The organism is Chryseobacterium sp. R2A-55, from assembly GCF_021401085.1.
Taxonomy (GTDB): Bacteria; Bacteroidota; Bacteroidia; order Flavobacteriales; family Weeksellaceae; genus Kaistella.
In genome coordinates this window covers 1-57671 of the sequence record NZ_JACBFP010000013.1, presented here as the reverse complement: position 1 = coordinate 57671, position 57671 = coordinate 1, and the positions used below count along the sequence as shown (strand labels likewise).

Genomic DNA, 57671 nt, shown 5'->3' with positions numbered 1-57671 from the left:
TCTACTGCCATCAACATTCCACTGGGCGAAGTGGAAGAAAGAAAAGACGAAATTCTCAATTCCGATAAGCCAGTCGTGATCTTTTGTAGAAGTGGAAACCGAAGCGGAAAAGCCCTCGATTTCCTTAATCATGAAGGTTTAAAGAACGGCTACAACGGCGGAGGTTGGGCTGATTTAAAACATAAAATGGAAAATCTCTAGACTTTTCTGCCCAAACATTTACTGAAGTCAATCGAAATGATTGACTTTTTTGTTTTTTTTTAAGCGCAAATCACCAAAATTATCGGTGTTTTTTGCAAAGAAAGCGTGAGCATTTTTTTGATTTTTGGTTAAAAATATATATTGAAAATCAAGTATTTATAAAATTTTGATCTTATTTTTCGCGTAATTTTCTGTTTTTTGGCATGATTTTGACAAGCTTCAATGCGTAAAACTAAAAATTTAGAATTATGAATTCAATGAAGAAAACAATCCTAGCGACTGCTTTGATCAGTGCCGGATTATTGAGCGCCCAAAATGCAGATATGACTAATATGTTAAAAATTGGAGCCAATGTAGGTTTAGCAGTACCCGCCGAAAATGCTTCAGCAAATTTGGGCTTTGATTTATCTTATCAAAACCTCGTGACTCCAGGATTCGGTTTGGGTATTGCCACTGGATACAGCCATTTTTTTGGAAGAGACAATTCTGTGGACGGAGTGACCATCAAAAATAACGATTTCGGCGTAGTTCCTTTAGCGGCTTTGATCAGAATCTATCCAAAACAATATGGATTTTATTTTGGGACAGATTTAGGGTATGGATTTATTGTAGGTGATAAGAAAGTAGCCTCAAATTTGGGTTCTCCGGACAGACCGGATGGAGGTTTCTATATTAAACCAGAAATTGGCTACCACAATCAGGACTGGAATTTCGCACTGCAATACCAGAAAACTTTTACCGGCTCCACAGGTGAAATCGGGTCCCAAAAATACAGCGCCGGTGCACTTGGAGTAGGAATCGGGTACAATATTCCATTAGGAAAATAATCTCTGACCAACCATTCACAAAACCTTTTTGATGAAAATTAAGAAGGTTTTTTTATTTTTTCCCAATGTTTTAAAAACAATTATTATCTTTGAAAGATAACTTAGAAGCATGAAAAACACGCATCAATTCAAACTATATCTCCCTGGAATTTCAGCTGAAAAAAATGTGGATTGCTCCATTATTTCGGCAGATCTGCGCCAAGATAAGACTTTGGTTGGCTTATATAAAGCAGAAAGCGGTAAAGTAGTCTTGAAGGAAGAAAGTGAATATGAAACTTCCGTTTTTGGGTCGTTTTCTGATTTGGTCAACAAGTTTATTTCTGATCACAATATTAAGGAATTTTGCAGGATTTCGGCGGCGGTACCTGGACCGGTAATGGGCGGCAAAAGTGCTCCGCAAAGACTTCCGTGGAAATTGGATGCCGAAGATATCAAGAATGCGACCAACGCTGATAAAGTATCCCTGATCAATGATTTGGAAGCTTCTGCGTTTGGGTTAGGAAATGTGCATGATCAAGATGTGGACTCTATTTACGAGTCAGGAAATTACATTCCGGGGAACGTGGCTATTCTCGCTCCAGGAGCGGGATTAGGTGAAGCGGGACTTTTTTGGGATGGCGACAGTTTAAGACCGTTTGCAACGGAAGGTGGCCACTGCGAATTTTCCCCAAGAACAGCTGATGAAGTAGAATTTTACCAGTTTTTGAATAAGATTTACGGCATCGTGAGCTGGGAATCGGTGCTTTCGACTTCCGGATTATTCAATATCTATCGTTTTATCCGGGATATTAAGAGGCAAAAGCAGCCGGATTGGCTTACTGAAGAAATCGAAGCCGGAAACTTTACCCAAGCCATTATCAATGGTGCGAGAGAGAAAAAAGACCGAATCTGCACGATGACGATTGATACCTTCATGAATTTCTTGGCAAGAGAGGCAAACAGTTTAGTATTAAAACTGAAAGCAACAGGCGGATTGATTTTAACCGGCGAGCTCCCCAATTTGATGGAAGAATTCCTAAACCGCAAGCAATTCTACAAAAACTTCATTGTGAGTGACAAAATGGAATCGGTCTTAAAAGATATTCCGATTTATTTGGTGAAGAATGATAAATCAATTTTGAATGGGGCTGCTCTATATGCAGCATTTTCAGAAGAATAAATATTTTAGCATAAAAAAAAATCAGAACCGATCGAATTTGGTTCTGTTTTTTTTTTGACCATGCTGAACAAAAAACCTCACGTTTCCGCGAGGTTTTTAATTGGTAATTTTCGAAACTTTGCTTAAATTTTTTCATTTTTGATTTCCTCCACCACTTCAGGGTTTTGCAAAGTTGTGATATCCCCGAAACTGTTGAAGTCCCCCTCGGCTATTTTCCTGAGGATCCGTCTCATGATTTTTCCGGAGCGTGTTTTCGGCAGTGCGTTCACAAATTGGATTTTATCCAGTTTCGCGATAGGACCAATCGTATCCGTAATCAACAGATTGATTTCCTTTCTCAGGTTTTCTTTATCTCTGCTTTCGCCAGTATCCTTAAGCATTACAAATCCGTATAAGGCACTTCCTTTAATTTCGTGCGGATAACCCACAATAGCGGATTCTGCCACCGCCGGATGTTGGTTGATGCTGTCTTCAATTGGTGCCGTTCCCAGATTATGGCCCGAAACGATGATCACGTCATCAACTCTTCCTGTTATTCGATAATAACCAACTTCATCTCTCAAAGCGCCGTCTCCAGTGAAATATTTTCCCGGGAATGCGGTGAAATAGGTTTCCTTATATCTTTGGTGGTCTTTCCATATGGTTCTGGCAATTCCCGGCCACGGAAAACGGATGCATAGATTTCCATCCACTTGATTTCCAGTGATCTCATTCCGTTTTTCATCCATCAAAACAGGTTGGATTCCCGGAAGTGGAAGAGTGGCGTAGGTAGGTTTTGTGGGAGTGACGAAAGGAATCGGGGAAATCATGATTCCGCCAGTTTCAGTTTGCCACCAAGTGTCAACAATCGGGCATTTTTTCTTACCTACATGGTCATTGTACCAATGCCATGCTTCATCATTGATGGGTTCACCCACAGAACCAATCACCCGTAAGCTGGAGAGATCATGTTTTTCTACCCAATCTGTGGATTCTTTGGCGAGTGCCCGAATTGCCGTAGGTGCGGTGTAAAACTGGGTGACCTTATGTTTTTCTATCACTTCCCAAAATCTATCCGGTTCCGGGTAAGTGGGTACTCCCTCGAACATTACGGTTGTGGCGCCGTTTGCAAGGGGTCCATACAGAATATACGAATGTCCAGTAATCCATCCGATATCTGCGGTACACCAGTAAATATCGTTTTCCTTATAATTAAAGATATTCTTAAAGGTGTACGCGGTGAAAACCATATATCCTGCTGTGGTGTGCACCATTCCTTTAGGTTTTCCGGTAGAACCTGAGGTATAAAGGATAAACAGCGGATCTTCTGCGTCCATGATCACCGAAACAAAATCAGAAGATGCTTTTTCATAGAGCGGTTCGAGCCAGATATCCCTGCCTTCCTTCATTTTCACTTGGCCGCCAGTTCTTTTGACGACCAGAACTTTTTCCACGGTCGGGCATTTTTCTACTGCTTTGTCGATAATTCCCTTCAGATCAATTGCCTTATTTCCCCGGAAACTTCCGTCGGAACAGATAATCATTTTCGCCTCGAAATCATTTACCCGCGAAGCAACTGCCGTATCTGAAAAACCTGCGAAGATCACCGAATGGATTGCTCCCAATCTGGCACAAGCCAACATGGAAACTGCCAATTCTGGAATCATCGGCAAGTAAATGCAAACCCGGTCACCTTTCTGGATTCCCATATCTCTAAGCACGTTTGCCATTTTGCAAACTCTTTCATGCAGATCTTTGTAGGAGATATATTGCGCTTTTTCTTTGGGATCATTGGGTTCAAAGATGATGGCGGTTTTGTCACCTCGAACACTCAAGTGACGGTCCAGACAGTTCTTTGTAATATTCAGTTTGGCATTTTTAAACCATTTTATTTCGGCTTTTTCCATGTCATATTCCACCACTTTGCTCCACCTTTGGTACCACACGAAACCTTCGTCAGCAATTTTGTCCCAGAATTTTTTCGGGTTCTTAATAGACTTTTTGTACTGTTTAAAATAATCCGGCAAATCGTCGATATACAGGTTCTTCATAATATTTTTATTTTAAAGTTTAAAGATAATAATTAGCTCTTCGATAGAAGACATTCTTAAATATAAATTTCCCAAAATTGACAGGTTTTGATCTTTTCTTTTATTTCTTTCACCATCGCTTTGTCGTCAGTTGTCACTGGAATCTAAAATTCCTTTGCATCCAACATCTTTTGGATTAATTTTCCAAAAAAAAATTTTATCGGACGGTTTCTGGGAAGCTGATTGACGGTTATGGCATTTTCGGTGCTGCTGCGCCACTTTTCTTCGGAACCAAATTTACGATTTCTTGCCCGATTTTTTTTGCGTTCATCTTCTTATCATTTGTTTTTAGGGTATTTTATTTCAGATCAATTTTCTAAATTAGTTTTAAAGAGGATCATGCAATTTACGCCTCGTAAAATTTACCCACTATTTTTCTTTTCAGAAAAAATTTTTATATTTGCAGCTAATGAAGAGATATTTTCCATTAGACGATTTACAACATGGCGGTTGCGCCGAGTTTATACAATATTTATTTTTATTAACGAAGTCTTTTTGGCTTCGTTTTTTTTATCTAAAAAACTAAAATTATGCTTAGGACAGCCGATTTATCCGTAGAAAAAATCAACAAGTTGTTGATGGAGGCCAATGAATTTTCAAAAGGGAAAATTGCGAAAGCTACAAAAGAAATCTATGTTTCCAACCTTTTCTTTGAAGACAGCACACGAACCAAGACGAGTTTTGATGTGGCCGAACGAAAATTAGGTTTAAAGGTGGTGCCTTTTGACATCAACCATTCGTCGGTGAACAAAGGTGAGTCGCTTTATGACACTGTGAAAACGCTGAAAAGCCTGGGAATCAGTTTGGCGGTGATTCGACACCAGAAGGAAAAATTCTACGATGAACTTTCAGCAATTGATATTTCTATTATCAATGGCGGTGATGGCACAGGAAACCATCCGTCTCAGAACATGTTGGATCTGATGACGATTCAGCAGGAATTCGGAGAGTTTGAAGGTTTGAAAGTGGGAATTGTGGGTGATGTGAAACACAGCAGAGTCGCCAATTCCAACGCCGATGTCTTAAGGAAACTGGGAGCAAAAGTTTATTTCTCAGGACCTGAAAAATGGTTTGATGAAGGGACGATCATTAATGGAACGTACCAATCCATTGATGATCTAGTGAAAGAAGTGGATGTATTGATGCTGCTTCGGATTCAGCATGAAAGACACGACGAAAAAATGAGAATTTCCCTGGAAAATTACCACAAAAAATTCGGCATCACGAAAGAGCGCGAAAAAATGATGAAAGATAATGCAATCATCATGCATCCTGCACCGGTAAACAGGGGTGTTGAAATTGATGCTGATTTGGTGGAAGGCAATCGCTCCAGAATTTTCAAACAAATGGAAAATGGCGTCTTCGCAAGGATGGCTATTTTGAAGAATGCCTTGGAGAAAAGAGGCTTCGAGTTTGAGTAATTGGAAATGAAAGCTTACAGAAGCATGTTGATTGGAAAAGTAAATTAACCTGTCACACTTTGACTGAAATAATCTGAAATAAATTAAAATCCCAGCAGTGCGCTCCACGCTCTGCAGACAAGCAGAATTGGAGCGGATAAGGGAACGTAAAAAATGAAAAAGAAATTAATATTAGAATCTGGCGAAGTGTTTCACGGAGAAGGTTTCGGTGCAAATCTGGAAACCCAAGGTGAGGTAGTATTCAATACCGGGATGACCGGTTATCAGGAATTGATTTCCGACCCGTCTTACAGCGGACAGCTGGTTTGCATGACTTATCCATTGATCGGGAATTACGGAATCAACAGAGACGATTACGAAAGCATGGAACCGGCAATGAAAGGTCTGATTGTGAAAGAATTGTGTGAATTTCCATCCAATTTCCGGAGCCAGATGACGATTGATGAACTGTTCAAGAAAAAAGGGCTCTCGGGAATCCAGGGAATAGATACCCGGAAACTGACCAGAATCATCAGAAACAAAGGCGTTGTAAGAGGAAAAATAGTGGATTCGGAGTTCAATGAACAACAGGCGGTTGCCGAACTGAAATCTTTTATAGTTCCGTCAAATCAAGTGGAAAGCGTTTCTACAAAAACTGCTTATGCAGCTCCAGGAAGAGGTTTCAAAGTGGTATTGGTTGATTTTGGATCAAAATTGGGAATCATCCGCGAACTTTCGCAGAGAGATTGCGACATTACTGTGGTTTCCCAAGACACCACCGCTGATGAAATCCTCATGATCAATCCAGACGGAGTAATGCTTTCTAATGGTCCCGGTGACCCAAAAGACGTGAAAGGTGCCCAGGAAATGATCAAAGGTTTGCTCGGAAAAGTTCCCATTTTCGGAATATGTCTCGGCCATCAACTGATCGGTCTGGCTTGTGGCGCGAAGACTTTCAAACTGAAATTTGGCCACCGTGGTGGAAACCATCCCGTTTTAGACCTTGCTAAAAACCGCATAGAAATCACGGCGCAAAATCACGGGTACGCCATCGATTCTGAAAGTTTGGAATATACCGATTTGGAAGAAACACATATCGCGCTGAATGATAGAACTAACGAAGGTTTCAAACACAAAATTCATCCTTGTTTCTCGGTGCAATACCACCCGGAAGCAAGTCCTGGTCCTGAAGATTCCAATTATTTGTTTGATGAATTTATCGAGATGATGAAGGATTTTAAGAATCAAAGAATGTAGCAATTGGCAATTTGACATTGCATTAAATGCAGACTTGAGTTGACTACAAATTGCAGATTAACGAATTACTTGAAAATCGCAATATTTTTAGAATCCTTGCAGATGGTTGGTTTCAATAAATTTATAAAATAAAGATAATCAACATGTTGTGTATTGAGTGTCTGAAAATTTCGGATAACTGAAAATAGATACAAACCGTATCTGGACCGTTTTCGTCAAAGAAAAAAAATTGGCTTTCGCCCAACCATAAATAAATCTAAACGCTATCCGCCAAAAGACGATAGTGAAAAACAAAAAATGAAAAGAACAGATATTAAAACAATTCTCGTAATCGGTTCTGGCCCAATCATCATCGGTCAAGCTGCAGAGTTTGATTATGCAGGAACTCAGGCGTGTCTCGCCCTGAAAGAAGAAGGTTACCGTGTAATCCTCATCAATTCTAATCCGGCAACGATCATGACGGATGTGGAAATCGCGGACAAAGTTTATATTGAGCCGATTTCGCTTCAGTTTGTAAGCCACATCATCCGCAAAGAGAGACCGGATGCTCTTTTGCCGACACTTGGCGGACAAACAGGACTCAACATGGCTGTAGAACTTGAAAAATCCGGAGTTTTAGCGGAATGTAAAGTTGAGGTTTTGGGAACTAAACTTTCCGCCATCAATAAAGCGGAAGACCGGGACCTTTTCCGTGAATTGATGAAGGAACTAAACGAACCCGTACCGGATAGCGAAATCGTGCACACCACTGAAGAGGCGATTGCTTTTGCTGAAGAAATTGGTTATCCTGTAATTGTTCGTCCTGCTTTTACGATGGGCGGAACCGGCGGTGGAATCGCAGACAATGAAGCCCAGCTGCAAGAAATCACAGATTTGGGCTTAAAATATTCACCGGTTCGGCAATGTCTCATTGAAAAATCTATCGCCGGCTACAAGGAAATTGAGTACGAGGTGATGCGTGACAAAAACGATAATGCGATAGTTGTCTGCAATATGGAAAACATCGACCCGGTTGGAATCCACACCGGAGATTCCATTGTGGTGGCACCTTCGCAAACGCTTTCTGATCGTGAATATCAATTGCTGAGAAACGCATCTTTAAAAATAATCAGAGCATTAGGAATTGAAGGCGGCTGTAATGTTCAGCTTGCTCTGGATCCACATTCCTTTAACTATTATGTGATCGAGGTTAATCCGCGGGTTTCGCGCTCATCGGCTTTGGCGAGTAAAGCTACCGGTTATCCGATTGCTAAAATTGCGGCGAAAATTGCAGTCGGATTGACTTTAGATGAAATCATGAATCCAGTTACTGGAAAGACTTATGCATGTTTCGAACCGGCTCTGGATTATGTGGTGACCAAATTTCCACGCTTCCCATTCGATAAGTTTGAAACTGCCGATAGAAGGCTTTCTACGCAGATGAAGGCGACCGGCGAAGTGATGGCCATCGGAAGAAATTTTGAGGAAAGTCTGCAAAAAGCTATCCGTTCCCTGGAAACCGGTTTAATGCATATCGGTTTAAAATCTAAACAGGCAGAAGCACTAACTGACGAAGAAATCGAGAGAAGAATCAAAATCTGTGACGACGAAAGATTGTTCATCATCGGCGATGCATTGAGAAGAGGCTACGACTGGGAGAAAATAGTGGAGTGGAGCCAGATTGACAAATTCTTTATCTATAAAATCAAGAAACTGATTGATTTCGAGAAAACCCTGTCAAGCCTACAAACCTTGACAAGGTTGGAGCAGGTAGCGCTGGTAAAAAAAGCCAAAAGACTTGGTTTCTCTGATTTGAGCATCGCCGTTTTGTGGAATATTACTCAAGATGAAGTTTTCCAATTCAGAAAAGAAAACGGAATCATGCCTGTTTACAAAATGGTTGATACCTGCGCCGCAGAATTTGAAAGCGAAACGCCCTATTTCTACGGAACTTATGAGGATGAGAACGAAAGTGTTCCTTCCGATAAAGAAAAAATCATTGTCCTTGGTTCTGGTCCAATTCGGATTGGACAGGGTGTGGAATTCGATTATGCCACGGTGCACTCAGTTTGGGCAATCAAGCAGATGGGTTATGAGGCGATCATCATCAACAATAATCCGGAGACCGTTTCCACTGATTTCTCGATTTCAGACAAGCTGTATTTTGAGCCCTTAACTGAAGAAGATGTGATGAACGTCATCGAACTTGAAAAACCAAAAGGAGTGGTGGTGCAGTTTGGCGGACAAACCGCGATCAACCTTGCCGATAAATTGGCGAAACACGGCGTGCAAATTTTGGGAACCACTCTGGAAGATTTGGATAGAGCCGAAGACAGAAACAAATTTGAATCTGCTCTGCGCGAACTGGAAATCCCACAACCGCTCGGTAAAACATGTTTCACAAAAGAGGAAGCCCACAAAATTGCTCAGGAAATCGGTTTCCCTGTTTTGGTCCGTCCGAGTTACGTTTTGGGAGGAAGAGCCATGGAGATTGTGTATGACGAGAATGAACTCGACCATTACATGACCAATGCGGTGAAAGAAGATTCCGGACATCCGATTCTCATCGACCGATATTTGACCGGAAAAGAAGTGGAAGTGGACGCGATTTCCGATGGTGAAACCGTGATAATTCCTGGAATTATGGAACATATCGAAAGAGCGGGAGTTCACTCCGGAGATTCAATCGCGGTTTATCCACCACAAAATATCACGCCGAAACAGATTGAAACTTTGGTTGATTATACCCAAAGATTAGCAAAAGGTCTGAATATCATCGGTTTAATGAATATTCAATATGTTCTTTATGAAGGCGATGTTTATGTGATTGAGGTAAATCCGCGTTCATCGAGAACGGTTCCTTTCCTTTCAAAAATAACAGATGTTCCAATGGCGAATTTAGCTACGAAAGCAATTCTCGGACAAAAATTGAAAGATTTAGGATATGAAAATGGATTGGTTCCTGAAAAAGAAGGAATTTATGTGAAAGTTCCGGTTTTCTCTTTCTCAAAATTAACGAGAGTTGATGTTTCGCTCGGTCCAGAAATGAAATCGACGGGTGAAGTGATGGGGAAAGATTCAACATTAGAAAAAGCATTGTATAAAGGAATGATTGGAGCCGGACGAAAAGTTCCGTTGCACGGCGCGATTCTTTTCACAGTTGCTGATAAACACAAAGCCGAAGCATGCGAACTCGCAAGAAGATTTCAAGAAATTGGTTTTGGAATTTGGGCAACAGAAGGAACTGCGAAGTATTTTGAAGAACGCGGGGTGAAAACCAAAATCGGTTACAAAATCGGTGAAGATGATGTCAATCTGATCGACCTCATCCAAAAGGGAAAGGTTCAATACGTAGTAAACTCCACCACCAAAGGAAAACAATCCGAAAGGGATGGTTTCCAAATCAGAAGAACTTCTGTGGAAAATGGTGTTCCTTGTTTGACTTCGATGGACACGGTGGAAGCGATTTTGAAAGTGATTGAGAGTATGAGTTTTAAGATGGAAAGTATGTAAACTTTGTTTCGCTAAACAATTCAAAAACCTCATAATCAATTGATAGATGAGGTTTTTTTTATGAAAAACTTTAAATAAATGATGTACTGTTCGTATAGTGGTAGTAATCTTGATATTTTCTGATGGATACCATAATAATTATTCAGATAAATTTGTCCTGAAATATAATTCTTCATAGATTTGCTCAATAAAAGTTATTGATGAAAGATTATCACAAGATATTGGTTTTTGCATTTCTGACGATCCTGTTTTTTATTTATACCTTTTCGCTATATGCTATGAATGCAGACTTTTCTTCAATTGGAGGAGATTCTGCCGACCGCGGAAAACGGATCTGGCAGGAGAAAAACTGCACCGGCTGTCATCAAATCTATGGTCTCGGCGGATTTTTAGGGCCAGATCTCACCAATACTTATTCCGAAAGAGGAAACGCATATATCAAAGCATTCTTAAAATCTGGAACCAAAACGATGCCCGATTTTAAGTTGACCAGTCATGAAATCGAAGATTTAACAGAATATTTGAAAAGTATCGACCAATCGGGAATCGGAAGACCCAGCCAATTAAAAATTAATTATGATGGAACTATTGCACAACCTGAAAAATAACCCTGCGAGCAAATTTTTCTTTTTCGGATTGTTTTTGCTGGCACTCGCACTTTTTTTTGGAGTGGCAGGTGCGCTTCAATATCTGATTCCCGGTTTGTTTAAAGAGGATTTGTCTTTCGAAAAAGTTCGTCCGCTCCACGTCACAGCAGCGGTATTTTGGATTATTTCCTCGGCAATTGGCGCAGTTTACCATTTTATGGCGGAAAGAAATGAAAAGCCGATTTTCTCCAAGACCTTGTTGAATATTCAATTTTATCTTTTGTCCAGCTCGGTCACTTTGATCCTGATCACTTATCTTTTTGGAATTTTCGGCGGAAGGGAATATTGGGAATTTCATCCTTTACTAGCGATTCCGATTGGATTGAGTTGGGTTTTATTTATCATCAATGTCTTCAAATCGATTGGTTCGTTCAAAAAGCTCCCTGTATACATTTGGATGTGGATGACCGGTGCCACTTTTTTCCTTTTCACTTTTGTTGAATCCTATCTTTGGCTGATCCCATTTTTCCGTTCAAATATTGTTTCAGACATGACCATTCAGTGGAAATCTTACGGATCCATGGTGGGTTGCTGGAATCAGTTGATATATGGAAGCGGTATTTATTTGATGGATAAAATCAGCGGAAACCAAAAATACAGTTATTCCAGAATCGGTTTTTTGCTCTATTTTCTAGGACTTTTCAATTTGATGTTTAATTGGAGCCATCACATTTATACGCTGCCTACTGCGAAATTTATCCAGTACATCGGCTATGGAGTGAGCATGACGGAACTTATTATTTTGGGTAGAATCATCTGGTTGTGGCGTTCATCTTTAACAACGGCGAAAAAGAACTATCACCTTTATTCCTACCGATTTTTGCTTTCGGCCGATATTTGGATTCTTTTGACTTTGGCGTTAGCGATCGCCATGTCGGTTCCTGCGATCAATGTGTACACCCACGGAACGCATATCACTGTTGCACATACTATGGGTGCCACGATCGGAATCAATTCATTGTTATTGCTATCCTTTATTTTTGATGTTTTTAAAATCAAAGAAAAAATCTCCGCAGAGAGGTTTACCTTCGCTTTTTTTACGCTGAATATCAGTTTGTTCATTTTTTGGGTGGCGCTTTTGGTTGCCGGTGTTTTGAAGGCTGATTGGCAGATGCATCATCCGGAAATTTTATTCGCAGACATGATGCTGGAATTAAGGCCGGCTTTCTTCGTGTTTTTTATTGCGGGTACCGGTGTCGCGATCGGTTTTTATATGATCATATACAAAATTGTCAAACATTACAGGATTCTGAAATAGTTATTTTTTTAAATCTAAATAATTAAAATAGCGGATTGTCATTCGAGTTAGAAATCTTGGTACTTAAATATTTATTCGTGAAATTAGGTTTTCACGATTTTTTTTTGTACCTTATCCGAACTTGTAAAACCTGAAAAATACTGTGTATGGAACCAATGAATTTTAAGAGTCTGAATGTGATCAATCCAATTATAAGGGCATCAACTGAGGCAGGTTTTGGACGGCCAACCGAGATCCAACAAAAAGTGATTCCCGAAATCATCTTAAATAAAGACGTATTCTGCAAAACGAAAAATGACGAAAAAAAAGTGGCATCCTTCGTTATACCCATCATTCAGATGATGAAGAAAAATATGGTGGATCACCGCAATATCCGTGTGCTCATTGTTTCTGCTACCAATGAAGAAGTAGCGAAGGTGGATCATTATTTCGAGATGTTAAGCGAATATCTTCCGATTTCAAAGTGCGCTGTTTTAGATGGTGAGCTTACCGGATCCCAAATTTACCAGCTCCGAAAAGGACCGGATATCTTGATGGCAACTCCCGAAAGACTTTACAATCTGATTTTGCAGGGACATTGTGATTTTTCAAAAATCGAAACAGTGGTCATCGAAAATGTCTCTGGACTTGGCGAATTGGATTTATTGGGGGAAACTTCAAACATCCTGCAAAAACTTCCGCCCAAAGCGCAGTCGGTTTTCTTTACAGAACATCTTTCAAAATCAGTAAAGGTATTTGCGGGAAAATTCCTAAAAACCCCTTGTGAAATAAATATTCCGGAAGAATTTTCGGTGAAGGAGAAGTCGAGTTTGCCGTTTCTCTATATTAAAGACCATTCCGATATGATTTCCGAACACCGCACCAATGCCGGTAAAGGAAGGAGATTCGCTTTCTAATTCGGAATTAAATGCGATAACAATTTTATTAACCTTTAAATATAATTATAAATATGTCTGAAACTTTTATAAAAAAAGAATTCAAAAAAAAGAAATTACAAAAACAGCAGGAAAAAGAAAAAAGGAGAGAAGAACGAAAGCTAAACAATGACAAAGGAAAAAATTTCAAAGAAATGTTCATGTATGTCGATGAATTTGGAAGATTAGTAGAAACTCCACCCACAGAAGATGACCATGTGAATGTGGAACTCTCTGAAATACAGTTGGGTGCGGCGCCATTGGTAGCAGAAAACCCGGTGAAATCTGGAACAGTCTCGTTCGTCAATTTCGAGAAGGAATATGGATTTATCAATCATCCGAAAACGGGGGAAAATCTTTTTTTCCACTTTAGCAATTGCGCACATCCTGTAAAAATGGGCAATAAAGTGTCCTTTGAAAAGGTAAGGTCTCCGAAAGGTTTTGCTGCGGTGAATGTGCAAATGGTGAAATAAGAGTTTACTTGCCAGATTTAATTCGGAAATCATTTTAAAATGGGGGTTTTTTGATCATGCCTTTTTTCATTTTGTATGAGATGAAATAAGATTCATTATCTTTATCAAAAATAAATCTTATGAAAAAACTCATTATTACCGCATTTTTTTTGGTTGCTGCATCGGCATATTCGCAATGGAACCTTCCAGCTGCAAGTCCACGGCAAACTGTGGAACAGCAATTTTCAATGTCTAAAATCAGTGTTGATTATGGAAGACCGGGTGTGAATGGAAGGAAAATCTTTGGCGAACTGGTTCCTTACGGCAAGGTTTGGCGAGCGGGAGCAAATTCCTCCACAAAAATAACATTTGGGCAATCAATGGATTTTGATGGAAAAATGGTTCCAGCGGGAACTTACGGACTGTTCATCATTCCACAGGAAAAGGAATGGAAAGTTATCCTGAATAAAGATTCCCAACAGTGGGGAGCTTATGAATACGATGAAAAAAAGAATGTGCTGGACGTGACGGTCCCCGTTCAGAAATTGTCTGAAAAGCAGGAATATTTAGAAATCGCGCTGCAACCTGTGGACGAGAATTCAATAAATCTGGTCCTCAAATGGGATTTCACACAGGTCGTGGTTCCGCTGAAAACCGGAAAACCAGAGACGGTCTCCAAAATCGTGGATAAGTTAAAGGAAATTAAGCAGATCGAAAAAGATGCAGCTGCAAAAAAATAGTATAAAGTGAACTTCGGTTCACTTTTTTGTCTGTGGCAGCTTTGCGTCTGAGCTTAAAATATTCTAACGGATAAAATAAATGATTTGTTGCATTTTGTTAATTTCCTCATCGCTGTCGAACAATTGTTCCAACTCTGGTTTCGTGACTAAAACGATTTGCGAAAAATTAATAATCAATGTTAGGGGAAAACTCACTATTTAACTGGAGGTCTGCCTCAGTTATTCCATCATAAAAAGCAGCGCCACCTGGTCTATTAAAATTTTAAAGGTAGAATTAAAAATGGGTTAAATCACTTTATGTCATTTTTCAAATTCTACCTAACTTCGAATGTCCTAACAAATGATTTACCATGAAAAAAGAAATTCTACTTTATGACAGTCATGTCATTTTTCTGCAAGCACTGAAATACTTTCTTGAAAGGAATGGATTTCACCAGAAATACGATTTTTCCATTACCACGAAGTTCGAAGAAATGGGAGTGCTGATTTCTGATCGCACAACGCTCTTGATAATGAATATTCTGGGAGTAGGTTTGTGTGAAACCTTTAGTTTCGTTGAAAATGTACTAAAGAATTTTGTCAAGCTAAAAATTATTCTTTTGACAACTTCGGCAGAGCTGAAAATTGTCAAGAGATTTTTTGACAAAGGCGTCAAAGGTTTATTGACTAATGAGACCAACAGCGATGAATTTCTGGGAGGAATCCGGAAAGTTCTTGAAGGGCAAACTTATATCAATAAAGTTGCTAAAGAGGCTCTCTTTGGGTTTATCTGCAACAAAGAAAATGTTTTTGACCGAAAATGTTATGGCAGTGAAGATTTAACCGAACGAGAAAAAGTAGTTCTTACCTTGATTTGCGATGGGTACCGAACGAAAGACATTGCAGACAAGCTTTTTATAAGTACGCATACTGTAGAATCGCACCGCAGAAATATCATGCTGAAACTCAATGTAAATAACAGTTCCAAACTCGTAAAACTAGCATTGGAAAATAATCTGGTAAAATAATCCGTCATTTTTAAAAGTAACTTGGCAAAGAAAACTGCTTTAACATCGTGTGAAAGCAGTTTTTTTGGTAAAAAAGGAAGTCAGATTACATGACTGATTCATAAAACGTTACTTACGAAACATCATTTCCAATCCGGCATTTCTCCGTCGCTGAATAATTGGATTCGCGGATATTCAGTATTGGTATTATCGAACGTGAGCTTTACAATATTTTTCTGCGAAATACCGTCATTGGAGGTGTTCATGAAGATTACCTCTGCATTGTTTGGGGAAAAGCGCGGATCCAAATCATTTGTACCGATGGGTTTCTTGCTGATCTGGGAAAGATCTGTTGCAATATTGGTAGTAAGGTCATATAGAAAAATTCTAGAGTCTAACTGCCGGTGGTTTTCATTTTCGTATCCTGAAACATCTCTTGTGAACAGTAGTTTATCACCGGTAATGGAGAAGTTCAATCCTCCTGCCGCGCCACTTTGATTTTCAAGAATAGTTTTCAGGACATTTCCAAGCGGGTCAATGATGAATATCCTGGCATTATATCCATTAATATCATTGGTCTTCAAGGCGATTTTGCTGCCATCGCTGCTCCAGTCGCACTTCGTGATGAAACTCCCGTCAGTAGTGGTGTAAATTAGGGTTAATCCTGTACCATCCTTATTAATTCTGTACAATTTATTAAATACCGGATAAATTATTTCACTGCCGGTAGAATTCCAACTGAAATCCAGTTCTGAAGGATTACTTCCGGAAACGGGTTGGGAGAATGTCACTTGTTTTACATCAGAACCGTCCCTTTTAGAAGTGAAAATGTGCGTGGATCCTGAAACAGTCTGTAAATATGCCACCAAACCTGCATCGTTCTGAAGACGTGGTCTCCAGCTGTTTACACCGATTGACGTTAAAGGAAAATCCTGCCCCGCTTCATTGCTGGACATAATGTATGAATTTGATCCTGATTTTCTGACATAATGAAAGCGGTTGTTTGGAATAGCGGTTACTTTAAATTGCTGAACCGCACTGAAAACCTCCGGATTCACGGTGTCGTTTGCTGCAACTTGCCAAAAGTAACTTACACCAAATTTCAGATTTTCAAGAACGTAGTATTTTGTTTTGATATTCGCTTTCTCAAAAATAGTGCTATTCAAGCTATTCTTGACAATTACTCTGAAATTTAGTTTTAGGGAATCTGCCGGGTCTGGATCTGCACAGCTCCAGGTCAATGTGACTGATGTGGGTTGGTTTTCTGAATTATCGGCAGGTGTTAGTAGCTGTGGGATTGAAGGTGGCGAATTTAGCGAGTTGTCGTCAGAAAGTTCAAAAACAATACTCACTGTATTTTCGGTCTTTAAATTTACTCCCAGAAAAGTTGCTAAATATCCAGTTAGTTCGGCTTTTACGGAATAGTCGCCCAAAGGTATGTTTTCTAATTTGAAGGTTCCGTCTGTTGCAGAAAAAACAGTTTCCGTTGTAGGGGCTGTATAGATTTTCACATTTGCAAGTGGAGTGTTTGTTCCTTTTTTTACTACTTTGCCTGTGATGGTTGCAGTGGTTACTTTCCCCACGAGATCCTCGCTGCACGAAATGGAAAAAATGGATAAAAGAAATAGTAGTGCGGTAATATATAAAGTTTTCATCTTTTAGTTTTTTGAGTTTACTTTTCTTGGTTGATTGAGGTAATAATTAATGCCAACTCCGATGTGAAGTGCTTGGTCATTTCTTTTTCCGTTCACAAAGTTGTCCCAATTGTCGTCGACTCCCATATCGTACTGCGCGTTCAACCTCAGGGAAAAATTTTTCCCCGTCAGGTATTCTAGTCCTCCGCCAAACTGGTACTTAAACAAACTCTTGTCTTTATACATCATTCCAAACCCGATGAATGCATATGGTGACACTGTGAATTTTGGGAGCATCAAGTACTCCAGGTTTAAGTCGTTGAACATAAAGCTATTACTCACAATATCTTTATTTTCAAGTTTCTCGAAACCTGCATTTAATTCTGCATTCAGATGGTCCGTGAAAAAATATTTGAAACCGATTTTTCCACCTATGTTCATTTTTGAATCTGTGTAATCTCCCTTGATCAAGTCACCATTAATCATCGCTAATATGGAAGTACGAGATCGTTGTTTATCATTGAATTTGTTTCCGACAAGCTGAAACTCATTTTTTTCTTGTTCCGCATGATATTTTGAAAGAAGATTCTTTACCTCTTTCTCATGGATTTTTTCAATTCTAAACGTTCCATCTTCCACACACTCCAGAATCAAGGTATATACTGCTTTTTCTATGGCTTGAGTGACTGCTAAGCTTACCGGCTCGTTTTGCGTGAATCCTAATTCTGCTTCCATAATTCTGTCGGTATCAATATATCTGAAGAAGCTTCCATTCACTGTTGTGGAAAGGATGTTCTTGGATGTGTAAACTGTTTTCATGATTTCACCTGTCATACTAGAAACGATTCTCAGGTAAACTGTCACACGATCTTGGCGGTATTGTGTGCCACCTCCGATTCCAAAATATCTTGCCCCAATTCCACCAGTCATAATATTCGTATCATACGAAATGATCCCACCTTCCAGGAGAATTCCTGCGTACAGCAATGGTGGTAATTGGTCGCTAATGATGGTTTTGCCGTCTTTGGCCACTTCATATTCCTTTCTTGTAGATCGGATGATTTGTCTTTCGTTTAAGAGGTTGCCGATATTTTCCCTTTCAATTGGGCGGAACCATTTGCTGTCTTCCAAAGCCTTAAGCAAAATAGATGTGGTTCCTTGTGGAATGGCGGTGCTCCAATTGCTGCCGTTTTCCGCCATCTTATACTGACCGGTTTGGTCTCTGAATTTGTAAACTCCAATCACTATTTTTTCATCTGGAGCGGGAAGCTCTTTGAGTTGCCTTGTATAAGGCGTCATTTCTCCTAATGTTGATTTATCGCCTTCTGCAGGAAGATTCATCATCGTTCCACAACTTTCCATTATCCCTAAAATGATTAGGGGTAATAATTTTACCGTTAATAAACTTTTCATGATATTAATTCTTTAGTTCGGTATTATTATTTCTGACTGCTCACCCGTGGAAGTGTTTAAGATTCTTATGACTAACCCTTTGTCGGTTTCTGACACCTGGATATACATCGAGCCGAAACTGTAGTTTCCCGGCTTGAGTTTTCCGTCTCCAAATTGATCTCCGAATAATTTTTGGGACAATTGACTCAGTAACTGTCGGTTAAGGCTTTCAGTAAAGCTGTCCAGAGAACTCAGTTGATTATAGTTTGTTCCGGTGCCCTTATATGGATTTTGGGCAACTGCTGAGCTTAATAACCACTGATAATTAAATGTGTCGCCACCAAATGCCGGGTTCACAGGCTTATAGACGAATTGCTGGCCGAAAATAGTGCCAGTGCCAAAACATAATAGTATAATAATGGTTCTCATTTTTTTTTAATTTTTTTAATATATAAATCCTTTATCCGAAACCTGATTTTGCTGGTTGTACTCCAGCAGACTAGCCAAGGTTTCATTTGCGGCGTCACTTAAATATTCGTCATCAGGTTTCGCTATAAATGATGAAATGTTTTCGTCATTTGCAAAAACTTGGAGCTGGGTATTTTTTCCGGTTGTTGGGACTTCTGCGATTTTAATTCTGAAGGGAAACTGTAGGCCGTTCAGCATCATCAGAGCATAAAGTTTAGTATAAAATTCATCACCGATCCGGGATTTGGTATCGTTGATGACCACATTGCTCAAGATCATATTTTCCTCGTTGGTAGTTTTTTCATAAGAAGCGGCGTTCTTGATGTTTTTTGCATTCATCTCGAGACTGTCCTTTGCAACTACTTTCTGGGATTTTTCATCCTTGATGAACAAATAAACCTTTAAACCCTCGTTCTTGCCCATATTTAAACTAATTCTTGAAAGTGTTTTGGTCTCCTTGGGAGACAGTGTGAACTTGTTTTGTTGCTGTGAGGACGACATATTGTTTGCCTTATCTTTTTTTACTGCAAGAAAAATATAGTTTAGCGATTGATGCACGCTGCCGAGGTTTTGTGCGACAGCCTTCAGCTCAAGTACACCTTCGATATTTTCCGTTTCGATTTTTGCGTTGATTGTTTCAGCTACTTGCCCACGGGCAAAAGCATAAGGGATAAAGAACAGTAAAAAACCGAGAAGTAATTTTATGTTTCTCATGGTGTCTCTTGCTTTTAATAATGTCTTACGAAGATCATCTTGTCATTCGTTTTCAGATTAATTTGAAGCTCCTTTGAGTTGCTATTGTTTCCGGTGATATCTATGTAATTATTATTACCTTCAATGTTGACTTTCTGATTATTCTCCAACTGTGGATTAGTATTGGTAAGGAGGGTGGTATTGAAGTCACCCGTTTGGCGGATAACCAGATCACTTTTCTTACTGTTGTCATAAACTTTTGCTCTATTACTATTTCCGATCTGCAGCACAGTGGTCACAGAACCTTCTGACACTTCGGGTCTGCTCGTTTGCTGATCCAAATTATTTAGAATATTACTGCTGTTAATCTCATTAAAAGTAAGAGTCTGCCCGAAAAATAGGTAACTGTACAAAAGCAGTAGCGCAAAGATTAATTTTCTCATGATCGTATTTTCTGGGAAAAAGGGAGAAACTCATTAGGTTTCTCCCAGGGTTGAATTAATATCAGATGACTAGTTTATTAACAACCGCCTCCTGAATTTGGACCACATTTTGGATCTGGTAATGCAGGTGCATTACAGCAAGTTCCGCCATTTGAATTTCCAGTTTCCTGAAAAATGTCTTGTGAGTTACTGTTTCCGATTTGAATTCCAAGATGGTCATGCATGTTACCAACTTGTTTCACTACAATGTCATTAAGGCATCCGTCTTGAAGATCAATTGCTAGGTTTTTGTTTCCCATTTGTGTTTCACTGATGGAGTTTTTGTCACCAATCTGCGTGGCAATCGCCTTGTTTTCGTTGCCAACTTGCTTTTGGATGATTTTGTCGTCATAACCAGTTTGGGTTCCGGTGGCACTGTTGTCATTGCCACTTTGATTTTGGTCAATCGAGTTCCTCATACCATTTTGCCATGCAGTGGCATGGTTGCCGTCCCCATTTTGGACTTGATCCACTTTGTTGTCTTTTCCATACTGTTTTGCAGTAGCCTCGTTGTCGTCTCCCTTCTGATTTTGATAGATGTAGTTTCGATCTCCACACTGTAAAGCATACACCGAATTGTCGTCTCCCTTCTGTTTTTGAATCACTTTGTTGAATTCACCATACTGTTTGGTAGTCGCCTTATTTTGATCTCCTTTCTGCCAGGTATCATTAGAATTTTTTTTGCCACTTTGGTAAACCGTTTCCTTGTTTTTGTCTCCGATACTTTCTGTGGAGTTTACATTCATTTGACCAAACTGTGAAACTTCGGCCTTGTTCTTGTATCCCATCTGTAGTATTCCGTTGGAATTTTCCTTGCCATGTTGGTCAACATTTGCACTGTTGGAATTGCCGTATTGAGATGTTACATCATGGTTGTCTTGTGCGAAACCGATTGTAACTGACATAAGCACGAACGCACTTGCTAATAATTTTTTCATGATTAAAAAATTTTACTGATTAATTGTGGAACAAATGTATGGCGATCTGCAAGGCAGCAAATCACTTGAAATACCTAATTTGAAAAAATCAGTGGAAACCATTAGACGAATGTGAAAAACACCTTTTGATGAATTCAAGTCTGAACCAGGAAATGGAATCAATCATAGGGTCAGTTTAGACCGAACTTCAAATTATCATTCCGGAATGTTTTTCTGTTCCAATTGAGCGAGGTCAGAAACGTAAAATACTTGTCAATTTTTCGGTTGAATTACAATGCATTTAAAACTAAATTTGCATCACACTTTACTCATTAACAATGAACCTTTCTCCCCAAATCATGTATGATGCTTCATTCAACAAAAACCCAGATTTTGAGGGTGTCTTTTGGATGGGCGTGAAAACGACCGGAATTTTTTGCCGGCCAACCTGTACCGCAAGAAAACCCAGGTTTGAAAACGTGGAATTCTTCACCAATACCAAAGACGCCATTCTGAAAGGTTATCGCCCATGCAAAGTCTGCAAACCGCTTGAAAATCCTGGTGAAACACCCAAAGAGATTCAGAGTTTGCTGGATGAATTTTCGGAGGATCCTTCGTTGAAAATAAAAGATTTCGACCTCGTGAAAAGGGGTTTGGAACCGGCAACCGTGCGCAGGTGGTTTCAGAAAAATCACGGAATGACTTTCCATGCGTTTCAAAGGATGTTTAAACTGAATTCGGCTTTCAAGAAATTACAGCAGGGTGAAAATGTGATTGATGCCGCTTTTGAAAGTGGTTACGAAAGTTTGAGCGGTTTTGGTGAAAGTTTTAAAAATATCTTCGGAGTCTCTCCAAAAAATTCGAAAGCAGAAAAAATCGTGGATTTAAAAAGAATTGAAACGCCGCTTGGAACCATGATTGCCTGTGCTGATGAAAACGGAATCTGCATGCTGGAGTTTTCAGACCGGAAAGCACTTCCCACGGAATTGAAAGAAATTTCAAAACATTTCAACGCCAATATTGTGCAGGGAGAAAATCGCCATTTCAAGACTTTGGAAGTGGAGCTTGCAGAATATTTTGAAGGGAAACGCCAAGATTTCACAGTTCCGCTTTCTCCCGTGGGAACTGATTTTCAGAAAAAAGTCTGGGAAGTCTTAAGAAAAATCCCTTATGGAACCACGCGAAGTTATCAGGAACAGGCCAAAATTCTGGGTAATCCGAAAGCGGTTCGTGCGGTTGCGAATGCAAACGGTCTGAATAAAATCTCCATCATCATTCCCTGTCACCGCGTCATCGGAAGCGACGGAAAACTGACCGGTTACGGCGGCGGAATCTGGAGAAAACAGAAATTGCTCGAACTGGAACAAGCGATTTTGTTTTAAGATCAATAGAAAAAGACCTCCGGAAAAGAGGATTCATTTGTTGCCATTAGGCAGTTGCGCCTCATCAAATCAGCGTATTTTTTCTTTATCTTTGAAAAAAAGATCCATGAAGAATTTTCTCCAACCCACCTTAGAAAACGAAATCGTAAAATTGCTCCCACTTCAGGAAAATGATTTCGGGAGGCTGTATGAAGTGGCGTCTGACCCCAAAATCTGGGAAATGCATCCCAACAAAAACCGTTTCGAAAGAGAAATTTTCCGGAATTTCTTTGAAGGCGCGATGATTTCCGGTGGTGCGTTTTTGATCATCGACCAAGAAAGCGGTGAAGTCGCCGGAAGCACCCGGTTTTATGATTTTGACCGAGATGAAAATTCAATTTATATTGGTTATACTTTTTACGGAACCAAATTCTGGGGTTCCAAACTCAATCCAAAAGTAAAAAAGCTGATGCTGGATTATATTTTTCAGTTTGTCGATTTGGTGAAATTCCATGTGGGCGCAACAAATTGGCGCTCCAGAACAGCTATGGAAAGGTTGGGTGCTGAAAATAAGGGAGAAATATCAGTGGCGTACCACGGCGAACCGAATCGTGAAAATGTGGAGTATTGGATCAGGAAACGGGACTGGATGATGAAACAGCAGCTGCATTGAAATTGGTGCCATGATGGATTTGGTGAAAGGTGCAACGGTTCAGTAAAATTATTTTCCGGTGCAATCCTGAAACATTTCTGCCCCAAAATAGAAGATGAACAGCCAGGCAATTCCTTTCAGAGTAAAAAATATCAAACCACCTATTCCCATGCGTTTGAACCACTTTTTCCATCTCGGATCCTGATTGTTTTCGGGCTGCAAATTTTTCATTTCTAAAACTTTTCTCAAAGGTAGAACTTTTTCCACTCAAAGTTCCTGCCGATAAACTCTTTTTGCAAAATTGCATAAAAACTGTAACTTTAGAGACCAATCTAATTCTAATTATGTCTAAAAAAATCAACGATTTCGGAATCGAAAAAACACTGAAAAATTTAGGAATTTCAAAAGAAAACAAAGGGGTTTCTTCTGGCGGTAAATACTTTGCCAGTGGGGATTTAATTGAATCTTATTCGCCAACAGACGGTCAGCTGATCGCCAAAGTGAAATCTGCAAATCCAAAAGATTACGCCAAAGTCATCGAAGCAGCAAAATCTGCATTTAAGGAATTTCGCATGATTCCATCGCCAAAAAGGGGAGAATTGGTTCGCCAGTTTGGCAACAAATTAAGGGAGAAAAAAGATGATTTGGGAAAACTCGTTTCTTATGAGATGGGAAAATCTTTGCAGGAAGGATTGGGAGAAGTGCAGGAAATGATCGATATCTGTGATTTTGCAGTGGGACTTTCACGTCAGCTTCACGGTTTCACGATGCATTCTGAAAGACCGGGACACCGAATGTACGAACAGTATCATCCGCTTGGAATTGTGGGAATCATTTCTGCGTTCAACTTTCCGGTGGCGGTTTGGAGCTGGAACACCGCACTTTCCTGGATTTGCGGAAATGTTACGATTTGGAAACCCTCTGAAAAGACACCGCTTTGCGGAATTGCCTGTCAAAATATCATCGCCGAAGTTTTAAAGGAAAACAATCTTCCGGAAGGGATTTCCAACATGATCGTAGGCGACCATAAAATCGGTGAACAATTGGTCAGCGATAAAAATGTCGCCCTTGTTTCCTTCACTGGGTCCACTAGAGTTGGCAGAATCGTGGGGACAAACGTGGCTCAAAGGTTTGGAAAATCAATTCTGGAATTGGGCGGAAACAATGCGATCATTATTTCAAAAGATGCCGATTTGGATATGTCGATTATCGGTGCGGTGTTCGGAGCAGTGGGAACTGCCGGACAAAGATGTACATCCACAAGACGTTTGATTATCCACGAATCCGTTTATGATGAAGTGAAAAACCGTTTGGTAAAAGCATACGGACAATTAAAAATAGGAAATCCTTTGGACGAGAAAAACCACGTCGGTCCATTAATCGACCAAAATGCGGTTCAGCAATATTTGGATTCCATCAAAAAGTGCAAAAAAGAAGGTGGAAAATTTGTCGTGGAAGGTGGAGTTTTAGAGGGAAAAAACTACGAATCCGGATGCTATGTAAAACCCTGCATCGCTGAAGTGAAGAATTCCTTTGAAATAGTGCAGCACGAAACTTTTGCCCCCATTTTATATCTGATTAAATACAAGAATCTGGAAGACGCGATCGCCATGCAGAATGATGTTCCGCAAGGATTAAGTTCGGCGATTATGACCCAGAATCTTCGTGAGGCAGAACTTTTCCTTTCTCAGGCTGGTTCCGATTGTGGGATCGCAAATGTGAATATTGGAACTTCAGGTGCAGAAATTGGCGGAGCTTTCGGTGGCGAAAAAGAAACCGGTGGCGGAAGGGAATCCGGTTCCGATGTCTGGAAATACTATATGAGAAGACAAACCAATACCATTAATTACAGCACGCATCTTCCATTGGCACAGGGAATTAAGTTTGATATTTAAATCATGTAAGTTGGAATGACCAAGCTGTCGATTTTTTTTGAAGATGATCGGCTCCACGCTGAATTTTAAAAATAGATATTTTGAATTTTGGAAAAACTTTGACAGGGTAACCCAACTTCCCAACCAGAACCTCTTATCTCAAAACTCATTAAACAAAATAGAAATAATATGAACGACGCAATTGCATCTCACCCTCAACCGACAAACACTGTAAAACAAACCCTTGGAAGACATATGCTCGCAGATGGATTTGATTTTGTGATGGATTTGGAAAAATCCCACGGAAGCTGGATCCACGACAGAACTACCGGAAAAGAATTTCTGGATATGTTTTCTATGTTCGCATCTGCAGCTATCGGTTACAATCATCCTTATCTGGTAAAACATTCTGACTGGCTCGGTAAACTGGCGGTCAACAAACCGACTTTAGCCGATGTCTATTCTCAGGAGTTCGCTGATTTCATGGAGGTTTTCGAAAGAGTTGCCATCCCAAAAGAATTACAGTACTGTTTTTTTATCGAGGGTGGAACTATGGCAGTTGAAAATGCAATGAAGGCATGTTTCGACTGGAAAACCCGGAAAAACTTTGAAAAAGACCTAGAAACAGAGGGCGATATCTGCATTCACTTCAAACAGGCATTTCATGGCAGAAGTGGTTACACCTTGAGTTTGACCAATACTTCCGACCCTAGAAAATATCAATATTTTCCAAAATTTGACTGGCCCCGAATTCTGAATCCTCATTTGAATTTCCCGATTACCGAGGAGAATCTGGAGGAAACGATTAAGAATGAAAATCTGGCCTTGATGCAAATCCAGGAAGCAATTCTTATGAATCCGGATCGTGTGGCGTGCATCATCATTGAGCCGATTCAGGCGGAAGGTGGTGACCATCATTTCCGCGACGAGTTTTTTGTGGGATTAAGAAATATCTGCGATGAAAATGAAGTGCTCCTAATCTTTGACGAAGTGCAGACCGGAATAGGTTTGACCGGAAAAATGTGGGCGTTCGAACATTTCAGTGTCGCACCGGATATAATTTCTTTCGGTAAGAAAACCCAGGTTTGCGGAATTCTGGCGAACAAAGAGAAATTTGATGAGATTCCAAACAATGTTTTCCGGGAAAGTTCCAGAATCAATTCCACATTTGGGGGCAACTTTATGGATATGATGAGGTTGAAATTGACATTGGAAGTCATTGAAAATGAAAACCTTGTGGAAAATGCAAGAGTTGTAGGTGCGTATCTTTTGGACGGTCTGAAAGAATTGGAACAGAGATTCCCCGATAAAATTTCAAATGCGAGAGGAAGAGGTTTGATGTGTGCGATAGATCTTCCTACGGAAGCCGACCGTGACAGAATGCGTGAAATACTTTATGAAGATGGTTTGATTATTCTTGCATGTGGTGACAGTGCCATTCGTTTTCGGCCACATTTGAATGTGACCAAGGAGGAAATCCAGCTGGCTTTGGATAAGATTGCGGATAATATCGGCAAGATTTAGAGCATTATGATAGATGTCTTGGATCTAAAAATTTAAGAAATATTAACATCAATTTTAGTTTATTCTTTGTAAATTTAGTTCCTTAAAGCAAAGAATATGGAAAAAAAAGTAATGGTCCCCGTGTTTGAAAGTGACAATCCGTCTGAAATTCAAATCATAAAATCAAAACTGGAAGCCGAAAATATTCCGGTATCGCTGAATGATAAATATATGACTTTCACCACCACACCGACAGCAAATTCGCTACGGGTAATGGTTAGTTTGACAGACGAGAAAAAATCTTTTGAAATTATAGACAGTTACTTGAAAGAATCGGAGGAACAAGAGAATTACTAACTTTAAAAATAGTTTTATAATTTTAATTTTACGTTTTACAGAAATCGGAGTCAGTTATTGATTCCGGTTTTTTTTTAAGAATTCCAAAGAATCAAAGGCTACAACTTTTCCTTCATCATCTTAATAAAAACGGAAGGTTTCAAATTGAACTTTCTTCGGAAATTATCCGAGAAATTCTCGGTGCTTGAAAAACCTGCGATGAAGGCTAGTTCTTTGACATCCATATTGATGTATTTTACATCATGTTTGATCTGATCGATAATGTAATCCAATCGCAGGTCATTGATATAGAGGGTGAAGTTTTTGCCTTTGTAGGTATTGATGATTTTCGAGAAGTAGGTAGAGTTGGTTCCCAAATCCTCACTGAGTGATTTCTGCGAGAGCTGCGGATTCAGAAATTTGTTTTCATGTTCAAAAATTTCCAACTGCTTTAAAATATTTTCCACAAAAATCGGATTAAGTCCAGGTATCTTGTTATAGTAATCATAGTCGAATTTTTCTTTGTAGAAATGCTCAGTAATATTTTCACCTGATTTTTCCTCTGTACTGTATACAGTGTCCTGTTGGGCAAGGATTTCCTCAAATCTCTTTTTATAATTTTGTTTTTCCCTGTAAATCCGGTAACCAAAGAATAGAAATCCCAGCAGCAGTAATCCGAATATCATCATAAACAAGGATCTTTGGTTTTGGAGTGTGTTTTCGATCCTCTTTTTTTCCGCAACCAGTTTTTCAGTATCGTATTCCTTGACAATTCTCTGATAAAGATATTTGTAGTTTTTTTCGTAGGAACGGTCCAGAAGCATGAGCTTATTAATGTATTCCAACTGCTTTTCTGTATCTCCTTTAGAATTGTAGTATTTGATTAAGATTTCATACGCCGGTCTGAACTGTGGGTCTAGCTTTTTAGTTTTATCATAATGTTTGTCGATTTCATCCAGGTATTTTATGGCCAAGCTCCTTTTGCCAATCTGCCAGTAGGATAAACCTAAATAAAAAATCTCGGTATTGTGCTCCCATTGGTCATTATATAATCTTAAAGCCTCAGAAAATTTAGCGATTGCAGTCTTATAATCCTTCAGATGATATGCGGTGATTCCTTCAGAGGTAATAAAATAGGGAATATATTGGGGAAGTTTATTTGCTTTGAGGTAATCAAATGCTTCTCTTAGAAGTGCCTCGTTTTCACCCAACTGTCCTAATTTTGTATTGATATCTAAAAGACACATCAGCGAATAGATATAGTAAACTTGGTAATTCCTTCCCAGTGAAGGCTTAGTTTTCAGATTATCCTTAAAATATTTAAGGCACAATAATAATTCATGTTTTGCATCTTCATACTGGCCAAGGTATATTTTATTTTGCGCGATATAATAAATGGTTTTATTGAAAATATAATCATTTCCCGACTGCTGAGACAATTTATTAGCCACCAAAATGTCATCAAGTGCCTTCTGATAGAATTCTTCAGACATGTTAATGTTCCCACGGTTTAGATAAGCGTCCAAAAGAACCTTTTTGACTTTGGATTTTTGAGCCGTGACGAGTGCGCTGTCTGCATACTTCAGACTCACCGGATAAGTGCTTGATATACTTGCATACCGGTATCCATAAAATAATGCCTCATTATTACCCTCTCTTTTAGATTTTTTGATATAGAAATTGATGAGTTCCCACATTTTTGCAGGGTCATTGCTAGAGCTGTCTATCTTTTTTTCAATTTCTTCATTGGTCAAATTTGGGGTTTTGACCCTTTGCGCATGGAAATGGGCGAAAAATAACAGAAAAAAAAGGAGGAAAAACGAAATTATATTTTTCAACTGCATGGAAGGCTAACTCTTTGATTTTTAGTTAAATATATTTAACTGATTCTTTTATTTTACAATAATACTGCATTTTTTTAAAAAAATCTTTATAAATTTTAAAATATACGTGCGATTTTTTATAAACTAACGGTTCGTTTTTTTGCAGCAAAGGAGAAGCCACCATAAATTTGTCAAAAATAATTCACATGAAAAAAATAGCAATCCTATCAGCAGTAGTTCTTACTACTATTACATTACAATCTTGCAGACAGTCAGATGATGTATTATCACCAGAAGAAGCAGCAACTCTACAAAGAGCTCAAGACTCCGCAAACCATTCTTTATACAAAGGTACAATAAATATCAACGAAGAGCAGAATGCTCCTACCGTTTTTGATGCGGATGGAGAAATAGTTCCTCCGCCAAGAAAATAACATACTAAACAATTTTTTTTTTTTTTCATCATTTGTGTTTTGGTTCTTCTGTGGTTAATTCCATGGAAGAACCTTTTTTATGGAAGCATGGCAATTTCAATATTTATTTGGTATTTCAGTTAGTTTCCTTATTTTCGTACCTTTGTGAAATATCCTTTTATTATGGAAGAAACCTATATCGAAACCCAACAAATCTCTTTTCAGGATTTTAAAAAAAATGTTTTAGATGATTATCAACTAGGAAGAATCTCCCGCGAGATGTCTTACCTGGGAAGGCGCGAAGTTTTAACCGGGAAAGCAAAATTTGGAATTTTTGGAGATGGGAAAGAATTGCCGCAACTGGCGATGGCAAAGGTTTTTAGAAATGGTGATTTCCGCTCGGGATATTATCGTGACCAAACTTTTGCGATGGCAGTTGATGCGTTGACGGTAGAAAGTTTCTTCGCTCAACTGTATGCCGATACAAGTGTGGAGCGCGAACCAGCATCCGCAGGAAGACAGATGAACGGTCATTACGCCACCAGAAGTTTGAATGATGACGGAAGCTGGAAAAATCTAATGAATCAAAAAAATATTTCCTCAGATATTTCGCCGACTGCCGGACAGATGCCCAGATTATTAGGTTTGGCTCAGGCATCAAAGATCTATAAATCAGTAAAATTTGAAGGTTCTGAAAAATTTTCAAATCACGGAAATGAAGTCGCTTTTGGAACCATCGGAGATGCTTCCACAGCGGAAGGACATTTCTGGGAAACACTGAATGCCGCATGTGCATTGCAGGTTCCCATGATTGTTTCAATCTGGGATGATGGTTATGGAATTTCCGTGCCGACTCAGAATCAAAGAGCAAAGGCAGATATTGCGGAAATGCTTTCCGGTTTTCAAAGAAAGGAGGGTGAAAAACAGGGCTGTGAAATCATTCAGGTGAAAGCTTGGGATTATCCGTCACTTTTGGATGCCTATGCACGTGCTGAACAATTTGCCAGAACGGAGTCCGTTCCAGTGGTAGTGCATGTGGTGGAAGTAACGCAGCCGCAAGGACACTCCACGTCAGGTTCTCATGAGCGTTACAAAAACGAAGCACGTTTGAACTGGGAAACCGAATTCGACGGACTTGCCAAATTCAAAGAATGGATTCTGAACTATTCCATAGATATAGAGGGGAAAGAGGAAGTTTTGGCTACCGCCGAAGAACTGGATTCCATAGAGGCGGAAGCGAAAAAGCTGGTGAAAGACGGACAGAAAAAAGCGTGGGAAAACTATCAAAATTCCATCAAAAAAATTAGGGATTCGATTCTTCCCTTAGTTGAAAACTTAAAATCTCAAAATTCAGAAGTTTCAGCTGAAATAGACAATTTCAGCAAAATTATCTCTGTTGCCAAGAAAGATGTTTTTCATGTGGCGAGAAGAGTTTTGCTTTTGACCAGGGGAAATCAAACTCCTGAAAGACAAAATCTTCAAACGGCATTAGAGGAACTGTTCAAAGTAGAAAAAGACCATTACTCATCTCATCTTTATTCGCAATCTCAGTGGAAAGCGACCCAAGTGAAAGAAGTCCCGCCAATTTTTACAGATAATTCCGAAACTGTTGACGGAAGAGTAGTGGTGAGAAACAATTTTGACAAGATTTTCGAAAAATATCCTGAAACATTGGTTTTCGGTGAAGATGCCGGAAATATTGGTGATGTGAATCAAGGTTTAGAGGGACTTCAGGAAAAATATGGCGAGGTGCGGGTTGCCGATACCGGAATCCGTGAAGCAACCATTCTGGGTCAGGGAATAGGAATGGCGATGCGGGGACTGAGACCTATTGCAGAAATCCAGTACCTGGATTATATTCTGTATTGTCTGCAAGGAATGAGCGACGATTTGGCTACCGTTCAGTACCGCACAAAAGGCGGGCAAAAAGCACCGGTGATCATCCGGACCCGTGGACACCGTCTGGAAGGCATTTGGCATTCCGGTTCACCAATGGCCGGTATTTTAAACTTATCAAAAGGAATCAATATTTTGGTTCCAAGAAACCTGACCAAAGCTGCCGGTTTTTACAACACAATGCTCCAAAGTGATGAACCTGCAGTCATTGTAGAGACATTAAACGGATATCGATTGAAGGAAAAGCAACCTGATAATTTGGGTGAATTCACCGTTCCAGTCGGAAAAGTTGAAATCACCAAGGAAGGAAAAGATGTGACTTTGGTAACTTACGGTTCTACGTGGAGAATCGTCACTGAGGCTGCAAACCAGCTGGATAAATTGGGTATTTCTGCGGAAGTAATTGATGTGCAGTCATTGATTCCGTTTGATTTGACGCATGACATTGCAGAAAGTGTGAAAAAAACAAACCGACTTGTGGTGATCGACGAAGACGTTGAAGGTGGAACCACCGCATTTATGCTTCAGCATATTTTGGAGAAACAGAAAGCGTTCAGATATTTGGATTCTGACCCGTTAACGATTTGTGCAGAAAATCACAGACCCGCTTATGCAAGTGACGGTGATTACTTCAGCAAGCCCAGTGCAGATGATATGGTGGAGAAAATCTATGGGATGTTTAATGAAATAGACCCAGTGAAGTTCCCGAAGATTTAAATGAGAATTTCAAAAATCTTAAAAATTTAGCTTTTGGTTTCTTAATTTCCAAAAGCTTATTTTTTACCAGGTCTCTCACAAATGAATCTTCAGATTCCGGACTCAGAACTATTTGCTCAAATAGTGATTTCCGGTGGGCATAACCCTCCATGAATTCTTTGTTGGAGCTCCATTGCTGCATGTCATTTTTTCGCATCCAGGTTACAAATTCGGAATTGTTTCGTGCAGAGATGCTTTTTTTTCTGTTGGTCAGCGTGTATTTCATCATTAAAGACATTGTGTTAGTAGAAAACAAAATTAAAAACTTATTGTATATCAAGGTGTTAATTAGATTTAAAAAAATATTAAATTATTCCTTCCTCATTTTCAACTGAGACTAACCATGCACTAATGCTCAAAAATTTTGCGTAAATTCGCACTAAATTTTTTAACTGATGAATTACGATATCATTGTCATCGGGAGTGGTCCCGGTGGATATGTGACTGCGATCCGTGCGGCACAACTGGGTTTCAAAACAGCCATTATCGAAAAAGAAAATTTGGGCGGAATTTGCCTCAATTGGGGATGTATCCCGACTAAAGCTTTGTTGAAATCCGCACATGTTTTCAAATATTTGCAAAAAGCCGAAGAATTCGGCTTAAATAAAGTGGAAAATCCAGGTTTCGATTTTTCTAAAGTTATTCAGAGAAGTAGAGGAGTTGCCCAGAAAATGAGCGGCGGAATTTCTTTCCTGATGAAGAAAAACAAAATCGACGTCATCATGGGCACTGCAAAAATCCAGAAAGGGAAAAAAGTTTCTGTAGTGGATGCGGAGGGAAAAACCACTGAATATTCAGGACAACACATCATCATCGCTACCGGTGCACGTTCAAGAGAACTGCCGAATCTTCCGCAAGACGGGGTGAAAGTAATCGGGTACAGACAAGCTTTGAATCTTCCTGAACAACCAAAATCAATGATTGTGGTTGGTTCCGGGGCTATCGGGGTAGAATTTGCCGACTTCTATAATTCGTTGGGAACCAAGGTGACCATTGTGGAATTCATGCCGAACATTGTTCCCGTGGAAGACGAAGACGTTTCAAAACATGTTGAAAAATCCCTGAAAAAATCGGGAATCGAAATCATGACGAATTCTTCTGTGGAATCCGTAGATACTTCCGGAAACGGCGTGAAGGCCAACGTGAAAACGGCAACCGGTAACATTACTTTGGAAGCTGATATTCTTCTTTCTGCAGTGGGAATCGCTGCAAATATTGAAGGTCAGGGTTTTGAGGAAGTGGGAATTAAAACAGAGAAAGGAAGAGTTTTGGTCAATGAATGGTATGAAACCTCTGTTCCGGGATATTACGCGATTGGCGATATTTTACCGACTCAGGCTTTAGCACACGTTGCTTCCGCTGAAGGAATTACCTGCGTTGAAAAAATCAAAGGACTTCACGCAGAAGCTATCGATTATGGAAATATTCCAGGTTGCACCTATTGCCATCCAGAAATAGCTTCCGTTGGATTGACAGAAAAACAAGCAAAGGAAAAGGGTTACGAAATTAAAGTAGGAAAATTCCCATTCTCTGCGAGTGGAAAAGCAACTGCAAATGGTGATACCGACGGTTTCATCAAAGTTATTTTCGATGCAAAATATGGAGAATGGTTAGGTTGTCACATGGTAGGAGACGGCGTGACAGATATGATTGCAGAGGCAGTTGTGGCAAGAAAACTGGAAACTACAGGTCATGAAATCCTGAAATCCATCCATCCGCATCCAACGATCTCCGAAGCGGTGATGGAGGCGGTAGCCGCGGCTTACGGGGAGGTGATTCATATTTAATAAGAAGCAAGCAAAAGTAAAGAGAGCCAAGTTCAGCGAAGTACTTTTGATCAACAGATCAAACCATCGATACGATTCGGTGGTTTTTTTTTAAGATCATATTAAAAACTACACGCCATTTTTACTCTTTTTAATGAGGGATAAAGTGATGATTTTCTTAACTTTGAAATTGAAATGGAAAAGAAAAAACTTGGATTGGTATTATCCGGAGGAGGGACCAAAGGTGTCGCACATGCGGGAGTGATCAAATTTTTGAACGAAAAAAGTATCGAACCGGAAATTTTAGCGTGCTGCAGCGCGGGTTCCATAGTGGGTTGTATGTATGCAGTGGGGAAATCGCCTGAAGAAATTCTGCAGTTTTTCAATTCGGTATATTTCTTCAATTGGCGGCATTTTGCGATTAATCAGCCCGGATTGGTTTCGTCCAGGATTTTTAGAAATTATCTGCAGCCGATCTTTGAGGATATGAAAATTGGCGACCTTCAAAAGGATATGCGGATCATTGCTACCGAGCTGGTTTCCGGGAAACAGGTTATTTTTGGCGCAGAGTTCGGTGTGGTGGATGCGATTATTGCTTCTTGCTCCATTCCGGGAGTTACGACTCCATACATCGTCGGCGACGAAATGTTCAGTGATGGCGGTGTTTTGAACAATTTTCCGGCAGATATCATTCAGCATGAATGTGAAAAGATGATAGGGGTTTTTGTTTCCCCACCACAGGAAATCGAAATTTCGCATCTGAATTCCATCCGTGCCGTGGTTTCCCGCTCTTATGACCTGCTTTCTTACCGTACAGAGCTCTACAAATTTTCGTATTGTGATTGGTTCATCACTTCCAAGAAATTATCGCAGTACGGAACTTTCGAACGAAAAGCGGAAAGGCTTACAGAGATTTTCGAAATTGGTTATGATGCTGCGAAGGAATCTTTTGGTAGTTTTTCAAATTAAACTGCTACGTGAATTAGTGGTTAAAACAGGGATTAGAAAACATATTTCCAATATACCAAGACGCCAACTGCGACTGAGGCGAGTGCCATCAACAAAACTGCAGCAGCGGCAATATCTTTGATGATTTTCACCCGTACATCAAATTCCGGCTGGATGATATCGCAGATTTTTTCAACGCAGGTGTTGAGGATTTCCAGGCTTAGCACTGCGAAACATACAATGAGAATCAGTGCTGCATCATGGGGATTTAACTTCAGAAAAATGATGAGGAAAATATTCATGACCAACGCCAAAACCTCCAACTGAAAATTCCGTTCGGATTTCAGCATCCAGATTACGCCGCGAATGGCGTTTCCTACACTTTTAGGGAATGGGGGTTTTCTCATCAAAAATGAAATTAAGATTTAATATTAAACATTGCTATTTACCGAGCAGGGAATTTTTCTTGGGTAAAACTTTTCACCAATTTCTATCCACCATCCAAATCAACTGTCCCATGGCGACTGCTCCCAAAAGCAATTCCCGGCGGTTTACTTTTTCAAAAGTGTCTTCCGGCGTGTGGTGAATGTCGAAATACCTTTGCGAATCCACAACCAGTTCCGCTAAAGGAACACCGAGTTTTTTCATAGGTTCAATGTCGGTTCCGGCGTATTCGTATTCGAAATGATGAACTCCATAGGGAAGAAAAAGGTTTCGCCAGGATTGAATTTCTTTTCTTTTTTCCGGGCTCATCACCAGTGCAATTCCGCGTGGGGTGAATCCACCGCCATCACTTTCAATAGCGAAGATATGCTTTTCATTTTTCTTCCGGATATTTTCCGCATACTGGTTTCCACCGCGAACACCGTTTTCTTCATTGGCAAAACAGACAACACGAATTGTGTGGTTATTTTTGATTCCCAATTTTTTGAAGGTCCGCAAAACCTCTATGCTCTGAACGATTCCGGTACCATCGTCGTGTGCACCTTCGCCAACGTCCCATGAATCGAGATGTCCGCTGACCACGATGACACTTTGGTCTTTGTTTCCCGTAATTTCGCCGATTACAGAGTGGGAAAGTTTTTCACCCTTCATGGTGCAGTTGGAATTCAGTTTGGCGAAAACTTTTTCGGTTTTTAAGGTTTCCTCCAATTCATCCGCGCTTTTGGGTCCAATCGCAACTACCGGAATTTTCGCGGTGTCATCTTTATCGTAACGCATTGCACCGGTATGGGGAACATCGTCTAATGCGGAAGAAAGTGAGCGGATAATCACCGCTTTCGCTCCCTTTTTTCCGGCCCAACTCGCTGCCGAACGTCGGTACATTCCCGCATCTACGTAGGCATTTCCGGTATTTATGAATTTTTGGTTAAAGGCATAATTAAAGAAAACAATTTTGCCCTTCACATTCACTTCGGGGAGTTTGTCAAAATCTTCCTTGTTTTTGACAACGATGATTTCGGCTTCCAGGTTTTTTCCTTTTGTTCCTTCGGAATTTCCCAGAGACAACATTCTCAAAGGTTTCCATTTTCCGTTTGCGGTTTTAATCTGGAGTGATTCTTTTCCTCTCACCCAAACCGGAACCATTACTTCCTCCTTCCAAACTTTGTCTGCGCCGGCTTCTTCCAATTTTTTAACCGCCCAGTCGGTCGCTTTTTCATAAGCGGTTGATCCGCTCAAACGGTGTCCGATGTTTTTGGTTAAATCCCGCAGATTTTCATAAGCGGGGCTGTTTACCAGAATTTCGTCAGAAATTTTTTTGAACTGGATGGAGTCCGCTGTGTTTTGGGCAAATAAAAATCCGCCCAAGAAGAGCGGAAGTATTTTGATGAGGGTTATTTTCATTGTTGAGGTTCAAGATTTAGGATTCAAATTTAAAGAAAATAAACTTAATAAAATTGGGTTTTTCCTCAACGCACAGGCGCTAAGTTTTTTTGCCAGATAAGCAGGTTTACTTTGAATTAAGAAAGTCGCTGCGCAGCATCAGGTTCATCGAAAAATTCATTTTTATCCAACCTTGATAAGGATTGATACTGGTGGTTTCCCATAATGACATTTGACTGGATTCCGGTGTTTTTTCCATCTCAACTTCCGTTGATCTCAACCCTGCTTCATATCATACATCACCAATGCTGTCACCAGCTTCGGTTCAATGTAGGTGCATTTTGGCGGCATCTTGATGTTTTTGTCAGAAACTTTCAGAAGGTCATTAAAGCTGAGCGGATAAATCCCGAAACCTACTTTGAATTCGCCGGAATCCACTTTTTCTTTAATGCTCATGATTCCCTGAATACTGGAATTTCCTTTGATGTAAGTAATCTTGTCTGTGGTTTTTGGATCTTCGATTCCCAGGATGTCTTTGATGATAAATTCTTCTAAAAGGAAATGGTCCAGATCATTCATTTCGCTCTGTTTTTTCCTCAGATCATGTTTTACGTGGAGTGAATAGAATTTTCCGCCCAAATACATGGAAATGTGGAACTTCTGCGACGGAAAATAGGGGGTTTCGCCCTTTTCATGAACTAAAAAGTTTTTCTCTATTTTTTTCAGAAACTGTTTTTCGGTGAGTCCGTTCAGGTCCTGCAGAAGTCTGTTGTAGTCATGGATTTTAATTGACTGATTGGAAACGATGAAACTGTAAACGAAATTATAATGCTCGGTTCCCGTATGCTTTTTGTTTCTTTCCTGCATGTTTTTGGCGTTTAATGCGGTGGAGCCAATTCTGTGATGCCCATCAACGATGTAGAAAGAATCAATTTGCTCCAAAACTTCCTTGAACTGCTGCATCTTCAGGCGGTTGTCGATTTTCCATATTTTGTGGCGTATTCCGCTATCATCCAAATAATTGAGAATGGGGACATTTTTTTCCTCATGGTTCATCAGCAATTCCACTTTCGGATTCGCCATATAGGTGAGCAAAACCGGTTCTGCCTGTATGTTTACTTTTTCCAGATAGTAGGCGAGTTCTTCCTTTTTGTTGGTCAGCGTGGATTCGTGTTTTTTGATTTTCCCGTTTCGGAAATCTTCTACGCTTGCCAAACCCAATAGTCCGCGAAAAACCGTTTTGTTGGGTAAAAATTGTTGGTAAAGATAATAAGATGAATGGTCCTGCACGAGTTTTTTCTCCTCCAACAGTTCTTCAAAATTAGTCCTGATTTTCCTTAAATTGCGGTCCACATCTTTCGATTTGCTTACTACGTAAGGTTTGATCATCTGAATATAAGATGAGTCCACCTGGGCTTTCCTGTTGATTTCTTCTTGCGAGAAGTTATCCAAAGGATGTGTGGGAAAAATTTCGACGTAATCATCACTTGGACGAACGCCGCGAAAAGGTCTAAATATAGGCATCTTATAAATTCTTTTTAATCTGTATAATTTGCGAAGCCAGTTCTACTCCGATTTTGTTTTGTGCATCCAGTGTATTTCCTCCCAGATGTGGTGAAAGGGACAGGTTGGGGTTCATCAGGATGGTCAGTTCTGGGGCGGGTTCATTTTCGAAAACGTCCAAAGCAGCACCTGCAACCTTTCCGGACTCGATGAAGTCGAGCAGGGTGACTTCATTGATCACGCCTCCTCTCGCGGTATTTACGATGAAAACGCCGTCCTTCATTTTTTCAAATTGCGGAGTATCTATGATGTAGTCGTTTGTTTTCGGTGTATTGATGCTGATGAAATCGGTGTCTTTCAAGAATTCATCGATATTATTATGGGAAGAAACTTCAAAATTCACCTTTTGCCCATCAAAAAAATTAAGCGTTAAAGTCTTGGTGTGCGGTGTCCGGGTAAAAACTTTCACTTTCATTCCTAAAGAAATTCCCATTTTCACTACTTCCTGCCCGATTGCACCAAAACCGATCACTCCCAAAGTTTTGCCTTCCAGTTCGTGCGCATTGGAATATGATTTTTTGAGCGCCTTGAAGTTGGTTTCGCCCTCGAGCGGCATCATCCGGTTCGATTCGTGGAGAAATCTCGCCAATGAAAAGAAGTGCGCAAACACCATTTCTGCGACAGATCTGGTAGATGCATTCGGTGTATTGATTACATAGATCCCTTTGTCAATCGCATATTCCACATCTATGTTGTCCATGCCGACTCCGCCTCTTCCAATAATTTTCAGGGAAGGACATGCATCGATTAAATCCTGACGAACTTTTGTGGCACTTCTTACCAGTAAAACGTCGATCTGGTTTTCATTGATGAAATTTGCCAAATGTTCCTGGGAAACTTTTGCTTCCACCAACTCAATTCCTGCTTCTTTCAGGGCGTTTTCACCTGCTTTGGAAATTCCATCGTTTGCTAAAACTTTCATTATTTTTAATTTACCAATTTATCAATTTACCCATGTAGCAATCGCAGGCTAATCATTGAATAATCTTCAAATTTTACCGAGATGATCTACCGGTTGATTCGATTGCACAAAAATAAACGGGTGCAGTTTATTTATTTTGCTTTGTATTTTTGATGTTTGTGTTTAAGTTTTTATCTAAAATGAGGCATATTTCATCGACTTTCGCTTGAAGTGCACCATCAAACGGATAACTTTTCGCGTGTTCACACAGATACAGCCCATATCTTGTTCTTTAGCTGCAATTTTCATTTTTATAGATAAAATGGTTATTGCTGATTGGATTTTGTGCCGTGTTAATACCGGCTCCTAAACTCGTTCCAGATTTTAACAATTTATTTCCAATCACGAACTTTTTATTCTCTTCCAAAAGTTCGCAGAATTCAAAAATATTCAGGGCAAAATCCAGTGATTTGACTAAAACTGCATTTTCTTTGTTCATGGCCTAAATTTTTTGATTAATAAACATTTTTAAAATTGTGTTTCTTATAAATTGCCACATTGTTAAATTGCTGCACTGCTAAATTATTGATTTCATTACGTCAACCAAAACCTGCACGCTCTCGATGGGCAGTGCATTATATAAACTTGCCCTGTAACCTCCAAGACTTCTGTGTCCGTTCAAACCATTGATGCCGGCTGCTTTCCAGGCATTGTCAAATTCTTCTTTTCTGGATTCATCGGTCAGTTTGAAAGAAACATTCATTACAGAACGGTCTTCTTCTTTGCAGAAAGTCTCAAACATTGGATTCCTATCGATTTCACCATATAAAAGTTTGGCTTTCGCCCCGTTTCTAATTTCTGCTGCTTCTATTCCACCGTTATTTTCCAAATTTTGGAGCGTTAGAAGTGTAGCGTAAACCGGAAATACAGGTGGCGTATTGAACATGGATTCTTTCTTAATGTGCAGTGAATAATCCAGATAAGAGGGAATGTTCCGGCCCGTTTTGCCCAGGATATCTTTTTTCACGCAAACCATGGTCACTCCTGCCGGACCCATGTTTTTCTGTGCTCCCGCATAAATCAAATCGAATTTTGAAAAATCCAGAACCCTGGAAAAAATATCCGAACTCATATCGCAAACCAAAGAAGTGGGAACATCCGGGAAAGTTTTCATTTGGGTTCCATAGATCGTGTTGTTGGAGGTACAGTGAAAATAATCGTACCCTTCGCCAACCGTGTAATTTTTTGGAATAAAGGAATAGTTTTCATCTTTGGAAGAAGCCACCACATCTACCTGACCTAAATATTTTGCCTCCTCAATGGCGTTGGCTGCCCAGGTTCCGGTATCCAAATAGGCAGCTGTTCCATTCTCTGCTTTCATGAGGTTAAAAGGCACCATCAGGAACTGAAGGCTTGCTCCACCTCCCAAATAAATCACCTCGTAATCGTCACCCAATTTCAGCAAGCGTTTTACGATGGCTCTTGCTTCTTCCATCACCGGTACAAAGTCCTTGCTTCGGTGTGAAATCTCAAGAATAGACAGCCCAATTCCGTTGAAATCTAAAATCGCCTGCGCTGATTTTTCGAAAACTTCCTGCGGCAAAATGCAGGGTCCTGCGCTGAAATTGTGTTTTTTACTCATTTTTATATTTTTTGTGAATTAGCGGTCAACTTTTAATTTTTCCAGAAAATCTAAGGATATGATTAATCAGGGACGTTTTCATTTTCATTTTCTTCAAAAATCTCCCTTTAAAAAAAATCGCCCACAGTAGTGAGCGGAAAATTATTCGCCGTGAAGGAAAGCTTTTTTCCCCAGTAATTCTTCGTCAGTTTCCACATGGTCTTCATCAGGAATGCAGCAGTCTACCGGACAAACCGCAGCACACTGAGGTTCCTCGTGGAATCCTTTGCATTCGGTGCATTTATCGGTTACAATAAAGTAAATATCATCAGATACTGGTTCCTGGGGTTCGTCTGCGTCTATGGTAAGACCGGATTTCATTACTACTTTGCCTTTCAGTGCGGTTCCGTCTGAAGCGCGCCAATCTACTGCTCCTTCATAAATTGCGTTGTTCGGACATTCTGGTTCACAAGCTCCGCAGTTGATACATTCATCGGTTATTCTAATAGCCATTGCTAATATATTATTTATAAATTTGCACAAAATTAAGAAAAATCCGACAATTTTCTCCAAAAATGACAATAGAAAAACAAATTTCAGGACTTTGCAAGCTAAGTGATTTGATCAAAGGGTTCTTAGAAAAAGTTCCCGAGAACTATGATGAAATCGATGAAGAATTCCATATAATATTGAAGAAATCTGAAATTGAAAACTCGTGGTTTACGATTGAAAATCAAAAAATTGCCTTGAAGCAATGGTCAGAACTTATTTTTGAAGAGAATATAAAAAATTGGCTCTCCAATTATCAAATTGCTAAAATTCCAAAGAAAGTGGGATTGATTTTGGCAGGAAACATTCCCATGGTGGGATTCCACGATGTCATCTCGGTGGTGCTGAGTGGAAATATTCCCGTGATCAAACTTTCTTCAAAAGATAAACGGATGATCCCTTTCCTGTTGCAGAAATGGAATGCGTTCTCTGAAGGAAATGTGAAATATGAGCTGGCAGAAAGGCTGGAGCATTTTGACGCGGTGATCGCCACCGGAAGTAATAATACTGCGAGGTATCTGGAATATTATTTTAAAGACCATTTGAGCATCATCCGGAAAAACAGGACTTCGATCGCGGTTTTGAAAGGCGATGAGACCGTTGAGGAACTGCAGCTTTTGGCGGAAGATATTTTTCGGTATTTCGGTTTAGGGTGCAGAAATGTAACCAGAATTTTTGTCCCTGGAGATTTTAAAATCGACAGATTATTTGAGAATTTCTTGAATTTTAAGGAAATCATCAATCACAACGGTTATGCCAATAATTACGAGTACAATCGTGCGATTTATTTATTGAATCAGGAAAAATTTTGGGACAATAATTTCGTCATGTTGAAAGAAGATGAACAATTGTTTTCCCCGCTATCTGTGATTAATTTTTCAAGATATTCAAGTTTGGATGAAGTGAAAGATTTCATAAAGGCCAATGAAGAAAATATCCAGACGATTGTAGCAAATCCTGTTTTGGCGCTGGATTCCATCCCTTTTGGTGAAGCTCAGAATCCCGGTTTGGCTACCTATGCCGATCATGTCGATACGATGCGGTTTTTGGAGGTGGTTTAAGACCCCGACCGTTTTTGGATATTTTGGGTGCTGTATTTTTCTTATCGGAAACAAAATTTCTCTACATTTACCTAAAATTTTAAAACTATGTATCAAAACACACTCGTTGCCCATTCCTCAGAAATGGAAAGGGCGCAATTTTACAAAAAGACTTATACCCACGTGGCGATGGCTGTTTTGGCTTTCATCGCGGTGGAATCTATTTTGATTTCCATTGTTCCGCAGGAATTTATTTTCATGATGGTTGGTCAAAAATATTCGTGGCTGCTCGTTATTGGGATTTTCTGGCTTGCTGCCATGTTGGCGAATAAATGGTCGCTTTCGCAAAGTAAATCCACGCAATATATGGGTCTTGGCTTTTATGTTTTGATGGAGGCTGTTATCTTTCTGCCGTTGATTTACATTGCGGTTGCTCAAGCGGGAGGTCATGTTATTTTTCAGGCTGCGATGTTAACTGTCGCTATGTTTGCGGGCTTATCGGGAGTTGCATTTACTTCAAAAAAGGATTTTTCATTTTTAAGGACTTTTATTGTGATGGGTGGTTTTATCGCAATCGGGCTGATTGTTGCCGGTGCCATTTTCGGGTGGAATCTGGGATTGTGGTTTTCAGTCGGCATGGTCATTTTGGCGTCTGCAAGTATTCTGTATGAAACCAGCAAACTGAAAAACACCTATTCCACGAACCAGTACGTAGGAGCTTCATTGCAGCTGTTCGCGTCGGTGATGCTTTTGTTTTGGTATATCTTGAGGATTTTAATGAGCAGAAGGAGCTGAGAAAATTTTTCCGAAAAAACACATTCGTGCATTGGTGGGCCTTATTTTAACCACTCATGCACGAATTTTATTTAAAGGTCAAATTCTAAAATCTACTTGTCTTCGGATCTAAAAAAGTCACAAAAACCATGACCTCGTCCGCGAATTTCCCGGCGATTCTTTCTTCGATATTTTTCAGTTCGATTTCCAGAAAGTCCTGCCGCTTTTCGCCATTGTCAAAAACCAGCAAAAGATTCGTGTTTTTGCCTTCACTGAGCATTTCGCTTTTCACTTCCGAAAGAATGTATTTTTCCACATCGAAGAGGTTTTCAACCATCTGGTGGAGTTCGTTTTCCAGGTAATTTTCCCAGTCGTTTTTAATATTTTCTGTGCTGTGGAAAGTGATGCTCAAAATGCTCATTTTTTTTAACTTTATTTATGATGTTTGTTAGTAAGTTCTTGCGCAAAAATCGGGAATTTTTTTGTATTTTAGCACGTTATAAAAATCGAAATTCAGGAAAATCAAAGATGTTGATTAACGGATTGGTTTTCAAATCATTAAAATAGATTATGCAAAAAGAAGGAGAAAGGTTAATTCCTATCAACATTGTTGATGAAATGAAATCCTCTTACATCGATTATTCCATGTCGGTAATCGTTTCCAGAGCGTTACCCGATGTAAGAGACGGCTTGAAGCCCGTTCACAGAAGAGTCCTTTACGGTATGTACGGACTCGGCGTTTTTTCAAACAGAAAATATTTAAAATCAGCGAGGATTGTCGGAGACGTGCTCGGTAAATACCATCCACACGGCGATACGTCAGTTTATGATGCGATGGTGAGAATGGCGCAGCCGTGGAGTTTGCGCTATCCACAGGTTGACGGGCAGGGTAACTTCGGTTCCATGGACGGTGACCCACCTGCAGCGATGCGTTATACCGAAGCAAGATTGAAAAAGATCTCTGATGAGATTCTTGCGGACCTGGATAAAGAAACGGTTGATTTCCAAAATAACTTCGACGATTCATTAACGGAACCAACCGTCCTTCCCACGAAAATCCCAAATCTTTTGGTGAATGGAACTTCCGGTATTGCGGTGGGAATGGCGACCAATATGGCGCCTCACAACCTTTCTGAAAGTATCGATGCGATTGTGGCCTATATCGACAATAACGACATTACCATCGATGAGCTGATGAAACACATCATCGCTCCGGATTTCCCCACAGGTGCAATTATTTACGGCTATGACGGAGTTCGCGATGCTTTCCACACGGGAAGAGGTAGAATCGTTTTGCGTGCAAAAGTGAATTTTGAGGAAGTTGGAAACAGAAATGCCATCATCGTCACTGAGGTTCCTTACCAGGTGAATAAAGCCGATATGATTGCCAGAACTGCGGAACTGGTGAAAGAAGAAAAGATTCCTGGAATCTACGAAATCCGTGATGAATCTGACAGGCAAGGAATGAGAATCGTGTATGAACTGAAAAACGACGCGATTCCGAATGTGGTGCTCAACATGCTTTACAAATATACTGCACTTCAGACTTCTTTCAGCGTAAACAATATTGCGCTGGTAAAAGGAAGACCTGTACAGTTGAATTTAAAGGATATTATTCATCATTTCGTGGACCACCGTCATGAGGTGATCGTTAGAAGAACCGAATTCGAACTTAAGAAAGCCAAAGAAAGAGCACATATCCTCGAAGGTTTCATGAAGGTGATTGGAACCCAGGATGACCTGGACAAAGCAATTGCAATCATCCGCCACAGTGCAAATCCGCACGAAGCGAAGGAGGGATTGATGAAGGAATTCGATCTTTCGGAAATTCAGGCACAGGCGATTTTGGATTTGAGGCTCGCCCGTTTGACGGGAATGGAGCTGGACAAAATCCGTGCTGAATACGAAGAAATCATGAACCTGATCAAGGATTTGGAAGATATTTTGACCAACCTGCCGAGACGTTACGAAATCATCAAGACCGAACTTTTGGAAATGAAGGAAAAATACGGTGATGAAAGAAGAACTGAGATCGACTATTCCGGCGGTGAATTGTCCATCGAAGATTTGATTCCGGATGAAAAAGTGGTACTGACCATTTCCCATGCCGGTTATATTAAAAGGACTTCGCTTTCCGAGTATAAAGTTCAGAGCAGAGGTGGAGTAGGAAACCGTGCTGCGACCACAAGAGACGAAGATTTTCTGGAGTACATTGTGACGGCGACCAATCACCAGTACATGTTATTTTTTACGGAAAAAGGAAAATGTTTCTGGTTGCGGGTTTTCGAAATTCCGGAAGGCTCCAAAACGGCGAAAGGAAGAGCGGTTCAAAACTTGATCAACATAGAGCCAGACGATAAAATCAAAGCATATATCCGGACCAACGATCTGAAAGATTCCGAATATGTGAATCAAATGAACGTGGTGATGATCACCAAAAACGGAACCATCAAGAAAACTTCGCTGGAAGCTTATTCCAGACCAAGAACGAATGGGGTCAATGCGATTGAAATCCGTGATAATGACCAACTTTTGGGCGCAAGACTGACCAGCGGAAATTCCGAAATCATGATTGCCACCAAAAACGGAAAATGTATCCGTTTCCCTGAAGAAAAGGCAAGAGCAGTAGGCAGAAGCTCCATCGGTGTTCGTGGGATTTCCTTGGATCATGGAGATGAAGTTATTGGTATGATTGTTGTGAATGACGTGCAGAATGAAACCGTTTTGGTGGTTTCTGAAAAGGGTTACGGAAAGCGTACTGCAGTGGAGGATTACCGTGTGACTAACCGTGGAGGAAAAGGAGTAATTACTTTAAACATCACCGAAAAAACAGGAAATCTGATTGCGATTCAGGCCGTTACAGATGAAGATGGATTAATGATCATCAACAAATCGGGTGTTGCCATCCGGATGAATATGGATGAAATGCGGGTGATGGGAAGAAATACACAGGGTGTACGAGTAATCAACCTTAAAAAAGGAGATGAAATTGCCGCCATCGCAAAAGTGGAAATGGATAAAGAAGTGGTAGAAGATGAATTGGAAGAGACAGCTGATTCCATGAACGCCGACCAGACAGCGGGCAATATGGCTGATTTAGGTGACCTGAAAAATATGGAGCAACCGGAAGCAATTGAAAACGAAGAAGATCCGGAAAATTCTGCTGACGGTTCCGAAGAATAAAATGTAAAACAATCTTATCTTATCATTAAAAATGAAGAAAATATTTTTAAGCATTGCAGTGGTTTCCATCACTTTCGCAATGGCACAGAAAAAAGAGATCTCCAACGCGGTGAAGGCCATTGACGGGGGAGATACCGCCACAGCAAATGCGCAGATTTCCGCAGCTGAGTCTGCAATGAATGGGAATGTTTATTTGCTGGAGCCGGCTCTTCAGGAGCAGTATTATTATGCAAAAGGACTTGGCTTGCTGAAAACGGGAAAAGTTGCTGAAGGAGCAATCTATTTAGCAAAAATCAATGATTTTGCCAAAAACAAAATCTACTCCGGGAAAGATGCTTCCAAAAACAGAGTTTATTTCGTGGGAAAAGCTGCTGCAGACGCTTCCGGAATCCAGGGTCTGAAAGAGGAAACTTACAGTCCGACTCTTTTGCAGAGCGTGGAAAAGAATATTTTTCCTTTAGCCGACAAAGCCAACAAAGCTGCGATCGATGCCTTTAACCAAAAGAATTATGATTTATCGGGGAGTAAATTTAAGGAAACCTATTACCTTTTGAAAGCTGCCGGAAGTGACGACGGTTCAATCCTGCTAAATGCGGTAACCGCTTATACCAATGGGAAAAACAATGTGGAATCCATCAAAATTTTTGAAGAGTTGATCGCGATGGGCTATACCGGAGTTCAAACCAACTATTTGGCCACCAACAAAAAGTCCGGGGAACAGGAGAAAATGAACAAGACCATTTTTGATTTCCAGAAGAAACTGGGCGATGCATCGGAATATAAAGACTTCAAGATGGAAACATCACCAAGTGTAGAAAAGCAGATCTACCAGAATCTTACCGATGAACTTTATACAGAAAAAAGGTATGATGAAGTGATAAAATATGCGGATATGGGACTGAAAAAGTTCCCTAATGATGAGAAACTGATCAATATCAAAGGATTGGCCTATTTCAGTTCGGGGAAATCAGCGGAATTTATTGAGATTCTTAAAGCTCAGGTTGCAGCCAACCCGAAAGACGTTGACAGCTGGTACAATCTGGGAATTATGCTGAAAAGTGATCCTGCACAATATGAAGCTGCAAAAGCTTCATTCCTGAAAGCGATCGAGCTTAATCCCAATTATTCCAATGCGCTTCAAAACATCACCTTCCTCATCATGGGAGATGACAGCAAGGCGATCGATGATTACAATGCGGCCAGAAAATCCGGAAAGATTGATGCCGCCAATAAAATCATGGAGGCAAGAAAGAAAAGGTTTGCCGAAGCATTGCCTTATGCAGAAAAGTGGTACCAGACTGACACCAACAACCTCGATGCGGTGATTCTGTTGAAAGGACTATATATGTCCACAAAAAATGATGCGAAATTCCAGGAATTCAAAGCAAAAGAAGCTGCTTTGGAAGCTGCAGGAAAAAAATAGTTGGAACATTTTTCCATCCTCAGGATATGCTGAATTTGTTTTCAGCATATTTTTTTTGCTTTTCGAGACCATTCATATACAGGTTCTGAACCCTCGGAATGCTTCAATATTCACTGTTATTATGCTTAAATCCAGGAACCGTTAATTTCCTTTAAAATTGGAAAATACCATTGCCAACCCTCGTTTTTTTCGTAATTTCACCCAGCAAAAATTCAAAAAATATGACGACTTCTGAAAAAATATCGGCGCTTCGCCAAAAAATGTCCGAAAATAAAATCGACGCCTTCATCGCCTATTCCGCAGATCCTCACATGAGCGAGTATCTGCCGCAAGAATGGCAGGAAAGAGCCTGGATTTCAGGATTCACCGGTTCTGCAGGATTTGTGGTGATTACTCAAAATAAAGCCGGTTTATGGACGGACGGCAGATATTTCGTGCAAGCCGCCATAGAACTTGAAAATTCCGGGATCACTTTAATGAAAGAAGGCGAGGAAGAAACCCCAAACTATATCGACTGGATCATCTCCGAAATTCCGGAAAACGGAACGGTAGCCGTGAATGCTTTGGCTACTTCCAATGCGAATTGGGAATTGCTTACTAAGCAACTGAACTCAAAAAATAGAAAGCTGGTTGATTTGCCATTGCTAAAAGAGATTTGGACAGACCGAAACCCGAATGCCAAAAAGAATCCGGTTTTCGTACACCCCATCGAAAGAGCGGGAAGATCGGTGACCGACAAACTTTCAGATATCCGAAATAAAATGGAGGAGCTCGGTGCAACTGCCCATATCATTTCCAGTTTGGATGATGTTGCATGGACTTTGAACCTGCGCGGAAGCGATGTGCAGGCCAATCCGGTTTTCCTCGGCTATATTATTCTGACGAAAAATAACGCAGGCCTGTTTGTTGATCTGGAAAAACTGGATCATGATGCGAGAAAACAGATGGATAATTCTTTTGTGAAAATGCGTCCTTATGAGGAGTTTTTCCCGGCACTGGACCGCATGAAAGACGAAAAAATCCTCATTTCGCCCAACAGTAACCAATCGATTTTTGAGCATTTAAAGAATGATAATACCTTTATCAAAGCACCTGTTCCGGGAAATCTGATGAAAGCCATTAAAAACGAAACCGAACTCGAAGGCTTCAGAACTGTGATGCAGCGTGACGGAGTAGCCATGGTGAAATTCCTTTACTGGCTGACTCATCAAGCGGGAAAAGAAGCGATGACCGAGTTTTCGATTGGCGAAAAGCTCCGCGATTTCCGTGCGGAAGGGAAAAATTTCGTGGGCGAGAGTTTCGGCTCAATTGTCGGGTATCTTGACAATGGTGCCATCATGCATTATTCCGCGAAAAGTGAAGGAAGCAAGGAAGTGACCAATGCTTCATCGATCCTGGTGGATTCTGGCGGACAATATCTGGAAGGGACCACCGATATTACCAGAACGCTGGCTTTAGGTGCGGTGTCTGATGAATTTAAACACAACTGTACTTTGGCCCTGAAAGGTTTGATCCAGCTTTCTATGCTGAAATTCCCTAAAGGAACCCGTGGGGTGCAGCTGGATGCTTTTGCGAGGATGGCTTTGTGGAAAGAGGCAAAAGATTACAATCACGGAACCGGTCATGGTGTGGGAAGTTTCATGAATGTGCATGAAGGTCCGCAGAACATCAGAAAAGACATGAATCCGCAAGAATTGATTCCGGGAATGGTGGTATCCAACGAACCGGGATTCTATCTGGATTATCATTACGGAATCCGTCATGAAAACCTGATCGCAGTGAAAGAATGGAAGAAAAGCGATTTTGGAAATTTCTATGAATTCGAAACGTTAACGGTTTGTCCTTTTGACCGAAATGTGATCGATGTTTCTTTACTGACCGAGCCGGAAAAAGACTGGTTGAACCGTTACCATCAATGGTGTAAAGAAAAACTGGAAAACGATTTGGAGGGCGAAGTGAAAACCTGGTTCCTGGATCAGGTGAAACCTCTGTAAGCTAAACCAAGAGTAAATATCGGAAAAAGCCGGTTCCACGCGGAACCGGCTTTCTTTATTTTCCTATTTTTTCTATCTTAAAACCGTCATGTGCCAAAATCAAGCTTTCGGTGGCCAGATTGCTATCGTTGGAAATCAGGACCGGTCCTACATATTTTGCAGGGAAGGCGTTCTTCAATTTCCAGATCATGATCGGTTGGTGTTGGTGGTCCAGCAAATGAATCACCACATCCCTTCGTTCCACGGTGCCAAAATTGTTGGTATTGATCCATTCAAAAAACTGATTGTCACCCTGGATGATATTCCTTTTTAACACCACTTCCGAAAATCTGGTGATTCCGGGAATTTTCAGTTCCATATTTTCCGGGGAATTGCCGTTGCGCAATGCCAGTACATCCACCGAGATATCCAGTCCGCTGATTTCCAGAAATTCCACTCTGTTCCCGCCCCATTCTGCCATGAAATGGTAGCGGTTGATTGTTTTTGGTTGAGCCATGATTATAAGTTTTAAAGTTGAAATCAAAATTACAAAAACGGTTTGAAAAATGGCAGGAAAAATCTCTTTCAATTTCCCTAAATTTGCAAAATGAATCAGGACACCATCTGTGCATTGGCAACGGCAAACGGAGTAGGAGCCATCGGAGTTATCAGAATTTCGGGGATAAAATCCTTTGAAATCGTCAACAAAATTTTTCAGGGAAAAGATCTGACGAAAGTGGCGTCCCACACTGTTCATTACGGTTTTATCCTCGATAAAGATCCTCAAAAGCCGGAAGCAGACTCTATCGATGAAGTGATGGTTTCCGTTTTCAAAGCGCCGAAAACCTTTACCGCAGAAGATTCTGTGGAAATCTCTTTTCACGGATCGCCTCATATTGCGAAAAAGTTGCTCGAAGTCCTGATTAAAAACGGCGCCAGAATGGCGAAAGCCGGCGAATTTACCATGCGTGCCTTCATGAACGGAAGAATTGATCTCAGTCAGGCGGAATCCATTGCTGATTTGATCGCCTCTGAAAATGAAGCGTCTAGAAAAGTGGCATTAAACCAATTGAAAGGCGGGATTTCCAGTGAGATTTCCGTTTTGCGGGGAGATTTGCTGAACTTCACTTCTTTGGTGGAGCTGGAACTTGATTTCGGGGAAGAAGACGTGGAATTTGCGGACCGGACCGCCATGAACTTGCTTCTGAACCGTCTGGAAAATAAACTGAATTCGCTCATCGAAAGCTTTCAGTATGGAAATGCCATCAAGAATGGAGTAGATGTCGCCATTATCGGGAAACCCAACGCCGGGAAATCCACTTTGCTAAACGCTTTGCTGAAAGAAGAGCGGGCGATTGTTTCTGATATTGCCGGAACTACGCGCGATACGATAGAGGAGGTTTTGCACATCAATGGAAATGCTTTTCGGCTGATCGATACGGCAGGATTGCGGGAAACCACCGATGAGATTGAGAAAATCGGAGTGGTAAAAGCCAAAGAAAAGGTGGAGAAAGCATCGGTTTTGGTTTATCTGATTGATGCCCATTGCAGCGATATTTCCGGGGACATCCAAATGCTGAACGAACTGATGCGCCCAGATTTAAAAACTGTCATCTGTCTGACGAAGATTGATAAAACCCTTCATTCCACTGATCATCTCGAATCTTCAGAATTGGTTTCTCAACTCGATTCCGGAGTTCGGAGTTCGGACTTCAAGCTGCTACAAATTTCGGCTTTGGAGAACCAGAATCTTCAGGCGTTAAAAGATGAACTTACCAGTTTTGTTGAAAACCTGAAAACGGAAGAAAATACGATCATCACGAACCAGCGTCATTACGAAGCGTTGCAGAAATCCCTGGATTCAGTAAACAGGGTGAAATCTGCCATTTCACAGGGAATCCAGACCGAACTTTTGGCGTATGAACTTCGGAATGCTCTGGAACATCTTGGAGAAATTTCGGGTGAATTTACGAATGATGAGGTTTTGGGGAATATTTTTTCTAAGTTTTGTATCGGTAAATAACATAACCTCTTTAAAAAGCCCATTAATAAAGACAAAAATGAAAAAACTCTTATTTTATGAGAGTTTAGAAAAAGTTTTTCTTTTCCTTTTGTTTCTTTTTATATGGTTTATCATTCCAAAGTTGTAAGTATTATTTAATGATTTTAATTTTAGGTAATTAAACTTATTAAAATCAATAAAAAAATGACAGCTTACACCAGAAAAAGACCGCTCAAAGAAAAAGGAAAATTTGCTTTGTATTTAGATTTATTTGCCCACGGAAAACAATGGCAGGAAAATCTGAAACTTTACCTTGAACCTGAAAAAGGAAATCCCACTATCAAACAAATGAATAAACAAACCTTAGCGATTGCAGAAAAGGTAAGAGTGGAACGACTACACCAACTTCAAAATGAAAGTTTCGGAATTAAGAAACCAACAAAAATGTATCTCAGTTTCAATACATTTTTTCTTGAATTGTGGGAAGAAAGAAAAAGAACAGGAGTAAATTTTGCAACTTGGGACAGTGTTTATAAGCAATTGAACAATTTTAACAAGAAGATTTTGTTTACTGAGATTACAGAACGATTAATGGAAGAGTTCAAAGCATATTTATTGAAAAAACTTCATCAAAATTCAGCTTCCCAGTATTTCAATATCTTCAAGCACTCGGTTCACGAAGCATACAGAAGAAAATTGATAAAAGACAATCCTGCAGAAACGGTAAAATTTATCAAAGAAGTAGAAACCCATAGGGAATATTTAACTAAAGAAGAAATTGAAAGATTAATAGAAGCAGATTGCAGATATGATGTTTTGAAAAGAGCCTTTTTGTTTTCTTGTTTCACAGGACTACGTTGGTCGGATATTAATAAACTCACTTGGAAAGAAATTCGTGAAGTAGACGGCGTTCATCATATTATTTACAGTCAGAAGAAAACCAAACATTCGGAAGTCTTACCAATCTCGGATAGTGCGGTTAAGTTAATGGGAGAAAGAAAAGAAGACGAAGACCGAGTATTTTCGGGATTAAGATATTCTGCATATATGAATACAGCACTTTTACAGTGGTGTATTAGAGCAGGAATTACTAAACACATAACTTTTCACTGTGGAAGACACTCAAATGCCATTTTGCTCTTAAATAATGGTGTTGATATTTATACAGTATCTAAAATGTTGGGACATAGAGAATTAAAAACGACTTCGGTATATGCGAAAGTATTGAACAATACCAAGATAGAAGCTGTGAATAAGTTGCCTGCTTTTAGGGTGTAAAAATTTCCTCTTTAACCAAAATTTATAAGAAATGAATCTGTAAGAAAATTTTAGTTAAAATTATCTTGATATAAACCAAATAAAAAGACTTAGGAATTGAGTAGGGAAACTAATTTAAACCCGATGTTTTTTTGTTTTTGTAATTCATTCAAAAATAAAATTATACAGTCTATTGGAATGTTATAATGTCGTTGGTTGTAATTCCCTTATCTGATGAAAAATCTATTTCAAATTTTGGAAGGAATGAATCAGCTGATGTAATTTTGATAAAGAAAGTTTGTCCATGCCATTTTAGTTCTGTAATATTAAAAAGATCTCCAATTTTAAGAGCCTTATATTTTGTATTTGAAGTAAGAGCTTCAATATTTATACATCTTTCTTCAATTATTATAGATTGCATCTTAGATAAAACTTTGGTTAACTCATTCTTCATATATTTTTTACTATCAAATTTATCTTTGGTAATAGATTTAATAAATTCAATGACTTTTTTATATCTGTTTGATAAATCACTAATGTTTTCAGTTTTTATCGACTGAAACTCAACATCAAATAGCTTAATTTTTTCCTTATCATCATCTGGACTAACTGATGGGTTTTTGTAGAGAGTTTCAAGGGAGCCAGTGTCAATAATGAAAAAGCCTGCTTTTGCTAAGACTTCAATTGCTTTCTTACTTGAAGATATCAGGAGTTCAATTTTGGCTAAAATTGCAGGTTGATTAAGTATTTTCTTTATTGTATCAGACTCTTTCAAAACCAACTCAAGTGCTAGGCTTTTTGAATTATCAGTTTTTCTCTTAATTCTATCCATATGCACATAGATTTTTTCCTCTGTATCGAGGTCTTTAAATTGATCGTCAGCCAATGCGATTAATGCATCTATAATAGAAGATAGATTATCTTTTATGTTTCTTGAAATATATTGTTGAATGTCAGTTGCAATCGCAGACATTTCCTTAACAACAATAGGATGATTATTAAATTTGTCAAGTAATTTACTCTCAATCAGGTTATCTAAGTCGCCAATATAATATGAAGGTTTGTTGATTGCAGTACAAAGTAAATGAAGTGTAGAAAAATCATCTTTTCCTCCAGTCTCTACAATACTAAAATCATGTCTGCTAATGTCAAGATCAATAGCATCCAACACTTTTTTAAAAATAACCTTGTCTCTAAATTCCTCGCAAAATATGACTGCTTTTGAATGTGCAAGTAGCCATTTTTCAGAGTCTAATCTCAATAAGCTTTTTTCCAAATGCAGTTTTTGTCCTTCAGATAAAGTAGAAAAATCTGCTTTTTTACCGTTAATTTCTTGAGGGTCGGAAAAAAATGTTGCCTGTTCTAATTCTTCAATAGATTCTGGAGAAAAAAGAATCGGCGAATGTGTAGCAAGCCAAAATTCAATATCCTGCTCATCACTTAAACGGATCATCTCATTTTTTAAAAAACGCTGTGCTTCTGGATGTAGAGAAAGCTCTGGTTCATCAATGAAATATTTATTTGAAAGTCCTGAATTGATAAGAGTTAAGAGGATTAATAATTCTCTTAGACCAGCACTTTCTCCTCTTAAATCGTATCTTGGAATTGTTACGGATTCAAAACTATCATCATCCAAACCAGATGTTATTTTAAAATGTTCTGATCTCTCTACGATCTCAACTGAAAAATTCCTTCCAAGCTTACGTGATAATATTTGAAAAACGCTGTATCTTAGAATTGAATCTTTTCGGAGTAAAGCCATTGCAATTTGTTCTGGTGCTGTTTTACTTTTTTCACGATATTCCTTAAGTGTTCTTTCACTTTGTGCTTCGGAAAATTGAAAAGATCCTTGTGGTCTTTGTTTAGGAATATAATATCCCTTATTTGAGGTGCATAGTTTATCTAACGCTCTAGTTTTTCCTGTACCATTAGGACCTACTAAGTAATGTATTTTTGAAATCATGGCATATATGTCTAAATTGTCTTAATAATCAATAATTTCAAATATAAATATTTTTCTTAATAGCTAATCAGAAAATGACATATTACTAATTAAGGTTAAATATATCAAAATTACTATTTTTGAGAAATAATTTATAAATACATGGCTAAAGAAGATATACCCTTTGAATTATTAGATATACTTGATCCAATTGTAAAAAGTAATAAAGATAAGGTTAGCATTTCTCATTTTTTGAATGATAAAAATGAACTTGTTTTTGACTCTAATAATTTTAAAGACAAATTTTATTTCAAAATCAATTATAAATTACAAAGGATGGCGCAAGTAAATAACGCATCTAAAAATGTTTATTTAGTTACATATTATCCATATACCGAAAATAAGCTCAAAGAATACAGTGCAGAACAAACGGCAGATAATATAAAACAACTTTTTACAAATTGGTTGTCTTATTTGGATAAATATGAAAATACAAGCACTTTTTTAGATGACCCCCTTATAGAAGCTTATCAGAAAGATATTTTTAAAAATACTTTGAAATTTTTGCCTGAACCTGATGATGATAAGCCGTATCCTCTAATGGCTCAAATGAATTTTATTGATTATTTGGAGAATCTGGAGAATATTATAAAAGAAGAAATTTCCTCAAATAAAAATCAGGAAGATAAAAAGAATCTAAAACACTCATTAAAACATATTGAAAATATCAAAGAAAATATTAATAAGCTATCAAAAGGAGAAATTAAGAGTAAATTCTCATTATCATTAGCATATATAGCAAAAGCCAGTTTGAAATTTTTCACACAACTTACAGCTGAAATAGTAAAAGAAGTAGCAGTTAAAGGTATTATTGGAAGCTAATACCTTTAAATATAAAAATATCATCGGTAAAGTAAAAAGGAGAGGAGCATTTCGGCTTCTCTTTTTTTGTTTTCCAATGTTAAATAATTATTAACAATTAGATGTAAATTTCCGAAAGCCAAAATTTTTCACTATGTTTAAAATAAAGTATAAAACAAAACAATTATGAGGTTGAATTAATTAAAAAAAACGGACAAACAAAAAGATAACATTAACAACTAAAACTAACAGTAAAAAAACAGAAAACATTATTTAGCCACAAACTAATACCTTCCGTTGCTGTCTTCAAAATAAAAATATTTTAAGATTCTCAAGCAACTTTTCTTACCCTGATTTATCAGGATTCAAAATCGTAAAGGTGGATTCTTCCACTACAAAATCGCACATCGTTTCGAGCAGAATTTTTCTGCAAGTATTAATTAAATCCAATTATTTAATATGGACAAGAACAGTGTTGCGATATCTGAAATCATTTCGCAAGTTTTAAAAGGTAATAACAAGCTGATTTTCAAAGACTTTTTGGATGTCAGCGAAGCGGCTGCATTCCTAGGTGTAACCAAAGGATGGATGTATAAGCTCAATTATCATAAAATTATTCCATACTACAAACCTCACGGAAAAAAAATCTATTACAAACGAGAAGACCTGTTAAGTTATTTATCGGGTGGGAAACATTATTCCTCAGCAGAATTAAACGAAAGAGCTAACGAAATATTAAAAAATTTAGAAAATGTTTGATTCCGTTAGCTTTAAGATAGAGAACTTTCAAAAGCAGGATTTTGCTCATTTGATTGAAAATTATGTTTACAAAGAACCTCAAAATTTTGGAAACAAATTCTTGGTGGATTGGCAGAATCTAAGAATCAATTTTTATCCTGAAACCAAGATTGTAAATGTGAAAAATTCGGCTCATAAATTCTTCAATAGGGAAATTGAAAAAAATGATTTGGGGAACTCCGATGATTTTACCAGACCCAATCTGATAAGAACGATTTCCTTGTTAGAAGAAGGATTCAGCCGAGAAGCAAAAGAAATGAAATTATTCGGAAGATTGGAATATGGAATTAATATTCCTACAGGAAATCTCAATCCTTATGATGATATTATTTGCAGATACCAGTCTATTGTCAAGAATTTCACGAATCCTTTCTACGATTTCTATAATCCAAAAGGAAAAGTTTTTGCAAAATTCTGTCCATTTTCTCATTACACGGTAAAATGTTACTCAAAAGGACATCAAATGGGAATCCCGAAAATGAATGTATTGAGGTATGAAATCGCCAATCACACCTTGGAAGAAACAAGACGACTTTTCAAAAAAGCAGATGTTTCAGTGGAAGATTTAAAGAAAAAGCAAATTTGGATTCTGTGCTTAGAAAAATTGCTTGAAATCTACGAGCTGATTAGGGTGATTCCGACAGGACAAGACGGAGAAGAATTGTATTCGCAGATGCTGTGTTATTCAAATTCTTTGATAAGAAAGGATTTCAAAAAGAATTTAGCGAAATACCAAAACACTCTCAAAGAGGTTCACGATAGTTACAAAAACAGCAAAAATAATGTTCATTCAGTGGTAAAAGAATCTTTGGACGAGCAATATTTAAAGTTGGTAAATAAAACAAAAATAGTAGTAAAAAAATCGGAATCATTAACCTTAAATCTTTAACAATTATGGAAATTAAAGCTTGCAGAGGAAGTCCACTAAATTGTAAAAAAAATCGTCAAAAATTATGACCTGTTGGTCATATAAAAATTCAAAAAAAGTTCAGTAATTTATAATATATAGCTGAACTTGAAATTAATTAACATTATTATAACAAAAAAAATTAGATTATGCGTAACAACGATAATAATATTTCAGAAATTAATGAGCATTTTGAAAAATTCGGCTATGAATATGTTTTAGATGCTAATGACTTACTAATAAGAGAAATTAATAAAGCGGAACACCCTATAGATTTAATATTTGATGATTCACGTGAATTGAGCCGTTTTATTGATGATGTTTTGAGAAAAACATCCAGACAGGTATATTACATTTCTTCTTTTGAGATAGAAGATAAAACCATATTTTACTATAAAGAGATTGATGAATGTATAGCGTATGGCATAACTCCACTTACAGAAAAAAATGAAAAATGTTTATATGATGATGTCACTTATTTAGTAGACTTACGCAGACTAAGCAGCTGTTCTATAAAGCAATTAGATGAATTATTTCAAAGGTTATTCGAAGATGACAAACTTTTTGGTGGTGTTCCGATTGTATTTATTAGTAATAGTCTGGGCGATATTAATGGTTATATAGTCTCTCCTTAAAACGCCATCAACATATTGACAATCAATAAATTAATTGTAATTTTTCTTGTTTTTCTTTGCAGGATTTTGTATATTTGAGCATTAAAACCTTGCAAATATGTT

52 protein-coding genes (1 of these 52 running past the window's edge) are annotated in these 57671 nt (G+C 39.1%); 32 read left to right on the top strand and 20 right to left on the bottom strand.

Annotated elements, in window-relative coordinates; all coding sequences use genetic code 11:
- The 3 genes from L0951_RS12565 to L0951_RS12555 form a co-directional block, all read left to right on the top strand.
- On the top strand, window positions 1–201 hold the 3' portion of the coding sequence (locus L0951_RS12565) for a rhodanese-like domain-containing protein (protein WP_234111606.1). The gene continues 87 nt to the left of window position 1, outside the view; only the last 201 of its 288 coding nucleotides appear in the window; the start codon falls outside the window, past its left edge; it ends in the stop codon at window positions 199–201.
- A gap of 248 nt (window positions 202–449) precedes the next feature.
- Window positions 450–1028: a hypothetical protein gene (locus tag L0951_RS12560; protein ID WP_234111605.1), complete on the top strand. Its 579-nt coding sequence runs from the start codon at window positions 450–452 to the stop codon at window positions 1026–1028.
- Between the two features lie 109 nt (window positions 1029–1137).
- A complete protein-coding gene (locus L0951_RS12555; protein WP_234111604.1) occupies window positions 1138–2187 on the top strand; it encodes a glucokinase in 1050 nt (349 codons plus the stop codon).
- A 122-nt stretch (window positions 2188–2309) separates the two neighbouring features.
- Here the strand turns inward: L0951_RS12555 and acs are convergent, their stop codons facing one another.
- The gene (gene acs / locus L0951_RS12550; protein ID WP_234111603.1) at window positions 2310–4217 is read right to left on the bottom strand and encodes an acetate--CoA ligase; all 1908 of its coding nucleotides are present in this window, start codon (window positions 4215–4217) and stop codon (window positions 2310–2312) included.
- Between the two features lie 569 nt (window positions 4218–4786).
- Between acs and L0951_RS12545 the strand changes: the two genes are divergently transcribed.
- From L0951_RS12545 to L0951_RS12505, 9 genes are all read left to right on the top strand, one after another.
- Window positions 4787–5677, top strand: a complete 891-nt coding sequence (locus tag L0951_RS12545) for an aspartate carbamoyltransferase catalytic subunit (protein WP_234111602.1) — start codon at window positions 4787–4789, stop codon at window positions 5675–5677.
- Window positions 5678–5830: 153 nt separating this feature from the next.
- Complete coding sequence (locus L0951_RS12540) at window positions 5831–6913, top strand: carbamoyl phosphate synthase small subunit (RefSeq protein WP_234111601.1); 1083 nt, start codon at window positions 5831–5833, stop codon at window positions 6911–6913.
- Window positions 6914–7210: 297 nt separating this feature from the next.
- Window positions 7211–10405 carry a carbamoyl-phosphate synthase large subunit gene (gene carB / locus L0951_RS12535; protein WP_234111600.1) on the top strand — a complete coding sequence of 1065 codons (3195 nt, stop codon included), beginning with the start codon at window positions 7211–7213 and terminating at the stop codon, window positions 10403–10405.
- A gap of 200 nt (window positions 10406–10605) precedes the next feature.
- Window positions 10606–11013 carry a c-type cytochrome gene (locus L0951_RS12530; RefSeq protein ID WP_234111599.1) on the top strand — a complete coding sequence of 136 codons (408 nt, stop codon included), beginning with the start codon at window positions 10606–10608 and terminating at the stop codon, window positions 11011–11013.
- Window positions 10982–12310 carry a cbb3-type cytochrome c oxidase subunit I gene (locus L0951_RS12525; protein WP_234111598.1) on the top strand — a complete coding sequence of 443 codons (1329 nt, stop codon included), beginning with the start codon at window positions 10982–10984 and terminating at the stop codon, window positions 12308–12310. The genes L0951_RS12530 and L0951_RS12525 overlap by 32 nt, the downstream gene beginning before the upstream one ends.
- Before the next feature lie 146 nt (window positions 12311–12456).
- Entirely contained in the window at window positions 12457–13206 is a 750-nt protein-coding gene (locus L0951_RS12520) for a DEAD/DEAH box helicase (RefSeq protein ID WP_234111597.1), read from the top strand.
- A gap of 53 nt (window positions 13207–13259) precedes the next feature.
- On the top strand, window positions 13260–13697 hold the full coding sequence (locus L0951_RS12515; RefSeq protein WP_234111596.1) for a cold shock domain-containing protein: 438 nt from the start codon (window positions 13260–13262) through the stop codon (window positions 13695–13697).
- A 119-nt stretch (window positions 13698–13816) separates the two neighbouring features.
- Window positions 13817–14416, top strand: coding sequence for a DUF2911 domain-containing protein (locus tag L0951_RS12510; RefSeq protein ID WP_234111595.1), 600 nt, complete (start codon window positions 13817–13819; stop codon window positions 14414–14416).
- A 350-nt stretch (window positions 14417–14766) separates the two neighbouring features.
- Window positions 14767–15423 (top strand): response regulator transcription factor, encoded by a 657-nt coding sequence (locus L0951_RS12505; RefSeq protein ID WP_234111594.1) that lies wholly within the window; start codon window positions 14767–14769, stop codon window positions 15421–15423.
- Window positions 15424–15545: 122 nt separating this feature from the next.
- On the opposite strand, the gene L0951_RS12500 is transcribed toward L0951_RS12505, so the two are convergent.
- From L0951_RS12500 to L0951_RS12475, 6 genes are all read right to left on the bottom strand, one after another.
- Entirely contained in the window at window positions 15546–17057 is a 1512-nt protein-coding gene (locus tag L0951_RS12500) for a carboxypeptidase-like regulatory domain-containing protein (protein ID WP_234111593.1), read from the bottom strand.
- A 3-nt stretch (window positions 17058–17060) separates the two neighbouring features.
- The gene (locus tag L0951_RS12495) at window positions 17061–18449 is read right to left on the bottom strand and encodes a CsgG/HfaB family protein (RefSeq protein ID WP_234111592.1); all 1389 of its coding nucleotides are present in this window, start codon (window positions 18447–18449) and stop codon (window positions 17061–17063) included.
- A gap of 12 nt (window positions 18450–18461) precedes the next feature.
- Window positions 18462–18857: a curli production assembly/transport component CsgF gene (locus L0951_RS12490; RefSeq protein ID WP_234111591.1), complete on the bottom strand. Its 396-nt coding sequence runs from the start codon at window positions 18855–18857 to the stop codon at window positions 18462–18464.
- A 15-nt stretch (window positions 18858–18872) separates the two neighbouring features.
- Complete coding sequence (gene csgH, locus L0951_RS12485) at window positions 18873–19610, bottom strand: curli-like amyloid fiber formation chaperone CsgH (RefSeq protein WP_234111590.1); 738 nt, start codon at window positions 19608–19610, stop codon at window positions 18873–18875.
- Between the two features lie 14 nt (window positions 19611–19624).
- Window positions 19625–20032: a hypothetical protein gene (locus tag L0951_RS12480; protein WP_234111589.1), complete on the bottom strand. Its 408-nt coding sequence runs from the start codon at window positions 20030–20032 to the stop codon at window positions 19625–19627.
- A 77-nt stretch (window positions 20033–20109) separates the two neighbouring features.
- A complete protein-coding gene (locus L0951_RS12475) occupies window positions 20110–21009 on the bottom strand; it encodes a hypothetical protein (protein WP_234111588.1) in 900 nt (299 codons plus the stop codon).
- A gap of 317 nt (window positions 21010–21326) precedes the next feature.
- Between L0951_RS12475 and L0951_RS13750 the strand changes: the two genes are divergently transcribed.
- Both L0951_RS13750 and L0951_RS12460 read left to right on the top strand, forming a co-directional pair.
- The gene (locus L0951_RS13750) at window positions 21327–22370 is read left to right on the top strand and encodes a methylated-DNA--[protein]-cysteine S-methyltransferase (RefSeq protein WP_317207204.1); all 1044 of its coding nucleotides are present in this window, start codon (window positions 21327–21329) and stop codon (window positions 22368–22370) included.
- A 106-nt stretch (window positions 22371–22476) separates the two neighbouring features.
- Window positions 22477–23022 carry a GNAT family N-acetyltransferase gene (locus L0951_RS12460; protein WP_234111587.1) on the top strand — a complete coding sequence of 182 codons (546 nt, stop codon included), beginning with the start codon at window positions 22477–22479 and terminating at the stop codon, window positions 23020–23022.
- 48 nt (window positions 23023–23070) lie between these two features.
- Here the strand turns inward: L0951_RS12460 and L0951_RS12455 are convergent, their stop codons facing one another.
- The gene (locus L0951_RS12455) at window positions 23071–23232 is read right to left on the bottom strand and encodes a hypothetical protein (protein ID WP_234111586.1); all 162 of its coding nucleotides are present in this window, start codon (window positions 23230–23232) and stop codon (window positions 23071–23073) included.
- A 113-nt stretch (window positions 23233–23345) separates the two neighbouring features.
- Here L0951_RS12455 and L0951_RS12450 point away from each other — a divergent pair, with 113 nt between their 5' ends.
- The 3 genes from L0951_RS12450 (at window position 23346) to L0951_RS12440 (ending at window position 26735) form a co-directional block, all read left to right on the top strand.
- Entirely contained in the window at window positions 23346–24896 is a 1551-nt protein-coding gene (locus L0951_RS12450) for an aldehyde dehydrogenase family protein (protein ID WP_234111585.1), read from the top strand.
- 168 nt (window positions 24897–25064) lie between these two features.
- Window positions 25065–26399 carry an L-lysine 6-transaminase gene (gene lat, locus L0951_RS12445; RefSeq protein ID WP_234111584.1) on the top strand — a complete coding sequence of 445 codons (1335 nt, stop codon included), beginning with the start codon at window positions 25065–25067 and terminating at the stop codon, window positions 26397–26399.
- Between the two features lie 96 nt (window positions 26400–26495).
- The gene (locus L0951_RS12440; protein WP_234111583.1) at window positions 26496–26735 is read left to right on the top strand and encodes a putative signal transducing protein; all 240 of its coding nucleotides are present in this window, start codon (window positions 26496–26498) and stop codon (window positions 26733–26735) included.
- A 98-nt stretch (window positions 26736–26833) separates the two neighbouring features.
- Here the strand turns inward: L0951_RS12440 and L0951_RS12435 are convergent, their stop codons facing one another.
- The gene (locus tag L0951_RS12435; protein WP_234111582.1) at window positions 26834–28411 is read right to left on the bottom strand and encodes a helix-turn-helix domain-containing protein; all 1578 of its coding nucleotides are present in this window, start codon (window positions 28409–28411) and stop codon (window positions 26834–26836) included.
- A gap of 332 nt (window positions 28412–28743) precedes the next feature.
- Here L0951_RS12435 and L0951_RS12430 point away from each other — a divergent pair, with 332 nt between their 5' ends.
- On the top strand, window positions 28744–28971 hold the full coding sequence (locus tag L0951_RS12430) for a hypothetical protein (protein WP_234111581.1): 228 nt from the start codon (window positions 28744–28746) through the stop codon (window positions 28969–28971).
- A 162-nt stretch (window positions 28972–29133) separates the two neighbouring features.
- Window positions 29134–31563 (top strand): thiamine pyrophosphate-dependent enzyme, encoded by a 2430-nt coding sequence (locus L0951_RS12425; protein ID WP_234111580.1) that lies wholly within the window; start codon window positions 29134–29136, stop codon window positions 31561–31563.
- Here the strand turns inward: L0951_RS12425 and L0951_RS12420 are convergent.
- The gene (locus L0951_RS12420) at window positions 31526–31831 is read right to left on the bottom strand and encodes a hypothetical protein (protein ID WP_234111579.1); all 306 of its coding nucleotides are present in this window, start codon (window positions 31829–31831) and stop codon (window positions 31526–31528) included. The genes L0951_RS12425 and L0951_RS12420 overlap by 38 nt on opposite strands.
- A 166-nt stretch (window positions 31832–31997) precedes the next feature.
- On the opposite strand from L0951_RS12420, the gene lpdA reads away from it, so the two are divergent.
- Window positions 31998–33389 (top strand): dihydrolipoyl dehydrogenase, encoded by a 1392-nt coding sequence (gene lpdA, locus L0951_RS12415; protein ID WP_234111578.1) that lies wholly within the window; start codon window positions 31998–32000, stop codon window positions 33387–33389.
- 174 nt (window positions 33390–33563) lie between these two features.
- Entirely contained in the window at window positions 33564–34337 is a 774-nt protein-coding gene (locus tag L0951_RS12410; protein WP_234111577.1) for a patatin-like phospholipase family protein, read from the top strand.
- A 32-nt stretch (window positions 34338–34369) separates the two neighbouring features.
- Here L0951_RS12410 and L0951_RS12405 read toward each other — a convergent pair whose 3' ends face one another.
- From L0951_RS12405 to L0951_RS12375, 7 genes are all read right to left on the bottom strand, one after another.
- Window positions 34370–34723, bottom strand: a complete 354-nt coding sequence (locus L0951_RS12405) for a diacylglycerol kinase family protein (RefSeq protein ID WP_234111576.1) — start codon at window positions 34721–34723, stop codon at window positions 34370–34372.
- Between the two features lie 73 nt (window positions 34724–34796).
- Window positions 34797–36161, bottom strand: a complete 1365-nt coding sequence (locus tag L0951_RS12400; protein ID WP_234111575.1) for a M20/M25/M40 family metallo-hydrolase — start codon at window positions 36159–36161, stop codon at window positions 34797–34799.
- Between the two features lie 255 nt (window positions 36162–36416).
- Window positions 36417–37664 (bottom strand): DUF1015 domain-containing protein, encoded by a 1248-nt coding sequence (locus L0951_RS12395; RefSeq protein ID WP_234111574.1) that lies wholly within the window; start codon window positions 37662–37664, stop codon window positions 36417–36419.
- Between the two features lies 1 nt (window position 37665).
- Window positions 37666–38625 (bottom strand): D-2-hydroxyacid dehydrogenase, encoded by a 960-nt coding sequence (locus tag L0951_RS12390; protein ID WP_234111573.1) that lies wholly within the window; start codon window positions 38623–38625, stop codon window positions 37666–37668.
- Window positions 38626–38896: 271 nt separating this feature from the next.
- Window positions 38897–39103 (bottom strand): four helix bundle protein, encoded by a 207-nt coding sequence (locus tag L0951_RS12385; RefSeq protein WP_234111572.1) that lies wholly within the window; start codon window positions 39101–39103, stop codon window positions 38897–38899.
- Between the two features lie 78 nt (window positions 39104–39181).
- Complete coding sequence (gene serC, locus L0951_RS12380; protein WP_234111571.1) at window positions 39182–40246, bottom strand: 3-phosphoserine/phosphohydroxythreonine transaminase; 1065 nt, start codon at window positions 40244–40246, stop codon at window positions 39182–39184.
- A 141-nt stretch (window positions 40247–40387) separates the two neighbouring features.
- The gene (locus tag L0951_RS12375; RefSeq protein ID WP_234111570.1) at window positions 40388–40738 is read right to left on the bottom strand and encodes a 4Fe-4S dicluster domain-containing protein; all 351 of its coding nucleotides are present in this window, start codon (window positions 40736–40738) and stop codon (window positions 40388–40390) included.
- A gap of 62 nt (window positions 40739–40800) precedes the next feature.
- Between L0951_RS12375 and L0951_RS12370 the strand changes: the two genes are divergently transcribed.
- Entirely contained in the window at window positions 40801–41835 is a 1035-nt protein-coding gene (locus tag L0951_RS12370; protein WP_234111569.1) for an acyl-CoA reductase, read from the top strand.
- A gap of 87 nt (window positions 41836–41922) precedes the next feature.
- A complete protein-coding gene (locus L0951_RS12365; RefSeq protein ID WP_234111568.1) occupies window positions 41923–42609 on the top strand; it encodes a Bax inhibitor-1 family protein in 687 nt (228 codons plus the stop codon).
- Window positions 42610–42694: 85 nt separating this feature from the next.
- Here the strand turns inward: L0951_RS12365 and L0951_RS12360 are convergent, their stop codons facing one another.
- Window positions 42695–43009, bottom strand: a complete 315-nt coding sequence (locus L0951_RS12360; protein ID WP_234111567.1) for a DUF4286 family protein — start codon at window positions 43007–43009, stop codon at window positions 42695–42697.
- Between the two features lie 149 nt (window positions 43010–43158).
- On the opposite strand from L0951_RS12360, the gene gyrA reads away from it, so the two are divergent.
- The 3 genes from gyrA to L0951_RS12345 all read left to right on the top strand — a co-directional run bounded on the left by gyrA (window position 43159) and on the right by L0951_RS12345 (window position 49188).
- Entirely contained in the window at window positions 43159–45771 is a 2613-nt protein-coding gene (gyrA, locus tag L0951_RS12355) for a DNA gyrase subunit A (protein WP_234111566.1), read from the top strand.
- Between the two features lie 31 nt (window positions 45772–45802).
- Window positions 45803–47194: a tetratricopeptide repeat protein gene (locus tag L0951_RS12350; protein WP_234111565.1), complete on the top strand. Its 1392-nt coding sequence runs from the start codon at window positions 45803–45805 to the stop codon at window positions 47192–47194.
- 221 nt (window positions 47195–47415) lie between these two features.
- Window positions 47416–49188, top strand: coding sequence for an aminopeptidase P family protein (locus L0951_RS12345; RefSeq protein WP_234111564.1), 1773 nt, complete (start codon window positions 47416–47418; stop codon window positions 49186–49188).
- 55 nt (window positions 49189–49243) lie between these two features.
- On the opposite strand, the gene L0951_RS12340 is transcribed toward L0951_RS12345, so the two are convergent.
- Window positions 49244–49684, bottom strand: a complete 441-nt coding sequence (locus tag L0951_RS12340; protein WP_234111563.1) for a phage tail protein — start codon at window positions 49682–49684, stop codon at window positions 49244–49246.
- A gap of 90 nt (window positions 49685–49774) precedes the next feature.
- On the opposite strand from L0951_RS12340, the gene mnmE reads away from it, so the two are divergent.
- Together mnmE and L0951_RS12330 are read left to right on the top strand one after the other, a co-directional pair.
- Window positions 49775–51190 carry a tRNA uridine-5-carboxymethylaminomethyl(34) synthesis GTPase MnmE gene (gene mnmE, locus L0951_RS12335; RefSeq protein ID WP_234111562.1) on the top strand — a complete coding sequence of 472 codons (1416 nt, stop codon included), beginning with the start codon at window positions 49775–49777 and terminating at the stop codon, window positions 51188–51190.
- Window positions 51191–51373: 183 nt separating this feature from the next.
- Window positions 51374–52447 (top strand): site-specific integrase, encoded by a 1074-nt coding sequence (locus L0951_RS12330; protein ID WP_234111561.1) that lies wholly within the window; start codon window positions 51374–51376, stop codon window positions 52445–52447.
- A gap of 169 nt (window positions 52448–52616) precedes the next feature.
- On the opposite strand, the gene L0951_RS12325 is transcribed toward L0951_RS12330, so the two are convergent.
- Window positions 52617–54389 (bottom strand): TOPRIM nucleotidyl transferase/hydrolase domain-containing protein, encoded by a 1773-nt coding sequence (locus L0951_RS12325; protein ID WP_234111560.1) that lies wholly within the window; start codon window positions 54387–54389, stop codon window positions 52617–52619.
- Window positions 54390–54530: 141 nt separating this feature from the next.
- Here L0951_RS12325 and L0951_RS12320 point away from each other — a divergent pair, with 141 nt between their 5' ends.
- From L0951_RS12320 to L0951_RS12305, 4 genes are all read left to right on the top strand, one after another.
- Window positions 54531–55250, top strand: coding sequence for a hypothetical protein (locus L0951_RS12320; protein ID WP_234111559.1), 720 nt, complete (start codon window positions 54531–54533; stop codon window positions 55248–55250).
- A 438-nt stretch (window positions 55251–55688) separates the two neighbouring features.
- Entirely contained in the window at window positions 55689–55988 is a 300-nt protein-coding gene (locus L0951_RS12315; RefSeq protein ID WP_234111558.1) for a helix-turn-helix domain-containing protein, read from the top strand.
- On the top strand, window positions 55981–56916 hold the full coding sequence (locus L0951_RS12310) for a hypothetical protein (protein ID WP_234111557.1): 936 nt from the start codon (window positions 55981–55983) through the stop codon (window positions 56914–56916). Before L0951_RS12315 ends, L0951_RS12310 begins: the two co-directional genes overlap by 8 nt.
- Window positions 56917–57083: 167 nt before the next feature.
- Window positions 57084–57569 (top strand): hypothetical protein, encoded by a 486-nt coding sequence (locus L0951_RS12305; protein WP_234111556.1) that lies wholly within the window; start codon window positions 57084–57086, stop codon window positions 57567–57569.
- Window positions 57570–57671: the final 102 nt, after the last annotated feature.

Coding starts and splice junctions, on each gene's coding strand:
- L0951_RS12560 (WP_234111605.1), top strand. CDS start 450: ATGAATTCAATGAAGAAAACAATCCTAGCGACTGCTTTGATCAGTGCC.
- L0951_RS12555 (WP_234111604.1), top strand. CDS start 1,138: ATGAAAAACACGCATCAATTCAAACTATATCTCCCTGGAATTTCAGCT.
- acs (WP_234111603.1), bottom strand. CDS start 4,217: ATGAAGAACCTGTATATCGACGATTTGCCGGATTATTTTAAACAGTAC.
- L0951_RS12545 (WP_234111602.1), top strand. CDS start 4,787: ATGCTTAGGACAGCCGATTTATCCGTAGAAAAAATCAACAAGTTGTTG.
- L0951_RS12540 (WP_234111601.1), top strand. CDS start 5,831: ATGAAAAAGAAATTAATATTAGAATCTGGCGAAGTGTTTCACGGAGAA.
- carB (WP_234111600.1), top strand. CDS start 7,211: ATGAAAAGAACAGATATTAAAACAATTCTCGTAATCGGTTCTGGCCCA.
- L0951_RS12530 (WP_234111599.1), top strand. CDS start 10,606: ATGAAAGATTATCACAAGATATTGGTTTTTGCATTTCTGACGATCCTG.
- L0951_RS12525 (WP_234111598.1), top strand. CDS start 10,982: ATGATGGAACTATTGCACAACCTGAAAAATAACCCTGCGAGCAAATTT.
- L0951_RS12520 (WP_234111597.1), top strand. CDS start 12,457: ATGGAACCAATGAATTTTAAGAGTCTGAATGTGATCAATCCAATTATA.
- L0951_RS12515 (WP_234111596.1), top strand. CDS start 13,260: ATGTCTGAAACTTTTATAAAAAAAGAATTCAAAAAAAAGAAATTACAA.
- L0951_RS12510 (WP_234111595.1), top strand. CDS start 13,817: ATGAAAAAACTCATTATTACCGCATTTTTTTTGGTTGCTGCATCGGCA.
- L0951_RS12505 (WP_234111594.1), top strand. CDS start 14,767: ATGAAAAAAGAAATTCTACTTTATGACAGTCATGTCATTTTTCTGCAA.
- L0951_RS12500 (WP_234111593.1), bottom strand. CDS start 17,057: ATGAAAACTTTATATATTACCGCACTACTATTTCTTTTATCCATTTTT.
- L0951_RS12495 (WP_234111592.1), bottom strand. CDS start 18,449: ATGAAAAGTTTATTAACGGTAAAATTATTACCCCTAATCATTTTAGGG.
- L0951_RS12490 (WP_234111591.1), bottom strand. CDS start 18,857: ATGAGAACCATTATTATACTATTATGTTTTGGCACTGGCACTATTTTC.
- csgH (WP_234111590.1), bottom strand. CDS start 19,610: ATGAGAAACATAAAATTACTTCTCGGTTTTTTACTGTTCTTTATCCCT.
- L0951_RS12480 (WP_234111589.1), bottom strand. CDS start 20,032: ATGAGAAAATTAATCTTTGCGCTACTGCTTTTGTACAGTTACCTATTT.
- L0951_RS12475 (WP_234111588.1), bottom strand. CDS start 21,009: ATGAAAAAATTATTAGCAAGTGCGTTCGTGCTTATGTCAGTTACAATC.
- L0951_RS13750 (WP_317207204.1), top strand. CDS start 21,327: ATGAACCTTTCTCCCCAAATCATGTATGATGCTTCATTCAACAAAAAC.
- L0951_RS12460 (WP_234111587.1), top strand. CDS start 22,477: ATGAAGAATTTTCTCCAACCCACCTTAGAAAACGAAATCGTAAAATTG.
- L0951_RS12455 (WP_234111586.1), bottom strand. CDS start 23,232: ATGAAAAATTTGCAGCCCGAAAACAATCAGGATCCGAGATGGAAAAAG.
- L0951_RS12450 (WP_234111585.1), top strand. CDS start 23,346: ATGTCTAAAAAAATCAACGATTTCGGAATCGAAAAAACACTGAAAAAT.
- lat (WP_234111584.1), top strand. CDS start 25,065: ATGAACGACGCAATTGCATCTCACCCTCAACCGACAAACACTGTAAAA.
- L0951_RS12440 (WP_234111583.1), top strand. CDS start 26,496: ATGGAAAAAAAAGTAATGGTCCCCGTGTTTGAAAGTGACAATCCGTCT.
- L0951_RS12435 (WP_234111582.1), bottom strand. CDS start 28,411: ATGTGGGAACTCATCAATTTCTATATCAAAAAATCTAAAAGAGAGGGT.
- L0951_RS12430 (WP_234111581.1), top strand. CDS start 28,744: ATGAAAAAAATAGCAATCCTATCAGCAGTAGTTCTTACTACTATTACA.
- L0951_RS12425 (WP_234111580.1), top strand. CDS start 29,134: ATGGAAGAAACCTATATCGAAACCCAACAAATCTCTTTTCAGGATTTT.
- L0951_RS12420 (WP_234111579.1), bottom strand. CDS start 31,831: ATGATGAAATACACGCTGACCAACAGAAAAAAAAGCATCTCTGCACGA.
- lpdA (WP_234111578.1), top strand. CDS start 31,998: ATGAATTACGATATCATTGTCATCGGGAGTGGTCCCGGTGGATATGTG.
- L0951_RS12410 (WP_234111577.1), top strand. CDS start 33,564: ATGGAAAAGAAAAAACTTGGATTGGTATTATCCGGAGGAGGGACCAAA.
- L0951_RS12405 (WP_234111576.1), bottom strand. CDS start 34,723: ATGAGAAAACCCCCATTCCCTAAAAGTGTAGGAAACGCCATTCGCGGC.
- L0951_RS12400 (WP_234111575.1), bottom strand. CDS start 36,161: ATGAAAATAACCCTCATCAAAATACTTCCGCTCTTCTTGGGCGGATTT.
- L0951_RS12395 (WP_234111574.1), bottom strand. CDS start 37,664: ATGCCTATATTTAGACCTTTTCGCGGCGTTCGTCCAAGTGATGATTAC.
- L0951_RS12390 (WP_234111573.1), bottom strand. CDS start 38,625: ATGAAAGTTTTAGCAAACGATGGAATTTCCAAAGCAGGTGAAAACGCC.
- L0951_RS12385 (WP_234111572.1), bottom strand. CDS start 39,103: ATGAACAAAGAAAATGCAGTTTTAGTCAAATCACTGGATTTTGCCCTG.
- serC (WP_234111571.1), bottom strand. CDS start 40,246: ATGAGTAAAAAACACAATTTCAGCGCAGGACCCTGCATTTTGCCGCAG.
- L0951_RS12375 (WP_234111570.1), bottom strand. CDS start 40,738: ATGGCTATTAGAATAACCGATGAATGTATCAACTGCGGAGCTTGTGAA.
- L0951_RS12370 (WP_234111569.1), top strand. CDS start 40,801: ATGACAATAGAAAAACAAATTTCAGGACTTTGCAAGCTAAGTGATTTG.
- L0951_RS12365 (WP_234111568.1), top strand. CDS start 41,923: ATGTATCAAAACACACTCGTTGCCCATTCCTCAGAAATGGAAAGGGCG.
- L0951_RS12360 (WP_234111567.1), bottom strand. CDS start 43,009: ATGAGCATTTTGAGCATCACTTTCCACAGCACAGAAAATATTAAAAAC.
- gyrA (WP_234111566.1), top strand. CDS start 43,159: ATGCAAAAAGAAGGAGAAAGGTTAATTCCTATCAACATTGTTGATGAA.
- L0951_RS12350 (WP_234111565.1), top strand. CDS start 45,803: ATGAAGAAAATATTTTTAAGCATTGCAGTGGTTTCCATCACTTTCGCA.
- L0951_RS12345 (WP_234111564.1), top strand. CDS start 47,416: ATGACGACTTCTGAAAAAATATCGGCGCTTCGCCAAAAAATGTCCGAA.
- L0951_RS12340 (WP_234111563.1), bottom strand. CDS start 49,684: ATGGCTCAACCAAAAACAATCAACCGCTACCATTTCATGGCAGAATGG.
- mnmE (WP_234111562.1), top strand. CDS start 49,775: ATGAATCAGGACACCATCTGTGCATTGGCAACGGCAAACGGAGTAGGA.
- L0951_RS12330 (WP_234111561.1), top strand. CDS start 51,374: ATGACAGCTTACACCAGAAAAAGACCGCTCAAAGAAAAAGGAAAATTT.
- L0951_RS12325 (WP_234111560.1), bottom strand. CDS start 54,389: ATGATTTCAAAAATACATTACTTAGTAGGTCCTAATGGTACAGGAAAA.
- L0951_RS12320 (WP_234111559.1), top strand. CDS start 54,531: ATGGCTAAAGAAGATATACCCTTTGAATTATTAGATATACTTGATCCA.
- L0951_RS12315 (WP_234111558.1), top strand. CDS start 55,689: ATGGACAAGAACAGTGTTGCGATATCTGAAATCATTTCGCAAGTTTTA.
- L0951_RS12310 (WP_234111557.1), top strand. CDS start 55,981: ATGTTTGATTCCGTTAGCTTTAAGATAGAGAACTTTCAAAAGCAGGAT.
- L0951_RS12305 (WP_234111556.1), top strand. CDS start 57,084: ATGCGTAACAACGATAATAATATTTCAGAAATTAATGAGCATTTTGAA.